The following is a 57,429-nucleotide window of genomic DNA, read 5'->3' as shown; positions in this document are numbered from 1 at the left end:
CACCCTGCCCGATTCCGCGGCTTGAAGAGCTGTTCGAAAAGTGCGACTTCGATCACTGGCAACTGGAGGTCAAAAGCGCCTCACGCACCCGGGCAGTGACGACCGTGCTGGCGATTCGTGAGATGGCCCAGCAATATGGCCTGCTCGACAAGATCACCATCACCTCCAGCTCGCGCGAAGTGCTGGGGGCGGCCCTTGAGCTGACGCCGGATATTTCCCGTGGACTGGTCGCCGAATACGCCTGGCTCGACCCGCTGAAGGTCGCCCAGAACTATGGCTGCAACTTGCTCGCGCTGAACTGGACACTGTGCACCCCTGAACGCCTGATCAAGGCCCAGCGTCAGGGGTTGCACGTGTCGGTGTGGACAGTCAACGAGCCGGCGCTGATGCGCAGGCTCGCCGACTTCGGCGTAGACAGCCTGATTACAGACTTTCCCGGTTTGGCCAGCGCCACCCTCGAGAATCGCTGAAATCGGTCTCCCCGGCCGGCTCAGGCCACCGGCCGGAGCCGCTCAAAAAAGCCGGTTGAGGCCGTCGTAGGCCGCTACCCGATAGGCTTCGGCCATGGTCGGGTAGTTGAAGGTGGTGTTGACGAAATACTTCAGGGTATTGCGCTCACCCGGCTGATCCATGATCGCCTGACCGATGTGGACAATCTCCGACGCCTGATAACCGAAGCAGTGCACGCCAAGGATTTCCAGGGTTTCGCGGTGGAACAGGATCTTCAGCATGCCTTGCGGTTCACCAGCAATCTGCGCCCGCGCCATACCTTTGAAGAAGGCCTTGCCGACTTCGTACGGTACCTTGGCCTGGGTCAGTTCCTGCTCGTTCTTGCCGATCGAGCTGATCTCCGGAATGGTGTAGATACCCGTCGGCACGTCGTTGACGAAACGCCAGCTGCCATTGTCAACGATGCTACCCGCTGCCGAACGACCCTGGTCGTGAGCAGCGCTGGCCAGGCTCGGCCAGCCGATCACGTCGCCGGCGCCGTAAATGTTCGGCACGTGAGTACGGTAGTTCTCATCGACTTCGATCTGGCCACGGCTGTTGACCTTGATGCCGATGTTTTCCAGGCCCAGCTTGTCGGTGTTGCCGGTCCGGCCATTGCACCAGAGCAAGGCGTCGGCCTTGATCTTCTTGCCGGATTTGAGGTGCAGGATCACCCCGTTGTCCAGGCCTTCGACACGCTCATACTCTTCGTTATGGCGAACAGTGATGTTGTTGTTGCTGAAGTGATAGCTCAGTGCCTGGGAGATTTCCGAATCAAGGAAGCTCAACAGCTGACCGCGGTTGTCCACCAGCTCCACCAGCACGCCCAGACCGCTGAAGATCGAAGCGTACTCGCAACCGATCACGCCAGCGCCGTAAACGATCAGTTTGCGCGGGGTGTGGCCGAGACTGAGGATGGTGTCACTATCGTAGATACGCGGGTGGTGGAAATCGATATCAGCCGGACGATACGGACGCGAACCGGTGGCAATGATGATGTGCTTGGCCACCAGCTTCTCGACCACACCGTTGGCACAAACCACTTCGATGGTTTGCTCGTCGGCGAAGCTGCCGGTGCCGAAGAACACGTCAACACGGTTGCGGGCGTAGTAGCCGGTGCGCGAAGCAACCTGCTTGGCGATGACCTTCTCGGCGCTTTTGAGCACGTCAGGGAACGAGAACCAGCGCGGCTCACCAATGGCCCGGAACATCGGGTTGGTGTTGAACTGCATGATCTGGCGCACCGAGTGACGCAGGGCCTTGGACGGGATGGTGCCCAGGTGGGTGCAGTTACCGCCGACCTGACGACGGCTATCGACCATCGCCACCTTGCGTCCTGCTTTGGCAGCATTCATTGCCGCCCCTTCTCCTGCGGGGCCGGAACCCAGCACCACTACGTCGTAGTTGTAGACAGCCATGCGTACTCCTTTAGAACAGGCCCGGTCGCCACATTGGCAAGCGGGGCTAGATCATGCCGCCAGCGGCGCCATGAAAAATTCGGGTGCAGTCTAATCAAGCTTTAACGCCGCGCACATTAACCCTTGGTCGCGTCGTAGGCTATTTTTCTCTGCACTACATGTCACCGCACACTTTCGATGCACTCGCTCTGTGGGCGTGAATCTATCCGCGCCTACGGCTTCACCTGTTCGAACGCCGGCGTGCTGCGGGAGACAAAACCGTCGGCGACCCGGGTCACGAACACCGCAGCAATCTCGTGCCTGAGGGCGAAGTCCCAACCGTCCTGCGGCCCAAGGACCAACAACAGGGTCGAATAACCATCAGCCATCAGTGTCGAACGTTCGAACACCGTCACCGACGCCAAATCGTGCTTCACAGGTTTGCCCGAGCGCGCATCGAAGGTATGTGAATAGCGCTGGCCATTCTCCTCGAAATAATGACGATAGTCACCGGAGGTCGACACGCCAAAGCCATCCAGCGCCAACACTTGCTGGGCAATCTGACGATCTTCGCGGGGCAGCTCCAAGGCCACTTTCCAGTGACTGCCATCAGGTTTTCGCCCCAGCGCCTTGAGCTCCCCCGTGGCCTCGACCAGCAAATCCGTGACCCCCAGGGCGTTTAGCCGCTCAACCACCAAGTCCACCGCGTACCCGGCAGCAATACTGTTGAAGTCGACTTGCACTGGCGCATCCTTGCACAGCTGCTCGCCAACTATGCGCAAATGCCCATGTCCGACGCGCTGGCGGGCGCTGGCCAAAGCCTTGGCCCCGGGTACTTTCTCCATCCGCGACTGCGGGCCGAAGCCCCACAGATCGAGCAATGGCTCAATGGTCAGGTCAAACGCGCCGTCACTTTGCTGTGACAACTGCTCACCCACGCGCACCAAGTCGAGCACATCAGCGGGCATGGTTTGACAGCTATTGCCAGGCAAGCGATTGAAGGTCTCGATCAGCGAATCACTGCGATAAGTAGAAAAACGCTGGTCAACACCTTCAAGAACAGCCTCGACCTCACGCCTGACCTGTTCCGGCACGGGCCCTTGAGGTGTACGTACATATTGCACGGTGTAACTGCTGCCCATGGTCGGGCCACTGATGCGCTCAAGCGTGTTCTCGCCCTGCCCGCAGCCGACCAGACTCATCCACACACTCACCAGCAACACATTGCGCATCCGTCCTCCTGGAAATGACAGGCAAAAAAAACGGGAACCCTAAGGTTCCCGTCTTTCACAACCAAGCCAAGCTTAGCGTGGGAAAGCTGGCGGGTTTACACCGGCCATGTCTTCCATCACGCGCACAACCTGGCAGCTGTAACCGAATTCGTTGTCGTACCAGACGTACAAGACAACACGGTTATCGTTGCAGATGGTGGCTTCGGCATCAACCACACCGGCGTGGCGCGAACCGACGAAGTCGGTGGATACCACTTCCTGGGAGCTGACGTAATCGATCTGCTTGTGCAGGTCCGAGTGCATGGCCATCTGGCGCAGGTACTCGTTGATTTCTTCGCGGTTGGTGGCCTTTTCCAGGTTCAGGTTCAGGATGGCCATCGACACGTTCGGCGTTGGAACACGAATCGCGTTACCGGTCAGCTTGCCCTTGAGCACTGGCAGCGCTTTGGCCGCTGCGGTGGCAGCACCGGTCTCGGTGATAACCATGTTCAGCGGTGCGGCGCGGCCACGACGGCTGCCCTTGTGGAAGTTGTCGATCAGGTTCTGGTCGTTGGTGAACGAGTGAACGGTTTCGACGTGGCCATTGACGATGCCGTACTTGTCATTGACAGCCTTGAGCACCGGCACGATGGCGTTGGTGGTGCACGAAGCGGCCGAGATGATCTTGTCGTCAGCGCTGATTTCGCCGTGGTTGATGCCGTGAACGATGTTCTTCAGCGCGCCTTTGCCAGGTGCGGTGAGAATCACGCGGGCAGCGCCTGGGCAGGCCAGGTGCTGGCCGAGGCCGTCGGCGTCACGCCATACACCGGTGTTGTCCACGACCAGAGCGTTTTCGATGCCGTACTGGGTGTAGTCGACTTCGCTCGGGTTCTTGGCGTAGATAACCTGGATCAGGTTACCGTTGGCAGTGATGGTGTTGTGTTCTTCGTCGATGGTGATGGTGCCATCGAACGGGCCGTGAACCGAGTCACGACGCAGCAGGCTGGCACGTTTGACCAGATCGTTCTCGGCGCCTTTGCGCACGACGATGGCGCGCAGACGCAGGCCGTCGCCACCGCCGGTTTTTTCGATCAGGATGCGCGCCAACAGGCGGCCGATACGACCGAAGCCGTAAAGCACAACGTCGGTGCCTTTACGTGCCGAAGCGTTCTGCTGACCAACAACGTCGGCCATTTCTTCACGCACGAACTGCTCGGCGCTACGGCCGTTGCCTTCCAGCTTGAATTTGTTCGCCAGCTTGCCCAGGTCGACCGAAGCGGCGCCCAGTTTCAGCTCGCTCATCGCTTTGAGCAGCGGGAATGTCTCGTGGACAGAGAGTTCGGTTTCGTCGGTTTGGCGATGACGAGCAAAGCGGTGTGCTTTGAGAATCGAGATCACCGAACGGTTGATCAGGCTGCGGCCATAGATCGAGCTCACCACATTGTTATTGCGGTAGAGCTGACCGATAAGCGGGATCATCGCTTCTGCAAGTGCTTCACGATCAATCCACTCACCAAGACACTGGTCGGGCTTCTGAGTCACGGGAACCTTCCACATGTAGGGACAGAAAAAAGGGGCTACATTATGACGCCCCGCAGCCCATCGAGCAATGAGCGCCTGTCGCCACGCGCTCACTACATGCAATTAGCCTGCGCACGACCTGACAGCACGGGCCTGTGACCGGTACAATTGGCGTCTTTGTCGCAACGCTTGGAGCTCGACCTCCCGTGCCTGTTCTGCGTCTACCGCACCTGCCGGCCACTGCCGGTAAACAAACCTGGGGCAACTTGCCGGGCGCCGCCCTGAGCCTGGCCATCGCCGAAGCTGCCAGCGCCGCCAAACGCTTCACCCTGTTGCTGACCGCCGACAGCCAGAGCGCTGACCGGCTCGAGCAGGAGTTGCGTTTTTTTGCGCCGCAGTTGCCGGTACTGCCCTTCCCCGACTGGGAAACCCTGCCCTACGATCTGTTCTCGCCGCACCAGGACATCATCTCCCAGCGGATTTCCAGCCTGTACCGTTTGCCGGAGCTTGATCACGGCATTCTCGTGGTGCCGATCACCACTGCCCTGCACCGCCTGGCACCGACCCGCTTTCTCTTGGGCAGCAGCCTGGTGCTGGACATCGGTCAGAAGCTGGATGTCGAGCAGATGCGTCTGCGCCTGGAGGCCAGCGGTTACCGCTGTGTCGACACCGTCTACGAGCACGGTGAGTTCGCGGTCCGTGGCGCACTCATCGATCTGTTCCCGATGGGCAGCAAGCTGCCCTACCGGATCGATCTGTTCGACGACGAAATCGAGACCCTGCGCACCTTCGATCCGGAGACCCAGCGTTCGATCGACAAGGTTGACTCGGTACGCCTGCTGCCCGCTCGCGAGTTCCCCTTGCAAAAGGATGCGGTGACCCGTTTCAAGGCACGCTTTCGCGAGCGCTTTGACGTCGATTTCCGCCGTTGCTCAATCTTCCAGGACCTGTCCAGCGGGATCACCCCGGCCGGCATCGAGTACTACCTGCCGCTGTTTTTCGACGACACTTCGACGCTGTTCGACTACCTCCCGCAAGACACCCAGGTATTTTCCCTGCCGGGTGTCGAGCAGGCCGCCGAGCACTTCTGGAGCGATGTACGCAACCGCTACGAAGAGCGGCGTATCGATCCGTCGCGGCCCTTGTTGCCACCGGCCGAACTGTTTATGCCAGTGGAAGGCTGCTTTGCCCGACTCAAGAGTTGGCCGCGCGTGGTGGTCAGCCAGGATGACGTCGACAGCGGTGTCGGTCGCGAGCGCTTCCCTGCTCAAGCCCTGCCAAACCTGGCCATCGAAGCCAAAGCCAATCAACCACTGGCGGCGCTGTCGGGCTTTCTCGACCAGTTTCCTGGCCGCGTCTTGTTTACCGCCGAATCGGCGGGCCGTCGCGAAGTATTGCTGGAGCTGCTCGAACGCTTGAAGCTGCGCCCGCAAACCGTCGACAGCTGGAGTGCCTTCGTCGCGGGCAAAGAGCGCCTGGCAATCACCATCGCACCGCTGGATGAGGGCCTGTTGCTGGACGACCCGGCGATAGCCCTGGTCGCCGAGAGCCCGCTGTTTGGCCAGCGGGTGATGCAGCGCCGGCGCCGGGACAAACGCAGCGACGCCAACAACGATGCAGTGATCAAGAACCTCACCGAGTTGCGCGAAGGCGCCCCGGTGGTGCATATCGACCACGGTGTCGGTCGCTACCTGGGCCTGGCGACCCTGGAAATCGACAACCAGGCGGCTGAATTCCTCACCCTGGAATACGCCGAGGGTGCCAAGCTCTACGTGCCAGTGGCCAACTTGCACCTGATCGCCCGCTACACCGGCAGTGATGATGCCCTGGCGCCCCTGCATCGACTGGGCTCGGAGGCCTGGCAAAAAGCCAAGCGCAAAGCCGCCGAACAAGTCCGCGACGTCGCCGCCGAGCTGCTCGACATCTATGCCCGCCGCGCGGCACGCAAAGGCTATGCCTTCGCGGATCCGTCGGTTGACTATGCGACCTTCAGCGCCGGCTTCCCGTTCGAAGAAACCCCTGATCAGCAGAGTGCCATCGACGCGGTACGCGAAGACATGCTCGCGGCCAAGCCAATGGACCGCCTGGTCTGCGGCGACGTTGGTTTCGGCAAGACAGAAGTGGCCATGCGCGCCGCCTTCATCGCTGTGCACGGCGGTCGCCAGGTGGCCATCCTGGTACCGACCACCCTGCTCGCCCAACAGCACTACAACAGCTTCCGCGACCGCTTTGCTGACTGGCCAGTGACCGTTGAAGTGATGAGCCGTTTCAAATCGCCCAAAGAAGTCGCCGCGGCCGTTGCCGACCTCGCCGAAGGCAAGATCGACATCGTCATCGGCACCCACAAGTTGCTGCAGGACGACGTCAAGATCAAAGACCTGGGCCTGGTGATCATCGACGAAGAGCACCGCTTTGGCGTACGCCAGAAAGAACAGCTCAAGGCGCTGCGCAGCGAGGTGGACATCCTGACCCTGACCGCCACGCCAATCCCGCGGACCCTGAACATGGCCGTGGCCGGCATGCGCGACCTGTCGATCATCGCCACCCCGCCGGCGCGTCGACTGTCGGTGCGCACTTTTGTCATGGAGCAGAACAAGAGCACGGTCAAGGAAGCACTGCTGCGTGAGCTGCTGCGCGGTGGCCAGGTCTACTACCTGCACAATGACGTGAAGAGCATCGAGAAATGCGCCGCCGACCTCGCCGAACTGGTGCCTGAGGCACGGATCGGCATTGGCCACGGACAGATGCGCGAGCGCGAACTCGAACAGGTGATGAGCGACTTCTACCACAAGCGCTTCAACGTACTGATCGCCTCGACCATCATCGAGACCGGTATCGACGTACCCAGCGCCAACACCATCATCATCGAGCGTGCCGACAAGTTCGGCCTGGCCCAGCTGCACCAGCTGCGCGGCCGGGTCGGGCGCAGTCACCACCAGGCCTATGCCTACTTGCTCACGCCGCCGCGCCAACAGATCACGCCAGATGCCGAGAAGCGCCTGGAGGCCATCGCCAACACCCAGGATCTGGGCGCCGGCTTTGTCCTGGCCACCAACGACCTGGAAATCCGTGGCGCCGGCGAACTGCTCGGCGAAGGTCAGAGCGGGCAGATCCAGGCCGTCGGCTTCACCTTGTACATGGAGATGCTCGAGCGTGCGGTCAAAGCCATCCGCAAAGGCACCCAACCGAACCTCGACCAGCCACTGGGCGGTGGCCCGGAAATCAACCTGCGCCTACCGGCACTGATTCCCGAAGACTACCTGCCGGACGTGCACGCCCGGCTGATCCTGTACAAACGCATCGCCTCGGCAGCGGACGAAGACGGCCTCAAAGACCTGCAAGTCGAGATGATCGACCGCTTTGGCCTACTGCCCGAACCCACCAAAAATCTGGTGCGCCTGACCTTGCTCAAGCTTCAAGCGGAGAAGCTGGGGATCAAAAAAGTCGATGCCGGCCCCAATGGCGGCAAGATTGAGTTCGAAGCCGAAACCCCGGTCGACCCATTGGTGCTGATCAAATTGATCCAGGGCCAGCCCAAGCGCTATAAGTTCGAAGGCGCGACCCAGTTCAAGTTCATGGTGCCGATGGAGCGCCCAGAAGAACGTTTCAATAACCTCGAGGCGCTGTTCGAGCGCCTGACCCCACAATCTGCGTGAAGGAAGATCCATGCGTGCCATTCGCTGCCTGACCCTGCTGCTGGCGTTGTTCACTCCCGCTGCATTTGCTGAAGGCGTTTATCAGGTTGAAATGATCCTGGTCCGGCAGAACGCCGTGCCGGCAATCACCAGCCAGTTCGCCCCGGAAGACTGGAGCAACGGTGCCAAGGCGCTTGCCAACGGGGATATGCGCCAACCGTCCATGAATGACGAAGCGGCAAAGCTCAGCGCCGATAGCCAGTACACCGTCCTTCTGCAAAAAGCCTGGACACAGGATGCCGGCAGCGTCGCAATCAGTGACGGCAAGGAGCAGTTCGGGCACTTTCCGATCGAGGGCAACCTGAGCCTCAAAGAAGAGCGTTTTATCAGTGTCGAGGCCAACTTCTGGGTCAACCAACTGGACGGCAACGGCGCGGTAACTCAAAGCGAACAGCTCAAGCAGAGCAACAGCACGGTGAAAAATGGTGAACTCACCTTCCTTGACGGCGGCCATTTGGCCCTGCTGCTCAAGGTCACCGCGAACCGCCCGGTCAGCGCGCCCACACCCGCACCAGAGATGATGGAGCAGTAGCTGCACCCCAAACGGCAGATCCCCCCAGAATATTGAGCGAGAAGATCATCAACGGTATTGCCCCCACGCCCCACCTGATCCTGGGCAGCCACGAATTCAGCGCTTACGTGCCGCAAACCGGCAGAATGCAGCGCCAGCACCAGCACCGGGCGGCGCTGTCGTTCGTCTATGACGGCATCCGCGCCAGTGGCAGACAGGGCAAGGAAGCTTCCCGCCTGGAGGGCACCAGCAGCCAACGCATACAACGCCACACAGAGGCCGAAAGCAAGATCAGACAAACCCTCCAGCGCTTGGGCTTTAAAGTCGCCACCCGGCAAAGCAAAGCCCTGCCCGAAAGCGCCGGTGATCTTCTGGAGCTTGCCTCCGAAGCTGCCTGGCTGCGCTTCATGCTCAACGACCTGCCCACCCTGCGCGAGCAAGGCTGGGAGATCGAGTTCACCGACGACTTCGCCTTCAACCTTGCCCAGGTCGACGATTGGTACGCACAGATCGACGAGACCAGCGGCCGCGACTGGTTCGACCTGGAGCTGGGTATCGAGGTTAACGGCCACCGCCTGAGCTTGCTGCCGATCCTGCTCAATGTACTGCGCAGCCATCCCGAACTGCTCAATCCGACGCAACTGCACAAACGGCGCGACGACGAACAACTGCTGGTACAGATTCCTGCCCCGACAGGCGAGAGTCGGCGCCAGCTGCAAGTAGCCCTGCCCTACGGCCGGCTCAAGCCGGTGCTGGCAACCCTGGGTGACTTTTACTTGCGTGAGCCTGGGGAAACCAGCGTGCGTTTGCCCACGCTCGACGCCCCGCGCCTCAACGCCCTTGAAGAGCTGCCATTGAGCTGGCAAGGCGGCGAGCGGGTGCGCAGCCTGGCCGAGCGCCTGCGCGATATCCGCCTGCAACCGGCACAAACCCCGGACGGCCTGAGCGCCACCTTGCGCCCGTATCAACTCGAAGGCCTGAGCTGGATGCAGGCCCTGCGTGAGCTGGAGGTCGGCGGCATCCTGGCGGACGATATGGGCCTGGGCAAAACCCTGCAGACCCTCGCCCACCTACTCACCGAAAAGAATGCCGGACGCCTGACCCGTCCGGCCATGGTGGTGATGCCCACCAGCCTGATCCCCAACTGGCAGGACGAGGCCGCACGCTTCGCTCCCGGCTTGCAGGTACTGGCGCTACAAGGTATTGGCCGACGCAAGCATTTCGACCACCTGCAGGACTACGATCTGCTGCTAACCACCTACGCCCTACTGCCCAAGGACCTGGAGCACTTCAAAGGCCTGGCGCTGCATGTACTGATCCTCGACGAGGCCCAGTACATCAAGAGCCCAGGCAGCAAGGCCGCCCAGGCTGCACGCCAGCTCGAAGCCCGTCAGCGCCTGTGCCTGAGCGGTACGCCCCTGGAAAACCACCTGGGCGAACTGTGGTCGCTGTTCCACTTCCTGCTACCTGGCTGGCTGGGTGATGCCCAGGCCTTCAACCGCGATTACCGCACACCGATCGAACGCCAGGGCAACAACGAGCGCCTGCAACACCTCAACGCACGGATCAAACCGTTCCTGCTGCGCCGCACCAAAGAGCAGGTGGCCACGGAGCTGCCAGCCAAGACCGAGATGATCCACTGGGTCGATCTCAGCGATGCCCAGCGCGATGTCTACGAGACCATGCGCCTGGCCATGGACCAGAAAGTACGCGCCGAAATTACTCGCAAGGGCGTGGCCCGCAGCCAGATCATCATTCTTGAGGCGCTGCTTAAACTGCGCCAGGTCTGCTGCGATTTACGCCTGGTCAACAGCGAAGCCTCCACTGCCCGCGGCGCCCATTCGGGCAAGCTCACAAGCCTGATGGAGATGCTCGAAGAATTGCTTGCCGAAGGTCGTCGGGTGCTGTTGTTCTCGCAGTTCACCAGCATGTTGCGACTGATTGAGGCTGAGCTTGAGCAACGTGGCATTGCCTATGCCCTGCTGACCGGCGAAACCCGTGATCGCCGCGCGCCGGTGCAGGACTTCCAGAATGGCCGGCTGCAGATATTCCTGATCAGCCTCAAGGCCGGTGGCGTAGGCCTGAACCTGACCGCAGCCGATACCGTGATCCATTACGATCCCTGGTGGAATCCGGCCGCCGAGAACCAGGCTACTGACCGTGCGTATCGCATTGGCCAGGAAAAGCCGGTATTCGTCTACAAGTTGATTACCCGCGGCACCGTGGAAGAAAAGATCCAGCAGTTGCAGCAGGAGAAATCGGCGTTGGCGGCCGGGGTACTGGATGGACGTCAGGCGGGGGATTGGCGTTTAGCGGCAGAAGATATCGATGCGCTGTTTGCGCCATTGCCGGGGCAGCGCAAGGGCACAAAAGCCGGCTGAACTCATCACCGCCAATGCCATGTAGCCGCTGCCGCCAGGCTGCGATCGACTGCGAAGCAGTCGTCATCCAGGCACCGTGGAGCCTGAATGACGGCCGTTTCACGCCCGATCGCAGCCTGGCGGCAGCGGCTACAAATCGATAGGCGCCTGCATCAATCGACCAGTTGCGCTTCCTTCAGCGCACCGAGCGCTTCCAGCCAGCGCGGCTGCTGACGATAATCGGTACGGGCAAAGCCCTGCCCGCGCATCTGCGCGATCCGCGGCGAAGGTTTGACCTTCAATCGCTGCGCTGCCGTCAGGGCCAGCTCGGCCGCCGCCCGATCATTGCACACCAGCCCCATATCACAACCGGCACTCAGCGCCGCTTCGATACGACTGGCTGCATCGCCCACCACATGGGCGCCCGCCATCGACAGATCGTCACTGAAGATCACCCCATCAAAGCCCAGTTCACCGCGAAGGATGTCCTGTAGCCAACGCCGCGAGAAGCCTGCCGGCTGATTATCGACCTGCGGGTAGATGACATGGGCCGGCATGACTGCCGCCAACTGTCCGCTTAGGCGCGCAAACGGCACCAGGTCAACTGCGCGAATCTGCTCCAGGCTGCGCTCATCGGTAGGAATAGCGACATGGGAATCAGCTTCAGCCCAACCATGACCAGGAAAATGCTTGCCACAGGCCGCCATGCCCGCCGCGTTCATGCCACGGATGAAAGCCCCTGCCAGGACCGTGGCGCGCTGCGGGTCACCTTCAAAGGCACGACTGCCAACCACCGCACTACGCTGGTGATCCAAGTCCAGCACCGGGGCAAAGCTCAGGTCCAGCCCCACCGCCAACACTTCAGTGGCCATCAGCCAACCGCACTGCTCGGCGAGGTACTCGGCGTTATCGTTATCGGCAATCGCCCGCATCGCTGGCAGGCGCACGAAGCCCTGCCGCAGGCGCTGGACCCGGCCACCCTCCTGGTCCACTGCCAGGATCAGGTCCGGGCGAATGGCGTGGATCGAGGCCGTCAGCTCACGCACCTGGCGTGGGCTTTCGATATTGCGGGCAAAGATGATCAGGCCGGCCACTTCGGGTTGGCGCAAAAGCTGGCGATCTTCGGCGGTCAGCCAGGTACCGGCGATGTCCACCATCAGGGAGCCTTGCAGGCTGGCACTCATAATTGATCCTTCAGTTCAGGGGCGCGTGGGCCCACTGGGGGCACGCGGCTTCTTCAATCCGCACTGGACAATGCACTGGCACCTGATCAAACAGTTGCAGCAGATCGGCATTGTGCAGGCGTACGCAGCCATGGGACAACGGCACGCCCAGTGGTTCGCAATCGGGCGTGCCATGCAGATAAATGTAGCGACGGAAGGTGTCGACCGGACCGATACGGTTGACCCCCGGCTCGCAACCGCTGAGCCAGAGGATTCGACTCAGGATCCAGTCGCGACCGGGGTACTGTGCGTGCAGGGTCGGTGTCCAGGTTTCACCGGTCCAGCGCCGCCCGCACAGTACCGCACCTAGCGGCAAGCCTGCACCGATTTTCGCCCGTACTTGATGCAAGCCTGTGGGTGTACAACCGGAGCCATTGCGCTCACCCGCACCGTTCACTGCGGTGGACACCGGCAGGCGCACGCGCAACTGTCCACGGGCGAACCCGTAGAGGCATTGATCGGCAAGGGAAATGTGCAATAAATCGAGACTGGGCATGGGCGCTAGCTTAGCCGATGCGGCTCGCTGCGCCCAGCCATGGCATCAGGCCTTGGCAGCGACCGTCGAATTCGATGACTTGCTGCGCGGGCGCAACTGCGCGGCGGCCATGGCCTCGTCAGTCACCCCGGTGTCGGCGCGCATGCCGGCGGCGAGAAACGGCACCATCAGGCGCATCACCTGCTCGATCGAGGTGTTAACACCAAAGTCGGTTTCAGCGATGGCGCGCAGGGCCTTGATTCCGGACATGCTGAACGCCGCAGCACCGAGCATGAAGTGCACGCGCCAGAACAACTCGATCGGAGGAATGCGCGGCGCAGCTTCGTTGACCAGCAGCATGTAACGGCGGAATACCTTGCCGTACATGTCTTCCAGGTAACGACGCAAATGCCCCTGGCTCTGGCTGAAGGCCAGGCCCAACAGCCGCATGAAGATCGACAGGTCGTTGCCGCTGCGCGGCTGTACGACCAGTGCCTGCTCAACCAGCATCTCGAGCAGCTCTTCAAGGCTTGGCTTTTGTTCAGGACGGGCCTGACGACGCTCCAGCTCACGCTCGAGGCTGGTGCAAAAAGGACCGAGGAATCGCGAGAAGACCGCCTGAATCAGCGCTTTTTTCGAACCGAAATGGTAGTTCACCGCCGCCAGATTGACGCCGGCCTTACTGGTGATCAGCCGTAATGAGGTTTCGGCAAAACCTTTTTCCGCGAACAACTGCTCGGCAGCATCGAGAATGCGTTCAACGGTTTCCGACTGGGCCATGACTACTCCGCCTGACAAACACTTGTTTGAAACATACGTTTCAAAGTAGTGATTTGTCAAGTCCGCTCAGCCGCTTCGCGACCGTGAAGTCGATATTAAATCACAGCTACAAGCCGCGCGCTGCACGGCATTGCGCGCAATCGCGCGGTTTTTCTTGAGGCGTGGTGCTTGCAGCTTGCCACCTACTGTATATAATCCCAGTCACTGTATAAAAAGACAGAGCGATCGACATGCTAAAACTGACGCCACGCCAAGCTGAGATTCTGGCTTTTATCAAGCGCTGCCTGGAAGACAACGGCTTCCCGCCAACCCGCGCGGAAATCGCCCAGGAGCTGGGTTTCAAGTCGCCCAACGCCGCCGAGGAACACCTCAAGGCCCTGGCCCGCAAGGGTGCGATCGAGATGACCCCGGGTGCCTCGCGCGGCATCCGCATCCCCGGCCTGGAAGCCAAGGCCGAAGACAGCGGCCTGCCGATTATCGGTCGCGTTGCTGCCGGTGCGCCAATCCTGGCCCAGCAACACATTGAGGAATCCTGCAACATCAACCCGGCTTTCTTCCATCCTCGGGCCGACTACCTGCTGCGCGTTCACGGCATGAGCATGAAAGACGTCGGTATCGTTGATGGCGACCTGCTTGCCGTGCACACCTGCCGCGAAGCGCGCAATGGCCAGATCGTGGTTGCCCGCCTGGGTGACGAGGTCACAGTCAAGCGCTTCAAGCGTGAAGGCAGCAAAGTCTGGCTGATTGCTGAAAACCCCGAATTTGCCCCTATCGAGGTCAACCTGAAAGAACAGGACCTGGTAATTGAGGGCTTGAGTGTCGGCGTCATTCGCCGGTAAAGGAGGCGTCATGCAGTTCCCCCCAGCGTCACAGAACGTATCGCAGCCAGCACAATTGCCACTGTTCGAAGCATTCCTGGCCCAGCCAGTGCTGCCCGGACTGAAAGCCAGCAAGCCTGCTCCCCATCCGGGCGCGGCACAGGTTTTCAGCGAGCTGTCCTTGCGTGGCGCGCTGGGGAGTTGCCAGAGCCTGCTGGCCCCCATGCTGCGTGAACTGAGCGAGCTGAGTGAGGAACAGGACGCCCGCTGGCTGACCCTGATCGCGCCCCCGGCCAGCCTCACCCAGGCCTGGCTGCGCGACGCCGGCCTGAACCGCGAGCGCATCCTGTTGTTGCAACCTCGCGGCAACCAGAGCGCTCTGCAGTTGGCCTGCGAAGCCCTGCGTCTGGGCCGCAGCCACACCGTAATCAGTTGGCTGAACACCGTCAGCAGCAGCGCACGTCAACAGCTGAGTAACGCCGCACGCGCAGGCGACGCACAAAGCCTGAACATCCGCCTAGGCTGATTTCAGGACAGAGATGGGTTGGTTTCACCAGGCTTCCTCAGGACGAGGAAGCCACGCAGGCGATCAGTGCAGGACGCGCGGCCCGTCGTCTCGCTCGACGTCACCTTCCACCAGCTTGCCGGCCATCTGCACACCAACACTGAGCATGGCCTTGGCCACTTCAACGTGCTGACCTTGCAGGAAAGCCTTGGCGTCCTCGGAGAAATCCAGGGTTACCAGGGAGCCTTCGTCCTCGGCGCGGCGCAGCTCGATCCGGCCATCAGGCAACTCGACAATTTCTAGAAAGGACGTTGGCATAAGGGGCAGTTCTCCACGAAAGGCCAGTATTGTACCAGCGAGCGCCCCAATCAGCACTCACTCAAGCCCTCACGAAAGCGAACGGTTAGGCCTTTGAGATTCTGCCGCCAGCTTTCCAGTTCTTCCCGCGAAAGCGGCGCCACCTCGGGCTCATCAAGGCTCACGGCCTGAATCAGCGGTAGCGTGACATCAGTTTTCGGTGCTTTTTTCGCGACCGGCGGTCGGAACAAATCGGCATAAGCGCTTAACAGTTGCGCCAGCCAGGTTTCTCGCTGCTCAGCCAACTCGACCAGCTCGGCCATTTCCGGAATCGCCACAGCCTCCAGCACTTCACGGGTCAGCAGCAACTCGGCGCGTGGCGCAGCGGCCTGCGGCAAACGGTAAAAACCGGCAATCTCATGACACAGCCCCAGTAGCGCACCGTACAGGTGAAACAGTGCCGATTCGCGCTCGGCCTGAATCAGCGCCTGCGCGTTCATTGCCCTGCTCTCCTGAGCCTTGCCCAAGGCTTCTAGGGCCAGCCCTGCGAAGTAAATCTTCTGGTTGGTACGGGTGTAGAGTTCCTGGGCCATCTGAGTGCCCTCCGAAAGGCTGCAAGGCGGTCTGTGAGTGTCACGGATTGCCCTGCCATACCGCAAGCCCCCTCGCCGGCAAAGCCGGCGAGGGACCGCCAAAAGCGGCCCAGACTTTATCAGCGCTTGTCTTCGACCTTCCAGGCATTACCGTCGTAGAAAGCGCGCCAGCCGGTCGGCTTGCCCTCGACCTCGGTCTGCACGTACTGCTCCTTGGTCTTACGGCTGTAGCGGATGACCGCCGGGCGACCGTCCGGGTCCTTTTTCGGTGCTTCACAGAGGAAGTGGTACTTCGGATCAATCTCATCCTTGTGCGGGATAATCTCGATCACCAACGGCGCGCGGGTCTCGCGGTTTTTCGGGAACTGGCTGGCCGCCAGGAACAACCCCGACGCGCCATCACGCAGCACGTAGGTGTCGTTGACCTTCTCGCACTTGAGCTCCGGCATCTTCACCGCATCCATCTTCGGCGGCGCCGCTTCGCCACTCTTGAGCAGCTTGCGGGTGTTCTTGCACTCGGTGTTGGTACAGCCGAAGAACTTGCCGAAACGGCCAGTCTTGAGCTGCATTTCGCTACCGCACTTGTCGCACTCCAGGCTCGGCCCTTCGTAACCTTTGATGCGGTAGTTGCCCTCTTCGATTTCATAGCCCGTGCAATCAGGGTTGTTACCGCAGATATGCAGCTTGCGCTTTTCGTCGAGCAGGTAGGCGTCCATCGCAGTGGAGCAGATCGAGCAACGGTGCTTGTTGAGCAACACCCGCGATTCCGATTCGCCTTCGTCATCGGCAGCGATCTCATCACCCGGAACCAGGTTAACCGTCGCCTTGCAGCGCTCTTTGGGCGGCAGGCTATAACCCGAGCAACCGAGGAACACGCCAGTGGAGGCGGTACGGATCATCATCGGACGACCGCAGTCCTTGCACGGAATGTTGGTCAGAGTTGGCTGGTTGGCACGCATGCCCTTCTCGCCATCTTCAGCCAGCTTCAACTTATTGCTGAAATCACCGTAGAACTCATCGAGGACGTTCTTCCAGTCACGCTCGCCTTGCGCCACGTCATCGAGGTTCTCTTCCATGCCGGCAGTAAAACCGTAGTCCATGAGGTTGGAAAAGCTCTCGGACAGACGCTCGGTGACGATATCGCCCATTTTCTCAGAGTAGAAACGACGGTTGTGCAGGGTCACGTAGCCGCGATCCTGAATGGTCGAAATGATCGCCGCGTAGGTGGAAGGACGGCCGATGCCGCGTTTTTCCATTTCCTTGACCAGGCTGGCTTCGGAGTAACGCGCAGGCGGCTTGGTGAAGTGCTGGCTCGGGTCGATCTGGATCAGCTTGAGCACTTCACCCTGGTTCATTTCCGGCAGCACGTCGTCATCGCCCGGCTTGCTCTGCTGTGGCAGCACGCGGGTGTAACCGTCGAACTTGAGGATACGGCCCTTGGCACGCAGCTCGAAGTCGCCAGCGGTAACGCTGACAGTGGTCGACAGGTACTGCGCTGGCGGCATCTGGCACGCCAGGAACTGGCGCCAGATCAGCTCGTACAGACGCTCGGCATCACGTTCCATGCCGCTGAGCTTGGTCGGGTGGGTGTTGACGTCGGAAGGACGGATCGCTTCGTGCGCCTCCTGGGCACCCTCTTTGCTGCCGTAGACGATCGGCGCTTCCGGCAGGTATTTCTTGCCGAACTCGCTTTCGATGTAGCTACGGGCCATTTCCACCGCATCGACCGAAAGGTTGGTCGAGTCGGTACGCATATAGGTGATGTAACCCGCTTCATACAGACGCTGGGCCATCATCATGGTCTTCTTCACCCCGAAGCCCAGGCGGTTGCTCGCAGCCTGCTGCAGGGTGGAGGTAATGAACGGTGCCGACGGCTTGCTGCTGGTCGGACGGTCTTCGCGCTTGGCGACGGTGTAGCTGGAGGACTTGAGCTTCTCCAGCGCGGCCATAGCCTGCGCTTCGTTGAGCGGCTTGAAGGCTTCGCCCTTCTCCCGCGCCACTTCAAAGCGCACTTTGGCGTCTTTGGCGGTGCCGAGGTCGGCGTGTACTTCCCAGTATTCTTCGGGGATGAAGGCGCGGATCTCGCGCTCACGCTCAACCACCAGCTTTACCGCGACCGATTGCACGCGACCGGCCGACAGGCCACGGGCGATCTTTTGCCACAACAGTGGCGAGACCATGTAGCCCACCACACGGTCGAGGAAGCGACGCGCTTGCTGGGCGTTGACCCGATCGATATCCAGCTCGCCAGGCTGCGAGAACGCTTCCTGAATGGCCTTCTTGGTGATTTCGTTGAACACCACGCGCTTATAGCGACTGTCATCACCACCGATGGCTTCGCGCAGGTGCCAGGCAATGGCTTCCCCCTCGCGATCCAAGTCGGTTGCGAGATAGATGGTGTCGGCATCTTTGGCCAGACGACGCAGTTCGTCGATGACCTTTTCCTTACCTGGAAGGATCTCGTACTTGGCTTTCCAGCCGTGGTCCGGATCCACCCCCATGCGCGCGACCAACTGCTTGCGCGCCTTTTCCTTTGGCGACAGCGCGGGCGCTTCACCGGCAGCGGCCTTGCCACGCTTGGCGGCTGGCTCTTTGCTGGCGCTGGCCGAACCGCTGGTGGGCAGGTCTCGGATATGGCCGATACTCGACTTCACCACGTACTGGCTGCCCAGGTACTTGTTGATGGTCTTGGCCTTAGCCGGGGATTCCACAATGACCAGCGATTTGCCCATGGATCGGAAAATTCCTGAATACTGAAAATAAAAACACGGCAGGTACCTGACGCGGCACCGCTATATATAGTGGCAATACAATGAGGTCAAGCGCGAGGCGTTAGCCGCCCTCGGCATCGGGCCGGGAAAACAGCTCGGGTTCGGCCTTGACCAAAGCAAAGCGCGGCAGTTGCTCGCCGTCAACCTCGACTGACTCCAGAAACATCGAAAGTGGCCGTACCCAGAGGCCGAATTCGCCGTACAGGGCTTGATAGAACACCACCCACTCCTCGGTTTCAGAATGTTGCGCAGTGCCGAACACACGATACTCAGGCCCCTTGTAATGCCGGTATACGCCTGGTTGTATCTGCATGTTGCTCACCCTCTTGAAAAAAATCCCGCAAAAACAAAAACCGGGGCACCAGGCCCCGGTTTCCAACCGCCGAATGCTTAGACGCGTTCGAAGACGGTGGTGATGCCTTGACCCAGGCCGACACACATGGTCGAGACGCCGAAGGTCCCGCCATTCTGCTTCATGACGTTGAGCAGAGTGCCGGAAATCCGCGCACCAGAGCAACCGAAAGGATGACCCAGAGCGATAGCGCCGCCGTGCAGGTTAACCTTCTCATCCATCTTGTCGAGTACTTTCAGATCTTTGAGCACTGGCAAGGCCTGTGCAGCGAAGGCTTCGTTAAGCTCGAAGAAGTCGATATCAGCGATGCTCAGACCTGCGCGCTTGAGCGCTTTCTGGGTCGCTGGCACTGGGCCGTAGCCCATGATCGCCGGATCGACACCGGCCACAGCCATCGAACGAATCACAGCCAGTGGCTGGATCCCCAGGTCCTGGGCACGCTGGGCCGACATGACGATCATGCACGACGCACCGTCAGTGATCTGCGACGATGTGCCCGCGGTGACGGTACCACCTTTAGGATTGAACGCAGGCTTGAGGGCCGCGAGGCTTTCCAGAGTGGTGTCCGGGCGAATGGTTTCATCGTAGTCGAAGACTTTGAGGAAGCCGTTCTCGTCGTAGCCCTGCATCGGGATGATTTCATCCTTGAACTTGCCTTCGACCGTCGCCTTGTGGGCGAGCTGGTGCGAACGCAGGCCGAACAGGTCCTGCTGCTCACGGCTGATGCCGTGCATCTTGCCGAGCATTTCGGCGGTCAGGCCCATCATGCCCGAGGCCTTGGCAGCGTACAGCGACATGTGCGGGTTCGGATCGACGCCGTGCATCATGCTGACGTGGCCCATGTGCTCAACGCCACCGACGACGAAGACGTCGCCGTTGCCGGTCATGATCGCCTGGGCTGCGGTGTGCAGGGCGCTCATCGACGAGCCACACAGACGGCTGACGGTCTGGCCGGCCGCAGTGTGCGGGATCTGGGTCATCAGCGAGGCCATGCGGGCAATGTTCCAGCCCTGCTCCAGGGTCTGGTTAACGCAGCCCCAGATCACGTCTTCGACTTCGTTAGGGTCTACCTTGGTGTTGCGCTCCAGCACCTTGCTGATCAGGTGCGCGGACATGTCTTCGGCGCGGGTATTGCGGTGCATGCCACCCTTGGAGCGGCCCATCGGCGTGCGACCGAAGTCGACAATCACCACGTCTCTTGGATTCAGGCTCATATATTCTCTCGCTCTCTATCGTTGGGCGCTTAACCGAAGAAGCTCTGGCCGTTTTTGGCCATTTCACGCAGCTTCGCGGTGGGGTGATACAGCGGACCCAGATCGGCGTACTTGTCTGCCAGGGCAACGAATTCTGCTACGCCGATCGAATCGATGTAGCGCAGTGCACCGCCACGGAACGGAGGGAAACCGATGCCGTAGACCAGACCCATGTCGGCTTCGGCGGCGGTTTCGACGATACCGTCTTCCAGGCAACGAACGGTTTCCAGGCACAGCGGGATCATCATCCAGTTGATGATGTCTTCGTCAGTGACATCGCGCTGCTCGTAAACGATCGGTTTGAGGACTTCAAGAACGGCCGCGTCGGCGACTTTCTTCGGTTTGCCGCGCTTGTCGGTCTCGTAGGCGTAGAAGCCCTTGCCGTTCTTCTGGCCCAGGCGATTGGCTTCGTAGAGCGCATCGACGGCCGAGCGACGGTCGTCCTTCATGCGGTCAGGGAAACCTTCAGCCATGACGTCACGGCCGTGATGGCCGGTGTCGATGCCGACCACGTCCATCAGGTAAGCCGGGCCCATCGGCCAGCCGAACTTTTCCATGATCTTGTCGATACGCACGAAGTCGACACCGGCGCTGACCAGTTTGGCAAAACCGCCAAAGTACGGGAACAGCACGCGGTTGACCAAAAAGCCCGGGCAGTCGTTGACCACGATTGGGTTCTTGCCCATTTTCTTGGCGTAGGCAACGGTGGTGGCAACTGCCACTTCGCTGGACTTCTCGCCGCGGATGACTTCTACCAGCGGCATCATATGCACTGGGTTGAAGAAGTGCATGCCGACGAAGTTTTCCGGGCGCTTGAGGGCCTTGGCCAGCAAGTTGATGGAGATGGTCGAGGTGTTGGAAGCGAGGATCGCGTCTTCCTTCACCTGGCCTTCCACTTCAGCCAGTACCGCTTGCTTGACCTTTGGATTCTCGACCACCGCTTCAACGACGATGTCGACGTTGGCGAAGTCGCCATAGGACAGGGTCGGGCGAATCGCATTCAGCGCTTCAGCCATTTTCGCCGGCGTCAGGCGGCCTTTTTCAACGCGCTTGCCGAGCAGCTTGGAGGCTTCGTTCAGGCCCAGCTGGATGGCGGCTTCGTTGATGTCTTTCATCAGGATCGGCGTGCCTTTGACTGCCGACTGATAGGCGATACCGCCACCCATGATGCCAGCGCCGAGTACGGCGGCCTGCTTCACGTCACGGGCGATTTCGTCATGGGCCTTGGCTTTGCGCTTGAGTTCCTGGTCGTTGAGGAACAGGCCAATCAGGCTTTCGGCAACCGAGGTCTTGGCCAGCTTGACGAAGCCTGCGGCTTCGACTTCCAGGGCCTTGTCGCGACCGAAGTTCGCCGCTTTCTGAATGCTCTTGATCGCTTCAACTGGCGCCGGGTAGTTCGGGCCCGCTTGACCGGCGACGAAGCCTTTGGCGGTTTCGAACGACATCATCTGCTCGATGGCGTTGAGCTTGAGCTTCTCCAGCTTTGGCTGGCGCTTGGCCTTGTAATCGAACTCGCCACTGATGGCGCGCTTGATCAGGTCCAGAGCGGCATCTTGCAGCAGCTGAGGGGCAACCACTGCATCGACGGCGCCGACTTTCAGGGCGTCTTCAGCACGGTTTTCCTTGCCGGCGGCAATCCACTCGATGGCGTTGTCGGCACCGATGATGCGCGGCAGGCGCACGGTACCGCCGAAGCCTGGGTAGATACCCAGTTTGACTTCCGGCAGGCCGATCTTGGCGCTGCTGGACATCACGCGGTAGTCGGCAGCCAGGCACATTTCCAGACCACCGCCCAGGGCGATGCCGTTGATGGCGGCAACCGTCGGTACGGCCAAGTCTTCGAAGTCGCTGAAAATCCGGTTGGCTTCGAGGTTGCCGGCGACCAGTTCGGCCTCGGGCAGCTTGAAGTTATCGACAAACTCGGTGATATCCGCGCCGACGATGAACACGTCCTTGCCACTGCTGACAATCACGCCTTTGATCGATGCGTCGGCCTTGATGGTGTCTACGGCCTGACGCAATTCGTTCAGGGTAAGACGGTTGAACTTGTTGACGGACTCACCCTTGAGGTCGAACTTCAGTTCGACGATGCCGCTTTCAAGAGCCTTAACCGTGATGGCTTTACCTTCGTAAATCATCAACTGATCTCCACGATATGGAAGCTGAACTGTACACGCCGATCGCTGGTGAAAGACCCGGCCGGCCATTGGCCGTGAGTTGCCGAATCCTTGCGCCAGGCACACCCGTCAGCGCGATAGTCGGGATTCTGTAAGAGCTTTCTGACAATACAAACGCTCAATTCATACGCCCGTTTGATTTGGGTATGCACACATTCAACGAAAAGATCGCCGTTGTCAAATACCCAAAAGCGGCGTGAAAACGCGACTTTGCAGTCATTTTCCGCCGACCACGAGCAAACACTGCCCTCGGTGATCGAGGCGTATTCATGTCAGCGATAGTGGTTAAAGGCTTACACAGGCAAACGCGAGCAGGAGTAAAGAAAGGTAAGGAAAACTCAGCAGCGTGCAGCATGGCCGCTACACTGGATGGCAATCAAGACTTCAACCGGCCTGCCTGGCCCGCCCGCCCGATGCGTTTATCGGGCTTTTTATTGGTACTTCACGGATGGTCGGGGGGAATCTGCTGGGGCTGGCGTATAAAGATCAAGAGCAGTGCAGAGCGAGGCGCAGCACTGGCTTTGTGGGAGCTGGTCTTGCCAGCGATGCAGACACCGCGCAGCACCTTACACCGCGTCGATCCCATCGCCGGCAAGACCGGCTCCCACAAATCGTCAGCCGGCGCGGCGGCGATGGCGGCCGACTGTCCACTGCAAAAGGCCGAGTGGCGGTGTCTGGAGGAGCCAGCAACATCACCACATCGACTGGATAAGCTCACACTCCACACACCCGACAACCCGCAAACACCCTTTTTATTGAGCGTGATCAGGCCAAGGCTTTGAGCACTGCAGCAATATCCTGCAATACAGACGCTTCGCCGCGCTCCCCCCAGTAGAGGGCAATCATTTGCGGGCCAGCTTCGACCTTGTAGACGTTGTCAGGCAAGCGGGAAAAATGCTCCGCCAGCACAGGATCAGCACACGGCTCACGCCACTGGTTCAGCCAGGTACCCGGGGTGGTCTGCCAGTAGCTCCAGCTGTCTACCCTGCCCTGGCGCCGCGGTCGCACGAACTGCGCACAGGGGCTTGGCGGCTCTTTGGGCAGCCAGTGTGGCCACTGCTGGGGCGTCAGTTGCATGTTCAACCCCATGCGCCGGGCTTCCATGCGCAGGGCCATCCGCCCGCTCTGATTGCGCGAAGGACGCAGCCAGGCCAAAGGGCTGAGAATCAGCGCAAGGATTGACACCACTACCCAGACCGTCATATCTGTTGTTCCTATAAAGCTTTGCAATTGAGCTGGTTAGCCGGGGTTCGAAGCGATCAGCCTGAAACCGACCATACTTGAACTATCGCGACTGTCAGGAGAGCTTCTCATGCCCTACGAACACATACTGGTTGCCGTCGACCTGACCGAAGAATGCGACCCGGTCATCAAGCGCGCCATGACACTAGCCGCGCCGACACAGGCCAAAGTCTCTCTGGTACATATTGTCGAGCCCATGGCCATGGCGTTTGGCGGTGATGTGCCAATGGATCTGTCACAGCTGCAGCAGCAACAATTCGACCAGGCAAAAGAGCGCATGGACCGCCTGTTCGTCAAATATCCCGACATCAAACGCGGAGATTCACACCTGACTTACGGCCAGCCACGCCAAGAGATCCACCAACTGGCCAAGGAGAATGCGTGTGACCTGATCGTGGTCGGTAGCCACGGTCGTCACGGCCTGGCGCTGCTACTCGGCTCTACCGCCAACGACGTACTGCACGGCGCACCGTGCGATGTGCTTGCCGTTCGCCTGATGAAAAAACCCGAGTAATCGACAAGGCCCGGCGCACTTGCATGCACCGGGCCCCACCCCTCAGCTGTCGAGCTCAGCCCAACGCTCGACCAGCACATCCAGCTCACCTTGCATCTGCTCCAGACGCGCCAACACGGCAGTGGTCTGATCGATCGGACGCTGGTAGAAGGCCGGATCAGAAATTTCTTCTTGTACCGCCGCCATCTTCTGCTCCAACGCGTCGATCTGGCCCGGCAAGGCCTCCAGTTCACGCTGCAGCTTGTAGCTGAGTTTTTTCTTCGGCGCTTCGGCGGCCGGAGCAGCTACCGGCGCCGGTTCAGCGGCTTCGACCACCGCCGTGTTCAACTCAGACTTGCCCGACTTGCTCTCACTGACACCGAGCAACTTCGGCGAACCGCCCTGACGAATCCAGTCCTGGTAACCACCGACGTACTCGCGCACCTTGCCCTCACCTTCAAAGACCAGGGTGCTGGTGACCACGTTATCGAGGAAGGCCCGGTCGTGGCTGACCATCAGCACGGTACCCTTGAACGCCGACAGCACTTCTTCGAGCAGTTCGAGGGTTTCCACGTCCAGATCGTTGGTCGGCTCGTCGAGCACCAGCAAGTTGGCCGGCTTGCTGAACAACTTGGCCAACAACAGGCGTGCACGCTCACCGCCGGACAGCGCCTTGACCGGCGTGCGGGCACGCTGCGGGCTGAACAGGAAGTCGCCCAGGTAGCTCAGCACGTGACGGTTCTGGCCGTCGATCTCGATGAAGTCACGACCTTCGGAAAGGTTGTCGATCACGGTCTTTTCCAGGTCCAGCTGATGGCGCAGCTGGTCGAAATAGGCGACTTCCAGGCGCGTGCCGGACTCGATCTTGCCGCTGGTAGGCTCAAGGCCGCCGAGCATCAGCTTGAGCAAGGTGGTCTTGCCGGTACCGTTGGCACCGAGCAAACCGATACGATCCTCGCGCTGCAGGACCATGGAGAAGTCCTTGACCAGTTGCGGACCGCCAGGGTGATTGAAGCTGACATTCTCCAGCACCATCACCTGCTTGCCGGATTTTTCTGCGACGTCGAGCTGGATATTGGCCTTGCCGGTACGTTCACGACGTTCGCTGCGCTCAACACGCAGGGCCTTGAGGGCGCGCACGCGGCCTTCGTTACGGGTGCGTCGGGCCTTGATGCCCTGGCGGATCCACACTTCTTCCTGGGCGAGCTTCTTGTCAAACAGGGCGTTGGCGGTTTCTTCGGCGGCCAGCGCGGCTTCCTTGTGCACCAGGAAACTGGCGTAGTCGCCGTTCCAGTCGATCAGGCCGCCACGGTCCAATTCAAGGATGCGCGTGGCCAGATTTTGCAGGAATGAACGGTCGTGGGTGATGAACAGCACGGCGCCGCCAAAACCACTGAGGGCTTCTTCGAGCCAGGCAATGGCACCGATGTCCAAGTGGTTGGTAGGCTCGTCAAGCAGCAGCAGATCAGGCTCGGACACCAACGCCTGAGCGAGCAACACACGTCGGCGCCAGCCACCGGAGAGCTCGGCCAGGGTCTTGTCGGCCGGCAGTTGCAGGCGGCTCAGGGTGCTGTCGACCAGTTGCTGCAAGCGCCAGCCGTCACGCGCTTCCAGGTCGTGCTGGACGTGCATGAGTTTTTCCAGGTCAGCATCACTGTGGATGTTCTGACTCAGGTGATGATACTCAGCAAGCAAGGCGCCGACGCCATCAAGGCCTTCTGCGACCACGTCGAATACGGTACGGCCGTCGGCAACCGGCAGTTCCTGCGGCAGTTCGCCGATCTTCAGCCCTGGCGCGCGCCAGACATCGCCGTCGTCAGGCTTTTGATCGCCTTTGACCAAGCGCAGCATGCTCGACTTGCCCGTACCGTTACGGCCAATAATGCACACCCGCTCACCACGGGCGATCTGCCACGACACCTTGTCCAACAACGGCATGGCGCCGAACGCAAGGGACACATCGCTTAATTTGAGCAGGGTCATGATCTTCTCCAAAAACAGGGCGCGTATTCTACCCGACTTGGCCCCGCTTCACATTAAGCAGGCGCGCCTGCAGCGAGATCCGACGACGGACCGCTTGATTACAACTCGATACAAGCACAATGCTTTCATCCGCCCACGGCAAACGGCTAAGCTTAAGCAACGTCACCTCACAGTGCTGGCTTCGCCGTCACTTTTTATGGTCAAACTGCCCGGAAGTCTCATGCGCAGCCGCCTGTTCAATCTAGTTTCCTGCCTGCTTCTCTCGGCCTCTGCGGCCAGCGTCGCCCAGGCCACCGACATCACCGTGCAGCGCCAGTATTACGACGAGGCCAAGCGCGCCTTGGCCAAAGGCGACAAGGGCCCGTACCTGCGCTACGCCCAGGCACTGAGCGATTACCCGCTGACCCCCTACCTGGCCTACGACGAGCTGACAGCGCGCCTGAAAACCGCGAGCAATGCCGAGATCGAGAAATTCCTCGCCGCTCATGGCGACCTGCCCCAGGCCAACTGGATGAAGTTGCGTTGGTTGCGCTGGCTGGCCGAGCGTGGCGATTGGGCCACCTTCACCCGCTACTACGATCCCAAGCTCAACTTCACTGAACTGGACTGCCTCAATGGCCAGTACCAACTGAGCCACGGCCAGCGTGCTGAAGGCTTTGCCTCGGCTAAAAAGCTCTGGCTGGTGGGTAAGTCCCAGCCGGCCGCCTGTGATGCCTTGTTTGATCGCTGGGCAGCTGAAGGCCAGCTGACTGAACAAATGCGCTGGGAGCGCACCAAGCTGGCAGCCCAGGCTCGCAACTATGCGCTGGCCAACAGCCTGACCAAAAACCTCACCACGCTGGCGCCCCAAGGCCGCTTGCTGGTCGATGTGGCGCAGAAGCCGCAGCTTTTGAATCAACCCGGACGCTTCGTACCCGTCAACGAGGCCATGTCCGACGTCGTCAGCCTGGGCCTGCGCCGACTGGCGCGCCAAGACCCGGAGCGAGCCATGAGCTTGCTGGATGACTATGCCAACCGCATGCATTTCTCCCGCGACGAAAAAGTCGCCATCGCCCGGGAAATCGGCCTGACCCTGGCGCGTCGTTACGACCCGCGGGCGCTTGATCTGATGACTCGCTACGACCCGGAGCTGCGCGACAATACCGTCACCGAATGGCGCCTGCGCTTGTTGCTGCGCCTGGGCCGCTGGGAAGATGCCTACGACCTGACCAAACGCTTGCCCCAGGACCTGGCCACCAGCAGCCGTTGGCGCTACTGGCAAGCCCGCAGCCTGGAGCTGGCGCAGCCGAAGAACCCGCAGATCCCGTCGCTGTACCAGACCGTCGCTCGCGAGCGTGATTTCTATGGCTTCCTCGCCGCCGACCGGGCCAAAACGCCTTATCAGTTGAACAACAAGCCGCTGGTGCTGAGCCAGGCGCTGATGAACAAAGTGCGCAATACCCCCGGTATTCGCCGCGCCCTGGAGTTCCATGCCCGCGGCCAGATTGTCGACGGCCGCCGCGAGTGGTACCACGTCAGCCGCCACTTCAACCGCGACGAAATGGTTGCCCAGGCGCGCCTGGCCTATGACATGCGCTGGTACTTCCCGGCAATCCGCACGATCAGCCAGGCAAAGTACTGGGATGACTTGGACATCCGCTTCCCGATGGCCCACCGCGACACCCTGGTGCGTGAAGCCAAAGTACGCGGCTTGCACTCAAGCTGGGTGTTCGCGATCACTCGTCAGGAAAGCGCCTTCATGGAAGACGCCCGCTCCAGCGTCGGTGCCAGCGGCCTGATGCAATTAATGCCGGCTACCGCCAAGGAAACTGCACGCAAGTTCAGCATTCCTTTGGCCTCTCCCTCGCAAGTGTTCAATCCGGACAAGAATATCCAGCTGGGGGCGGCTTACCTGAGCCAGGTGCACAGTCAGTTCAATGGCAACCGGGTGCTCGCCTCGGCCGCCTACAACGCAGGCCCCGGCCGCGTGCGGCAATGGTTGCGTGGCGCTGACCACCTGAGCTTCGATGTCTGGGTGGAGTCGATTCCGTTTGATGAGACCCGTCAGTACGTGCAGAACGTGCTGTCCTACTCGGTGATCTACGGGCAGAAACTCAACTCGCCGCAGCCGTTGGTGGACTGGCATGAGCGTTATTTTGACGATCAGTAAAAGACAAGGCTGTTAACAACTGTGGGCGCTGGCCTTGCCAGCGATGCAGACACCGCGCAACAGCTGATCCTGTGCGGGTCTCATCGCCAGCAAGGCTGGCTTTCACCATGAACTCAACAAGTTGATCCGCTATTCCAGCACTGTCACCGGCATTCCCACCTCCAGCACGCCACTGCCGTCAGCCACCAGGTTCTGCCCAAACAGCACATCACCCTCTTTCTGCCGATAGGTTTTAAGTGTCGCCAGTGGCTCGCGATCAGCACTGCGCTCACCGGTCTGCGGGTCGATGGTGGTCATGATGCAGCGCTCGCAAGGTTTGAGCACGCGAAACTCCATCTCGCCGATACGGATTCGCTTCCAGCCATCTTCAGCATAGGGTTGCGCGCCCTCCACCACCAGGTTGGGACGAAAACGCAACATTTCCAACGGGCGACCGACACGTCGCACCAGATCGTCGAGCGACGCCTGGCCAATCAGCAAGAGAGGGAAGCCGTCAGCAAAAGCCACCCGGTCACTGTTCAGGCCGTAGCCGCCAGGCAAGAAGCGTGTACGCTGCTCGGGCACATGGACCAAGCGTACGTCCTTGCCGATAAATTCGCTGAGCCATTGCGCAGCGACATCCCCAGCATCCGGAACACGAAAGGTGTCGCGCCAGATCGTCACACCGCGCAGATCGCTGTCCGCTTGCGGCACGGCAACCGTCAGCGCAGCCCGCCCGGGGGCTTCGAGGGTCAGTTCGCCAGTAACGCTGTGCAACGCACTCAACTGACCCATCTGCGGATAGGCACGCTGGGTCAGGAAGCGGCCATTGTCGCGCTCCACCAGCATCCAGCGACGATCACCACTTAATCCCAGCGCGTCTAACGAAGACGACTGCAACGCTTGGCTGCGCGCGGACTTGAGCGGATATCGGTACAACGCACTCAATTGCATCGGTGACCTGCCTTCTGCCGGTTCAAAGCGCTTAGCTTATACCGACTCAGGCCGTCGCTTCATCCAGCATCAGACGCTGACGTACGACATCAACCAATTTATCGGGCTGGAACTTAGAGAGGAAGTTGTCACAGCCGACCTTCTTTACCATCGACTCGTTGAAGCTTCCCGACAACGAGGTGTGCAACACCACGTGTAACGGACGCAGGCGCGGGTCATTGCGAATTTCAGTGGTCAGGCGATAGCCGTCCATCTCCGGCATTTCGGCATCGGTGAAGATCATCAAGAGTTTTTCACACATGTCTTCACCAGCATCAGCCCAGCCCTTGAGCATACGCAAGGCCTTCAGACCATCGCTGGCAACATGCATTTTCACCCCCAACTGGGACAGGGTTTCGCGCAGTTGAGCCAAGGCTACGGTGGAGTCGTCCACCAGCAGCACCTCACGGCCACGGGCACGTGCGAGCACCGGATCGTCGAGCTTTTCGCGCGAGACCTTGGCACTGTACGGGACGATTTCGGCGAGGACTTTTTCCACGTCGATGATTTCCACCAACTGCTCATCGACCTTGCTGATTGCTGTCAGGTAATGCTGGCGCCCGGCACTGCTGGGCGGTGGCATGATGGCCTCCCAGTTCATGTTGACGATGCGATCCACCCCACCGACCAGGAACGCCTGCACCGAACGGTTGTACTCGGTGACGATAATCGTGCTTCCCGGCCCTGGCTCAAGCGGACGCATGCCAATGGCCTGGGACAGGTCAATCACCGGGAGCGTCTGCCCACGCAGGTTGACCACACCACACACGAAAGGATGGCGCTGCGGCATCAAGGTCAACTTGGGCATCTGCAGCACTTCCTGCACCTTGAACACATTAATTGCGAACAATTGCCGACCGGCCAGGCGAAACATCAAGATTTCCAGGCGGTTCTCACCTACCAACTGTGTTCTTTGGTCTACTGTGTCGAGAATGCCGGCCATTAAAGAACCCTCAGGCTTGTTCGAAAAATGAATTCATCGACCCTGTATCGGCCGGATCAGGCTCAGCTTGACCCCCGAAGGAAATGCGCAGGCGAGCATTGATGTCATTTTAACATCATGCTTTACTGCGCTCAGCGCACCTCTGTCGCGAATACCCGCAAAAAGGTCGCAAACGAATCACCTATCAGGGAAACCCCTAGTAGCAATCGGGCGGGACCTGATGTTCGCGATATCCATTAGCCATTAATGTGACGCCATTCTCATTGCATGAACGGAGTCAGGCTTTTGTCAGCGATCGCCTCGTTGTGGCCAACCCCTGCTCCAGCCCTTTGCGCTGGAGCTAAATGATGGCTAACGAATCACTCACCAGCAGCGTCCTGCAGGACTTTCTGGTGGACGCCCAAGTCTTGCTGACCCAGGCTGAAGAGTGCTTGCAGCACCTGCAACTGATCGACAATGATCCAGATGCCTGCCACTGTCTCACCGACACCCTGGCCACTCTGGTCGCTCGCGCCCAGTCTCTGGGTCTGGTGGAAGTGGCCAGCTACGCCAAGCAGCTGCAAAACCTTCTCGACACGGCCCACACCCCCTCACACCTGCCAGGCGAAGCCTTGCCGGCCTTGGACGAGTGCCTGACCTTGCTGGCCTGGCAACTGGAGCTGGTTGACCCGCGCACCGGCCACCTGGGGTTGGATACCGATGAGCAAGTGGTGCTTTTGGATAACCTTGCAGCAGCCTTGAATCCCTCATTGGCCTGCGCGTCCTGCACCTCGAACATGACCCCTTGCGACCATTCACCGCACACCCCAAGCGCGGCAGTTAGTCGACCAACTCTGGGCAACTAACGGGTAATAGACAAGATCGCCTTTTCCCGGTACTCAATAGTGCGCTGTGCGACGCACTAATGTAGAACTTCCCATGTTTGCCAAGCATTTCTGCAGCCCTTTGAACAACTGCAGATTTAATTCATTTTGTGAAAGATTGACACCCCTAAAATGGTGGCAAAGTGCTAGGGTCGGCGACATATCGGAACCCCCGTACCAGCCCATAAAATCTAATGATTCAAGCAGTTATCAGAGTTCGCCACCCTTTCCACTTGAAGTGATACCATGCGTGCTGATGAAGGCTGGTCAGACCTTGGCCGAATATGTCCTCGACGATTCATTCTCTTGGCACAGGGCAATCATCAGACTGCCCGGCGCCGATATTTAAATGATGTTTGAAGACAATACGACAACGCGTCTAGTTTGACCTTTTCAGGCTTTCTACAGCGATATTTCAGTGGCTTCATTTTCTATGCTCTTAAGCCTCAATAGATTCAAGCTCCGGCGGCCCGGGGCCGCTCTACTGCGCGGGTTTACCGCACTGCTGTGCCTGGCTTCGATCAGCGCCAGCCTGGTGCTGTACCTGTACGCACTACCGATGCCGGTCGGCGTACTGATCCTGCAGCTAGTGGCGATGCTGAGCATTGGCTGGCACCTGCGCCACTGGGCACGCTCGATTGCCATGCGCCCGGCTGAACTTGCCGACCGCCTGCTCAAGGTTCAGGAAAGCGAGCGCCAACGCCTGAGCAGGGAGCTACACGACGATATCGGCCAACTGCTGACGGCTGCCAAACTTCAGGCTGACTGGCTGCAACGCCGCGTGCCGGATGAATTGCAAGAGCACTGCAGAACCCTGCGCCGCACCCTGGACGACACCCTGGCCAATGTTCGCGACGTCTCGGCCATTCTCAACCCACGCCAGCTGGCGAGCCTGGGACTGGAAGCCAGTTTGCGCGCACACCTGCTGCGTACTCTGGAAAACACCAGCGTGCACTGGAGTCTTGAATGCCGCCAGCGCCTGGGCGGGATCCCCGAAGACATGGCCATCGCTGCCTTTCGCATCACCCAGGAGGCGGTCACCAACATGCTCCGCCATGCCAGCGCACACAATCTGGTGGTCTCCATCGCGCGGCGATCCGAAGGGCTGGCCTTGTCCATCAGTGACGACGGCCAGGGTTTCATGCCTGCCAGCAACCCCGCAGACGAAGGACAGCGTGGCATGGCCGGGATGCTGGAACGCACCGCCCTGCTCAACGGCACCCTATCGATCAGCAGTCAGCCGGGCCATGGCACCCGCATTGACGCCCTGTTCCCCTGGCCTGCGCGCACCCTTGAACGCGCCAAGACAAGTAACGCCCATGACCTGTAAATTGCTCCTGGTAGACGACCACTCACTGATTCGCGCCGGGGTCCGTGCGCTGGTCTCGGACATTCCTGGTTACACAGTGGTGGGCGAAGGCAATGATGGCAGCCAGGTGGCCGAACTGGTGCTGCAACTGGACCCGGACATCGTCCTGCTGGACATATCCATGCGCTCAACCAACGGCCTCGACGCCCTGACCCAACTACGTGCCAGGGGCTGCCGCAGCAAAGTGCTGATCCTGTCAATGCACACCGACCCTGAGCTGATCATGCAAGCGCTGGAAAGCGGTGCCCATGGCTACTTGCTCAAGGACACCACCGCCACCGAACTGGAACAGGCGCTAGCAGCCTTGCGCAGCGATGAACGCTACCTCAGCCCGGCCATTGCCCATACGGTGATCAATCAGGCGTTGTTGCGCGCCCAGACAACCAAACCGCAAGCGGTGGAAAACCACAACCTGACCGCCCGTCAGCTGGAAATCCTGCGCCTGATCGTGCGCGGCAAATCCACCCGTGAAATTGCCCACGGGCTGGGATTGAGCATCAAAACCGTCGAAACTCACCGCTCGCAGATCATGAAGCGCCTGCAGATCTATGACGTCGCCGGACTGGTGCTGTTTGCGGTGCGCGAGCAGATCATCAGCCTTGATGACTGAGCAACGGCGAATAGGGAGGCAGATGCACCCGCAAGGCCGCAGGCAGCACCTCGAAGCGCAAGCTGTCACCCTGTAGCGGCTCACCGTCGAGATTGATATCCAGGCCTTGTGAGCTCTTGATCTGCACCCAGGGCAAACGTGCCCGCACAAACAAATTGTCCAGGCCCAGACCATCGCTGAGCAGACTGCGCAAGGTGCCCACCACCTCCTGCGGAGCCGGCAAAATACTGATATCCAGCAAGCCGTCATCGACCTGCGCCTGCGGACACAGCACATGCCCACCTCCGGCCTGTCGCCCGTTGCCAATCCCCAGCGCCAGTAAGTCTCCCTGCCAGTGGAAATCCGGCCCATGCAAGGCTACCGAAGCAGCGCTGAGCTCACTGAAGCGCGACAAACCGGTGAACAAGTATGCCGCCGCCCCCAGCACCTTCTTCAGGTCTTCGGAGGTGTTGGCGGTGACTTGGCTGCCAAAGCCGCCCGTGGCCATGTTGAGAAACACCTGTTCACCCACCTGCCCCAGATCGATGGCATGGGCTGGCGCTTCCAACAACCCAAGGGCCAGTTCAGGCTCCAGCGGCACACCCGCCGCCCGAGCGAAATCATTGGCCGTGCCCAGCGGCAGAAGCACCAGGCTTGCCTGGCTCGAAGTGCGGGTCATGGCTTCGGCAACATCGCGCAAGGTGCCGTCACCACCGCCAGCGACGATGTGCTCATAGCCGCCGACTGCAGCCTCGTCGACCAGACGCGCAGCATCACCGGCTTCCCAGGTCAGGCGAACATCCAGTACCCAGCCACGCTCACGCATGGCACCTACGGCGGCCCGCACCTGCTCGTTGGTGGCCTGCTTGCCATGCAGGATCACGAGTGTCTTGTGCTGCGTCATGCTGCCTCCCCCATTAAAGAAAACTCGAGCATCTCGACCGCGTAAACGGGCCTTTTGCTGCACCCCCGATGACTGCCCCGATGGAAAAATTGCCGGACATTCACACAAATAGCATTGAAAGCGCGAACGCCTGGGTGCATCATTCGACAAATATTTGGCCTTCATGGAAGATGCCGACAGTAAAAGTCATTTTATTGACTTTTTACCCGAGCGCCTGCCAGGTCCCTGTTTCCCCTTACTGCACTGTAGCTTCAGTGCCCTGACTCAAGGCTGTGAAATGAGCGTTCTGATCCCCTGCATCATCGCCGGCGGCGCCGGCACTCGCCTTTGGCCTGTTTCGCGTGAAACGATGCCTAAACCGTTCATGCGCCTGCCAGACGGCCAGAGCTTGCTGCAGAAAACTTTTTCGCGCGCCAGCGCGCTGCCAGACGTCGAGCGCGTGCTGACGGTAACTAATCGTGAAGTGTATTTCCGCACCCAAGATGAATACCGCCAGCTGAATCAGGCCGGCATGGCATTGGACTTCATCCTCGAACCGTTCGGGCGCAACACCGCGCCGGCCATTGCCGCCGCCGCCCTGCACTGTGCGCGCCTGTATGGTGAAAACGCGCTGTTGCTGGTACTGCCTGCCGATCACCTGATCAGCGACCTGGATGCGTTCGAGCGCGCCGTGGCGCAGGCGCGCAGCCTGGCAGAACAAGGCTGGCTGACCACCTTTGGCCTGCTGCCCAGCCATGCCGAGACCGGTTTTGGCTACATCGAGAAAGGCCAGCCGCTGAACGACCACGGTTACAAAGTCGAATGCTTTGTTGAAAAACCTGATGCCCTCACTGCCCAGCGCTACCTCGACGGCGGCCAGCACTTGTGGAATGCCGGCATGTTCTGCATGCGCGTTGACGCCATCCTCGCGGAACTGGACCGACATGTACCGGACCTGCTGGCCAGTGTTCATCACTGCCTACAGCAAAGCCCGTGCAAACACGGCGAGGGTGAGTTGCAGTTGGAGCTCGATCCGCAGAGCTTCGAAAAAGTACCGGACATTTCCATCGATTACGCTGTCATGGAAAGCTCCAGCCAAGTCGCCGTGTTGCCCGCCGACCTGGGCTGGAGCGACATCGGCTGCTGGCAGGCGGTCCGCGGGCTCAAAGAGGCCGATGACAATGGTAACCAGTGCAATGGCGAGACCGTCCTGCATGACGTCACCAATTGCTACATCGACTCGCCACGCCGACTGGTCGGTGCCGTGGGCCTGGACAACCTGATCATCATCGATACCCCTGATGCCCTGCTGATCGCCGATGCGTCGCGCAGCCAGGAGGTCAAAGTCATCGCCCAGCAGCTCAAGCACCAGGGCCATGACGCCTATCGCCTGCACCGCACGGTGAATCGCCCGTGGGGCATGTACACGGTGCTTGAGGAAGGCCCGCGCTTTAAGATCAAGCGCATCATGGTTCGCCCGCAAGCCTCGCTGTCGCTGCAAATGCACCATCACCGCAGCGAACACTGGATCGTGGTCAGCGGCATGGCCTGCGTGACCAATGGCGAAGACGAGTTTTTGCTCGACACCAACGAATCGACCTTTATCAAACCGGGGCGAGTACATCGCCTGACCAACCCCGGGGTGATCGACCTGGTCATGATCGAAGTACAAAGTGGCGAATATATGGGCGAGGACGACATCGTGCGCTTTACTGATATCTATGGACGCGCCCCGGAATCAGCCAGCAGCTGACCCCCAAGGCGCGTCCATTCCTATCTGCATGCCGTTACCCGTCTGATATAGAGGAAAGGGGTCATGCGCGTACTCTGGACACTGCCTTACCTGCCCTGGCCGACCACCAGTGGCGGCAAAACCCGGCAATACCACCTGCTGCGCAATCTGGCGCAGCGTGGTCACCAGATCACCTTGCTGGTGCAATCGAAAATCCCGCCCAGCGAGGCGGCACGCCAGGCGCTCGAACCCTTGCTCGAGCGCCTGATCGTGCTACCCAGACGCCCCTTGCACAGCCCATTGAACCTGCTGGCAGCGGTGTATGTCGGTTATCCCATGCGCGCCAGCGTCAATGGCCTGGCACCGCGCTTGCGCCATTGTTTCGAACAACTGCTGGAAGAACACTGGGATGTGATCCAGATCGAACACAGCTACAGCTTCCAGCCGTTCGAAAAGGCCCTGCAGGCCCACGGCCTGCCCTTCTTGCTCAGCGAACACACCATCGAGTCAGTCTCTGGCGCCGCCTGCCATGACCGTCTGCCCCTGTGGCTGCGACCGTTCAACGCCTTCGACCGCTGGCGTTACCGGCGCTGGGAAAATCGCGTATTGAGTCAGGCCCAGGAAGTGGTAGCGGTCAGCCCCAAAGATGCCGAACACATCAGCAGCCTGACCGGCCACCCCGCGTCCCTGGTTATCAACGGCGTTGATTGCGCGCATTACCAGGATATTCAGCCGGCACCGCATAGCCAGCGACTGTTGTTTGTGGGCAATTTCGAATACAGCGCCAGCCTCGAAGCCATTGAGTGGGCACTCGAAGACATCCTTCCCCAAGTCTGGCAAAGCAATCCGGCCGTGCGCCTGGCCGTGGTAGGCCACGCTTTGCCCGACAGCTGGAAATCGCGCTGGAGCGACCCGCGCATCGAATGGGTGGGCTATTTACCAGACCTACGCGAGCTGCAACGCCACTCAGCGATTTTCTTCGCCCCGCTACGCTACAGCGGAGGTTCGAAAATCAAGGTACTGGAGGCCATGGCCGCCGGTTTGCCGGTCGTCACCACCACCATGGGTGTATGCGGCCTGCAGGTGACCCAAGGCGAGCACTACCTGGGCAGTGATGACGGTGATCAGCTGGCATTGCTTATCACTCAGTTACTCAATCAGCCCTGGCGTATGCGCCAACTGTCGGAGGCCGCGCGCCAGTTCGTCACCGACCGGCACGACTGGAGCATTGCCGCCGCCCAACTGGAAAACGTGCATGCGCGCCTGAGCCAGCACGCGCCGACACTCAACGTCTTGGACAGTGGCTTGCTCAGTCGCTCAGCCGAGTAACTCGCTCAAGGGAATGAACTGCACGGTATCGCCTCTGGTGGGGGTGGTACCTTCGCGGACCTCCACCAGGCCCTCGGCCCAGGCAGCGCTGCGTAGCACACCGGAACTCTGATTTTTGTAGATCAGTGCATGACCCTGGTCGAGGCGTGCGCGCAAATACTCCCGACGACGGCCTGCCGCTGGCCAATCGAAGCCGGCGGGCACGGGAAATTGCAGCGGTGTTACATCCCTTACACCCTGGCGGCGCAGCAGGTAGGGACGCGTCAGCAACCCGAAGGTCACCAGCGTAGATGCCGGATTGCCAGGCAGGCCGATCACCGGCACGCCTTTAAAGTGACCGAAGGTCAATGGCTTGCCCGGCTTGATCGCCAGTTTCCACAGCGCCAGCTCACCGGCTTCACGCAGCGCCAGCCCCAGGTAATCGGCCTCCCCCACGGACACCCCACCGGTTGAAAGAATCAGGTCGACCTGACTCAAACCGGCGAGACAATCGCGGGTTTTTTGCAGGTCATCGGCCAGAATCCCGGCATCCAGGACGTCACAGCCAAGACGCTGCAACCAGCTGACCAGCAGGCGGCGGTTACTGTTGTAGATCTGCCCAGGTCCCAATGGCAAGCCGGGCTCCACAAGCTCGTCACCCGTGGAGAGCACGGCGACCTTGACCCTGCGTACGACCTTGAGCGTGGCGCACCCCAGAGTCGCCGCAAGCCCCAACTCAATCGGCCCCAGACGCGTCCCCGCGGCCAGTACCGACTCGCCGGCACGGGTTTCCTGGCCTTGCGGGCGAATATTCTGGCCAACACGCAGCGGTTCGTTGAAGCGCACCCGCTGGTCATCCTGGACGTCGGCATTTTCCTGCATCTCGACACAATCAGCACCCGCCGGTAGCGGAGCGCCGGTGAATATCCGCGCACAGGTACCTGGTAACAGTGGCTCAGGGGCATGGCCGGCAAATATCCGCTGACTGACCGGCAACGCCTCGCCCTGCCAATCAGCCAGACGCAAGGCATAGCCGTCCATGGCGCTGTTTGGCCAAGGCGGCAAGTCCAGGCTGGCGACCAGTTCTTCAGCCAACACCCGCCCTTCTGCCTGCGCCAGGGCGACCTGCTCGGTCTCGATAATCGGTGCCGCCTCGGCCAGCGCCAGCAGGCGGGCCAATGCGTCTTCGACGGGCATCAATGACGTGCTCACAGGCACCTCAACCACGGCTGGCGCAGGGCTCGGCCTGCTTGAGGTGGGTGACGAAGTTGCAAGGACGATGACGGGCATCAAGCTGCTCGGCAAGGATGCCATCCCAACCGGTACGCACCGCGTTGGTCGAACCTGGCAAACAGCAGACCAGGGTGCCGTTAGCCAACCCGGCCAGGGCGCGTGACTGCACAGTGGAGGTTCCGATATCAGCCACAGAGATCTGCCGGAACAGTTCACCAAAGCCATCAACCTGCTTGTCCAGCAGGCAGGCGACGGCTTCAGGCGTGCTGTCGCGTCCGGTAAAGCCGGTGCCGCCCGTGATCAGCACCACTTGCACCTGCTCATCAGCAATCCAGGCAGCGACCTGGGCGCGGATTTTGTACAAATCGTCCTTGAGCAACACCCGCGCAGCAAGAGCGTGGCCGGCCTCGGTCAGGCGATCGACATACATCTGCCCAGAGGTATCGGTTTCCTGGGTACGGGTATCGCTGACCGTCAACACCGCGATATTCAGCGGCACGAAAGGTACATCTGCCTTGGCTTTCATGGGGCCTTGTTCCATTGATGAAGAGTATGCGCGGTGTTATATCACAGCCCTGCCTGGCTCGGGCCCGCAGCACAGCAGAGGATTGTCCCCAGTCAAAAGTGCGGTGCAGCCGCTATGCTGCAATGTGTAAGGAACTTGCGCCGTCGCCATGCGTCTCAACAACATTCCGCACCATCCTTAACTGGAGAAACATAATGATTCAACGGACCCTTCCCGCTTTCCTGCTCGCTTTGGGCCTGGGCACTCTGGCAGGTTGCGCTTCGCCAACCGTCATTACCCTGAACGACGGCCGTGAAATCCAGGCGGTCGACACCCCGCAGTATGACGAGGAGTCAGGCTTCTACGAGTTCGAACAGCTCGATGGCAAACAAACCCGCATCAACAAGGATCAGGTTCGTACCGTCAAGGATCTCTGACGCCTGCGACAGGCCCCGCGAGGGACTTGTCGAGGAGAAAAATTTGAGTAATATTTTCTCCATCGGAGTGTAGCGCAGCCAGGTAGCGCGTCTCGTTCGGGACGAGAAGGCCGCAGGTTCGAATCCTGTCTCTCCGACCAGATCACTCAGCAAAAGCCCGCCCTCGTGCGGGCTTTTTGCTGCCCGCAAGTCGACAACCGCACTGGCCAGCATTGCGCCGGGCCGCTGCGACCAGCAGAATGCGCGCCTTTCGAACTTAGAGGTTGAAACAAAATGCGTAAGACTCTTGCCGCCCTGACCCTGGGCCTGCTGTGCGCACAAGGTGCCATGGCCGGTGATGGCCAGACTGCTGTAGGCGGTGGCCTGGGCGGTGTCCTGGGTAACGTAGTCGGCCAGCAACTCGGTGGCAGCACCGGCGCTGCCATTGGTGCTGGCGTCGGCGGTGCCGCAGGCAGCGCCATGGGCGCGAAGCAAGGCAACAAGACCAAGGCAGCGATTGGCGGCGGCCTGGGTTCGGCCGGCGGCTCGTTGGTGGGCAACAAGCTCGGTGGCAAAACCGGCGCCGCCATCGGCGCCGGCCTTGGTGGTGCTGCTGGCGGCGCGCTGGGTAACAACCTGGCCAATGATCATCGCAAGAAGCATCATTGATCTGCTGATCTGCCAACCCCAAAAACAAATAACCCCCTGAACAGGGGGTTATTTGTTTCTAGCGAAGCAAATGCTTACAGCGCAGGCTCAGCCTGTACTGCAGCAGCCTCTTCCGGCAGCACCGGGGTATTCAACAGGCCCAGACGCGAGCTGCTCCATTCACGGGTGGCGTTGGTCAGCTCAAGGTTGTTGTTGAGCTTCTGGCCATAGGTCGGAATGATCTGCTTGAGCTTGGCCTGCCACTCAGGGCTCTTGATGCGATCCTTGTAGGTCTTTTCCAGCACGCTGAGCATGATCGGCGCAGCAGTCGAGGCACCTGGCGAGGCACCCAGCAAGGCGGCAATGCTGCCGTCCTGGGCGGCAACCACTTCAGTACCGAACTGCAGCACGCCACCGTGCACCGGATCCTTCTTGATCACCTGTACACGTTGACCCGCTTGCAGCAGCTTCCAGTCATCGTTCTTGGCGTTCGGGAAGTATTCGCGCAGGGCTTCCATGCGGTCATCGAAGCTGAGCATCAACTGACCCATCAGGTAGGTGCTCAGGTCAATGTTGTCGATACCGGCATGGGTCATCGGCATGATGTTGTGGGTGGTCAGGGCAGCGAACATGTCCAGCAGCGAACCGTTCTTGAGGAACTTGGTCGAGAAGGTCGCGAACGGGCCAAACAGCAGCACTTCCTTGCCGTCAATGACGCGGGTATCCAGGTGCGGAACCGACATCGGCGGTGCACCTACCGAAGCCTTGCCGTACAGCTTGGCCTTGTGACGGGCAACGATGTCCTGGTTGTCGGTCATCAGGAACTGGCCGCCAACCGGGAAGCCTGCGTAGCCATCGGCTTCAGGAATGCCGGACTTCTGCAGCAGCTTCAGCGCGCCACCACCGGCACCGATGAAGACGAACTTGGCCTTGACGCTGCGCTCGACACCTTTGTTGGCCAGGTCAGCGACGACCACGGTCCAGGTGTTGTCGGCATTACGCACGATGTCGCGCACTTCATGCTGAACGTGCAGCTTGACGTTGTCGTGCTTGGTCAGCGAAGCGATCAGCTGACGAGTGATCTCACCGAAGTTGACATCGGTACCGATCGGCATGCGGGTCGCAGCGATCTTCTGGTCGGCAGCGCGGCCTTCCATGACCAGTGGCACCCACTTCTGGATCTGGGCATGGTCTTCGGAGTATTCCATACCGCGGAACAGCGAGCTGTGCTGCAGGGCCTCATGACGCTTCTTGAGGAACTCGACGTTCTTGTCGCCCCAGACGAAGCTCATGTGCGGTACGTTGTTGATGAACGAGCGCGGATTGTTCAGCACCTTCTGCTCGACCTGGTAGGCCCAGAACTGCTTGGAGATCTCGAACTGCTCGTTGACGCCGACCGCCTTGCTGATGTCGATCTTACCGTCGGCGCCTTCGCTGGTGTAGTTCAGCTCGCAGAACGCGGAGTGACCGGTACCGGCGTTGTTCCAGGCGTTGGAGCTTTCTTCGGCGACCTTGTCCAGGCGCTCATAGATGTCGATCGACCAGGTCGACTCCAGCTCATTGAGGTAGGTGCCGAGGCTTGCACTCATGATGCCGCCACCGATCAGCAGCACATCGACGGTTTTCTCGGGCTCGCTGGGCTTGGAGCAACCAATGACACTCAGGCATAGAAGCGTCAGGAGGATTTTTTTCATAGTTCAATCCAATTGAGGTGAAGTAATTGGCAATGACCGCTCATCCCGTTGTGCACGCCCGAATTCTTGTTGTTGCTCGCGCAGACCAAAGCTTAGCGCTGCTCGGCGTTCAGGCAAGCGGCCTGGACGCCCGGGCAATGGTTGGCGGCTGGGGTTGTTCGATGGATCGGGAACGGTCGTCACCCTGAACGCTTGGCGCCGGGTGCTTGCATGGCCTAGGCCTGACCGCCTTTAAGCACAAAGCAGGCCAACTTCTGCAAGACCAACGGCTAATAGCTAGGACGTGTCGTCGCACCCCATCTTTAACGGTTTTTCTGGCGACAATCCGCCACATTATTCTCCCCGTAGCGGGGAATGTGGCGGATTTCCCCCTTTCCTCAAGCACTTAGCCGCGCAGTCACCTCACCAAGCTGGCCCGACAGGCCATGCAGGCGCTGACCCGCCTGCTCAGTCTGCTGCACGGCCTGCTGATTGGCGGTGGCGATCCGGGTGATTTCCACCACGTTGCGGGAAATATCTTCGGCCACGCTGGTCTGCTCTTCCGCGGCAGTGGCGATTTGCCGGTTCATGTCGCGTATCGCTTCCACCGCCAGCGTGATGCGCTGCAACATCTGCCCGGCACGCTGAACCTGCTCGGCACCCTCCTCACTGCGCTGCTGGCCGCTCTCAATGGCCTTGACCGCCTCCACAGCGCCGGACTGCACAGCACTGATGATTTGATTGATTTCAGCGATTGAGGCAGCGGTGCGCTGAGCCAGGTTACGCACCTCGTCGGCGACCACAGCAAAGCCGCGACCGGCCTCCCCTGCCCGCGCCGCTTCGATGGCAGCGTTGAGCGCCAACAGGTTGGTTTGCTCGGCAATCGCACGGATCACCTCCAGCACCTTGCCAATTCTGACGCTGTCGGTTTCCAAGTGGCGGATGACCGCCGCTGTACCGGCAATTTCCTGATTGACCGTGGCGATGGTGTCGATGGTGGCCTGCATGACCTGCTCACCGGCCTGGGCACTGTGGTCGGCATCATCGGCGGCGCGTGCCGCTTGGGCGGCATGGCGGGCGACCTCTTGAGCCGTAGCCGACATTTGATGCATGGCCGTGGCCACCTGGTCGGTGCGCTGGAATTGATCATCGGCGCCGCGGGCCATGCCGCCGGCGATATTGCGTAACTCACCACTGGCGTTTTCCAGCTCACCGGCATTGTCCTGCAAGCGGGCAACGGTGTCGGCGAGAAAGTCACGCAAGGTATTGGCAGCCACAGCAAGGCGACCCAGTTCATCTTCACGGTCGGTGGCAACCCGCGCGTCGAAACGCCCCTGACTCAATTGCGCAACATACTCGATCAAGCCACGAATCGGCTCGATCAGATTTCGATTGACCAGCCACAGACTCAGCAAGCCCACCAGTAATGCCGACCCGAACATCACCAGTAGTCCAAGCCACACAGTACGTTCTGCCGACTGATTGATGGCCTGGGCACGCCCTTGAGCCTCGCTGCGCAACTGACTCACCAGTTCACTCATCTGCTCGCTGGTGGCACGATCCACCCCCTTGACCGCCAGGTCTCCTGCACTGGGATCAGCACCTGCTGCCAGGAATGCCTGACGCCCCTGGGTATAGGCCTGACCCAATTGACGGTGACTTTGCTTGAGCTGCTCGGCACGGGCCTTGAGTGGCGCCTCGCTGGCCTGGATCAACTGGTCGAGAATGCGCTGCACTTGCTGCTCACGGGCGAGAAACTGCTGCCAGTACTTGTCCAGTTCAGCCGGTTGCTTGCCACGCAACAGCACATTTTTCCACTCTTGGACCTGGACCTTGAACTGCAGGTTGGCCTCATCGATCAACTGCGAAGCCTGCAGCGGCCCATTGATCAGCTGGCCATAGCCACGAACACTGGATGACAACAATTGAAAACAGACCAGCGCGATCACCAGCATCGCCAACAGGCTGCCGCCAAGTAACGCGAGAATTTGCACGCTCAAGGATTTACGCAACATCAGAAAGGAGTCCCGGAACAAGGAAAAAGGGAACGACGCACGTCAGCGTCGACCAGGCAAAGACGTCCCTGTCCTTGTTCACTGGCAATGGCTACTGGGCAAAAAAAAGCTGCCATCAGTCGATAGCAGCCAAATTCGAGCGTTACGCAACAGCTGGAAGCGATAGTCTCAAGGGATTGCTACAGAAATGTGACAGTTTGCAGGGCGCTGTCACAAATCCGTAACGGTATTGAATTGCAGGGCTGCCAGCCTTGCATACAACGGGCTCTCGGCGATCAACTGACGGTGGCTGCCGATCGCGACCAAGCGCCCCTGATCGATCACTGCGATGCGATCGGCATGCTGCACCGTGGCCAGCCGATGGGCGATGACCAGCGTGGTGCGCCCACTCATCAAGGTCGGCAATGCTTGCTGGATCAGGTGCTCGCTTTGGGCATCGAGGGCACTGGTGGCCTCGTCCAGCAACAGGATCGGTGCATCCACCAACAGCGCCCGGGCAATGGCCAGACGCTGGCGTTGACCACCCGACAGCCCCAACCCTGCATCACCCAAGTGGGTCTTATAGCCCTCAGGCAACTGCAGGATGAATTCATGGGCATGGGCACCGCGCGCCGCGGCCTCTACCTGGGCATCGGTCGCCTCGGCACGTCCGTAGCGGATGTTCTCCTCGACCGTTCCGAAGAACAGTGCCGGGTTCTGCGCTACCAGCGCAAAGTGGCGGCGCAAGTCTTGCGGATCGAGACGATTCAGCGCCTGACCATCAAGAAGGATCTGCCCTTGCTGGGGATCATAGAACCGTAGCAACAGGTCAAACAGTGTCGATTTACCCGCCCCTGAAGGCCCAACCAACGCCAAGGTTTCGCCCGCCTCGACGGTCAAGCTCAAGCCATCAATAGCCGGCGGTGTCGGTCTTGAGGGATAAGCAAAGCGCACCTCCTGCAACTCCAGTCGGCCACTGACTCGCGACGCCGTGCGCTCCAGCCCTATAGGCGGCGCGCTGATTTCACTGCGCGCCGCCAACAGCTCGGCGATCCGCTCTGCCGCACCAGCGGCGCGCTGCAGCTCACCGATCACTTCACTGAGGGTGCCAAACGCACTGCCGACAATCAGACTATAAAAGACAAAAGCCGCCAGCTCACCACCAGAGATGCGCCCGGCAATGACATCCATGCCGCCGACCCAGAGCATCACACCGACAGCACCGAGCACCAGCACGATCACCAGGGTGATCAGCCAGGCGCGCTGCCTGATACGTTTGCGCGCGACATCGAAGGCCGCCTCCACCGTGCGACCGAAGCGCTGCTGATCACTGCCTTGGTGGTTGTAGGCCTGTACTGTCTTGATCTGCCCGAGGGTTTCGGCCACATAACTGCCGACATCGGCCACCCGATCCTGGCTCTGGCGCGACAGGCTGCGCACCCGCCGCCCGAAAATCAGGATCGGCGCCAGCACCAGCGGCAAGGCCAATACCACGATACTGGTGAGCTTGGGGTTGGTGATAAACAGCAGAACGATACCGCCCAGCACCATCAGGGCATTTCGCAAGAACAATGATAACGACGAACCGATCACCGATTGCAGCAACGTTGTGTCGGCAGTCAGCCGCGATTGGATCTCTGAGCTGCGATTGCTCTCGAAGAAACCAGGATGCAGGTAGATCAAGTGATCAAACACCTGTTGGCGGATATCCGCGACACAGCGCTCACCAATCCACGACACCAGATAGAAGCGGCTGAAGGTACCAATGGCCAGTGCCAGTACCAACAACAGAAACAAACCAATCGATTGGTTGAGCAACTGAGGGGAGCGTGTCATGAAACCCTGATCGACAAGCAGCCGAATACCTTGCCCCATCGACAAGGTGATACCGGCAGTGACAATCAAGGCAAGCAAGGCCAGCACGACCTGTTTGCGATACGGGCGAATAAAACGCCAACCCAGACGCAGGGCCTGACGCTGACGAGAAGAAACGCGATTGAGCATGGAGAAGCCTGAGGTCAGCTATTTCACCCAGCCTACACCTGACCGCTCGTCCTACGCCAAGGAACGCACTGGAATAAACAGGCGCGGGTGTCAAAACCGTATCACCGAGCGTTTTAAGGCCTTTTCTACCTGTATATAGACCGTTTCGTTCTAAGCCGACACTGGAGGTTTGCGCGACTTTCTGGTCGACTGGAAAGGTCGTACGGTGGTCACCAAGGAGCTGTCATAGTTCGGTCACTGAGCGATTCTAGTCTGAGCTTGCAACCTGATGAGGAGACAGGAAATGAGCTTGCCGCAAAGCAACACCCAAAGCCAGAGCGCGCCTGATCCGAAAGCAACGGTAGGTGGTTCGTTCATCGACCAGAATGGTAAAGAGATCACAATCACCGAAGAAATGGTCCAGCAAGCTTGCGAGAAGCTTGAGCAAAGCCGCAAAGACCCCGCCAAGAAAGACTGAACCACCTCGAATTCTTCAACCCGGCACCTGCGCCGGGTTTTTATTGCCTGCCTTCAAACCAGCACACCACCCAGGGCCCGAACCATTTGCGCCAGATGTGGCGCCTCACCTTGCAGGCGCACCTGCATCCCTTCGATCTCGCGACGTGGCGGGTAATGCTTGCGCAAGGCATCAAAGGCGGCCCGCTGCTCCAGTGGATCGCCGCTCAGGCTGCGACGGAAATCGGCATCATCCCGGCGCGGGTCGTACACTGCACGGCACAGGGTGGCCAAAGCCCATGCCGGATCGGTTTCTGCCTGCAGGCCGATCCCGGCCAACCACGGTTGCGGCAGCAAATCGGCCAGTTGCACCGTCGCCGGCTCGCCGCGCCAGGCGCAGAAGGCCTGATAGATCTGGGCGGTACCGCGCTGCTTGCCGTCCAGACTGTAGCCAGCAATGTGCGGGGTGGCCAACACACAGAGATCAGCCAACTCCAGATCAACCTGCGGTTCGCCCTCCCAGACATCCAGCACCGCCAGCACATCCTCACGCGCCAGCAGCAGCTCACGCAAGGCGTCGTTGTCGATCACAGGTCCCCGGCTGGCATTGATCAACCAAGCACCCTGGCGCAACGATGCCAGTTGCTCACGGGCAAGCAAGTGCCAGCTGGGATGCTCGCCATCAGCGGTCAGCGGGGTGTGCAGGCTGATGACATCGCACTCACTGAGCACCGTTTGCAGGCTGACAAAATCGCCGCCTTCCCGGGCCTGGCGTGGCGGATCACAGACCAGCACCTGCCAACCGAGCCCACGCAGCACCTCGACCAGGCGCCCGCCGACTTCGCCAGCACCGACCACGCCATAGGTACGCGCAGTCAAGTCAGCGCCATCGAGCTCGGCCAGGGTCAGCAGGCTGCCCAGTACATAATCCACCACGCCACGGGCGTTGCAGCCTGGCGCGCTGGACCACTGAATACCGGCTTGGGCAAAGTAGTCGAGCGCCAGGTGATCAGTGCCAATGGTGCAGGTACCGACAAAACGCACCTTGCTGCCCTCAAGCAACGCTTGGTCGACGCGGGTCACCGAGCGCACCAGAAGAACATCGGCATCTTTTACACAGGCGGCGTCAATCGCCCGCCCTGGATAGCGGCGGATTTCGCCAAAACCGGCAAAAAAGGCATCGAGCAGAGGAATATTTTCGTCGGCAACAATCAGCATGGCGCTCTCCTATCGGGGTTCGCAGTGTAGGCCCTTGCAGGGGCGCTAATCCAGTTGGGGAGCAAAGCAGCGGGTTTATTTCCTGACCGATGCGTCAAAGCGTAGACTAGTCGGCTTTGTGCACCTTTTTTGTGGACGCCCGCCTTGTGACACCGATGACTGCTGACCACCTTTCCCCTACTCCATCCCGCGTTGCTCGTGTGCGCGGCGAAGTACGCAGCCTGTTGCTGCTGGCCACGCCGATCATCATTGCGCAACTGGCTACCACTGCCATGGGCTTTGTCGATGCGGTGATGGCTGGGCGGGTCAGTCCACGTGACCTGGCGGCAGTGGCGCTGGGCAACTCAATCTGGATTCCGGTGTTCCTGCTGATGACCGGCATCCTCCTGGCCACCACCCCTAAAGTGGCACAACGCTTTGGTGCAGGCCAACAGGGCGAGATCGGCCCATTGGTACGCCAGGCCTTGTGGCTGGCAGTGGGTGTCAGCCTGATTGCCAGCGCCTTGCTGATCAGCGCCGAGCCGATCCTGCAGGTGATGAACGTCGACCCGCAATTGGTCGATCCGAGCATGGGTTATCTGCAAGGCATCGCCTTCGGCTTTCCCGGTATCGCCCTGTACTACGTACTGCGCTGCTACAGCGATGGTCTCGGCCGCACCCGCCCAAGCATGGTCATTGGCTGCCTGGGCCTGCTGCTGAACATTCCGCTGAACTACGTGCTGATTTACGGCCACTTCGGCCTGCCGGCCCTGGGCGGGGTTGGCTGCGGCTGGGCCAGCGGGATTGTCATGTGGTTCATGGCCCTGAGCATGGCGGCCTGGACCCGGTGGGCCCCCGTCTATCACAACAGTCGGGTCCTTGTGCGTTTTGAGCGCCCACAATGGGCGGTAATCAAACGCCTGATGGGCGTCGGCTTGCCGATCGGCATCGCGGTGTTTGCAGAATCGAGCATCTTCGCCGTCATTGCCCTGCTGATCGGCAGCCTTGGCGCCACCGTGGTGGCCGGCCACCAGATCGCCCTGAACATCAGCTCGCTGCTGTTCATGATTCCCTACTCACTGGGGATGGCGGTGACGGTTCGAGTCGGCCAGGCGATCGGTGCCGGTGACCCACACCAGGCGCGCTTCGCCGCCCTGGTAGGACTGGGCGCGGCCTTGGTGTTTGCCTGTTTCTCGGCGGGACTGATCCTGCTGATGCGCGAACCGATCGCCTCGATCTATACCCCGGACACCGCAGTGATCCAGATCGCGGCGATGCTGATTGTATATGCCGCGCTGTACCAGTTCTCCGATGCCATTCAGGTAATCGCAGCGGGGGCGTTGCGTGGCTACCAGGACACCCGGGTGACCATGATCCTGACCTTGTTCGCCTATTGGGGCATTGGTCTGCCGGTGGGTTACGTGCTGGGGCTGACCGACTACTTCGGGCCTGCCAGCGGCCCCAATGGCTTGTGGGAAGGCCTGATCGCCGGCTTGACCTGCGCCGCTTTGATGCTGTCGATTCGGCTGGCGCGCAGCAGTGGCAAGCACATCCGCCGGGCGCAACGCGCTTAATCGAGTTTCTTGCGGATCCAGTACAGGTAGGTGCCCGCGTCTTCCTGTTGCTGGACCAGTTCGTGGCCAAGAAACACGCAAAACTTGGGGATATCGCGACGGGTCGACGGGTCGGTGGCGATCACCTTGAGCAGGCCGCCAGCGGCCAGGTCACGCACGTGCTGGTGCAGCATCATCACCGGCTCCGGGCAGTTGAGACCGGTGGCGTCGAGGGTGGCGTCTGGGATGAAATCGGTCATGGGGTACTCCGCAAATGATGGGCTATTGTCGCTCATACAAGTGGCGAGGTCACCCTGTAGCCGCTGCCGCCAGGCTGCGATCGGGCGTGAAACGGCCGTCATTCAGACCCCTCTCGCTGAAACTGGATGACGGCTGCTTCGCAGCCGATCGCAGCCTGACGGCAGCGGCTACAGACTCAACGCGGTTTCAGGTCCAGGCGTCGCAAATGACAGGTCACCTCTTCACGATCGTGATACAGCTGCTTGCACCCGATCGAGACCTTGACCTTGCGCGCTTTGAAGCCCTCTTCAATGCGCTCCAGCAATCGCCGTACTTCGGCGTAGCGCTGCTTCATCGGCAGCTTGAGGTTGACCACGGCCTCGCGGCACAAACCCTCGCCTAACCAGGTCTCAAGCAACGCCGCGCTGCGCGCCGGTTTCTCGACGATATCGCAGACCATCCAGTCCACTGTCTGTTTGGGTTTATAGGTGAAGCCGTCGGCCATCAGGTGCTGAACCAGACCGGTGTCCATCAAGCTCTCGGCCATCGGCCCGTTGTCGATGGCGGTCACCAGCATGCCCCGTTTGACCAGCTGATAGGTCCAGCCGCCCGGCGCTGCGCCGAGGTCGACGCCGGTCATATCATCGGACAGGCGCGCATCCCACTGATCGCGAGGGATGAAGTGGTGCCAGGCTTCTTCCAGCTTCAGGGTCGAGCGGCTGGGTGCCTCACGTGGGAACTTCAGGCGCGGAATACCCATTGGCCACATGGCTGAGTTATCGGCACCCGCAACCCCGGCAAACACCCGCCGGCCACTGACAAACGTCAATAGCAGACGGGGCTTGCTCGGGTCTTCTACCAGACGCCCCGCTTTGCTCAGGGCCTTGCGCAACGGCACTTCGAACTTGCGGCAAAAGGTCGAAAGCTCCTTGCCGTCGTTAGTGTCCATCACCTCCAGCCATAGGCTGCCACACACCGGGTAATCGCCCAGCAATTCGAGCAACACACTGATGCGGTCGGTTTCCGGCAATTCGACGAAACTGCCACGAGCCCACTGCCGAGGGAAAATCAACTGCGTGAAGCGCAGTTCGCGCATCAGCCGTTCAGTGCCGTGGGCATCGTTGCAAATGAATTCGGCACACGCCGACTGCGGCTTCGCCTTGGCGTAGCCGGCAACATCGAGCCGGGCAGCATGCTCGGCGATTTCGGCACAGACTTCACTCTCAAAGCCCGGCCGGCAATGCATAAACAGGGTATTCATCGTTACTCCAGAACGGTTGGCGGCCAATCACCCCAACCCTGACCAGGCGCAATGCACTGCGCCGGTAAATCGGCGAATGATAAAGGAAGTTCGGAACCTGCGACACGCCCCGCCGGTCCAGTACTTGGTCAGGCCCGCCAAACAGGGCTAACCTGACCGTTCAGCCAGGTCCGTGCCGTGCGGACCGTCACAGAGGCGGTGAACCGGCGACAGCAAGGAAGATTGCCGTTCACCGGCGCAGAAGGAGTTGGTAATGCCCTCGCTCGATAGCCTGAAAACCCTCAAGTCCCTGACGGTCGCTGACCGTCCCTATCACTACTTCAGCCTGACCGAAGCCGCCAAGAGCCTCGGCGACCTGCAGCGTCTGCCGATGTCGCTGAAGGTCCTGCTGGAAAATCTGCTGCGCTGGGAAGACAACAAGACCGTCACCCGCGATGACCTCAGCGCCTTGGCCGACTGGCTCAAGGAGCGCCGCTCCGACCGCGAAATCCAGTACCGCCCAGCACGGGTGCTGATGCAGGATTTCACCGGGGTTCCAGCAGTGGTTGACCTGGCGGCCATGCGCGCCGCCATGGCCAAGGCCGGCGGCGACCCGCAGCGGATCAATCCGCTGTCGCCAGTGGACCTGGTCATCGACCACTCGGTGATGGTCGACCGCTACGCCAGCCAGGAGGCCTTTGCCCAGAACGTCGACATCGAAATGCAACGCAACGGCGAACGCTATGCCTTCCTGCGCTGGGGCCAGAATGCCTTCGATAACTTCAGCGTAGTTCCCCCGGGCACCGGCATCTGCCATCAGGTCAACCTGGAGTACCTGGGCCGCACGGTCTGGACCCGTGAAGAAGACGGGCGCACGTATGCCTTCCCTGACACCTTGGTTGGCACCGACTCGCACACCACCATGATCAACGGCCTCGGCGTTCTCGGCTGGGGTGTGGGCGGTATCGAAGCGGAAGCGGCCATGCTCGGCCAGCCCGTATCGATGCTGATCCCAGAGGTTATCGGCTTCAAACTGACTGGTAAGCTGCGCGAAGGCATCACCGCCACCGACCTGGTGCTGACCGTTACACAGATGCTGCGCAAGAAAGGCGTGGTCGGCAAGTTCGTCGAGTTTTACGGCGATGGCCTGGCCGACCTGCCCTTGGCTGACCGTGCAACCATCGCCAACATGGCACCGGAGTATGGCGCCACCTGTGGTTTCTTCCCGGTTGACCAGGTGACGTTGGACTACCTGCGCCTGTCCGGTCGGCCAGAGGCGACGGTCAAGTTGGTCGAAGCTTACTGCAAGGAACAGGGCTTATGGCGCCTGCCCGGTCAGGAGCCAGCGTTTACCGACACCCTGGCCCTGGACATGCATGAGGTTGAAGCGAGCCTCGCCGGCCCCAAACGCCCCCAGGACCGGGTCGCACTCTCGCAAGTCAGTCAGGCCTTCGACAGCTTCCTCGGCCTGCAGCTACGCGCCTCAAGCAAAGACGTCGGCCGCCTGGAAAGCGAAGGCGGTGGTGGTGTTGCAGTGGGTAATGCCGACCAGGCTGGCGAAGTCAGCTATGAACATGAAGGCCAAAGCCATCAGTTACGCGATGGCGCGGTGGTGATCGCGGCCATTACGTCCTGCACAAACACCTCCAACCCCAGTGTGATGATGGCGGCCGGCCTGGTGGCGAAGAAAGCGGTCGAGAAAGGCTTGAAACGCAAACCTTGGGTCAAGAGCTCGCTGGCGCCCGGCTCCAAAGTGGTGACTGACTACTACAAGGCCGCAGGCCTGACCCCTTACCTCGACGCCCTCGGCTTCGATCTGGTCGGCTACGGCTGCACCACCTGCATTGGCAACTCCGGCCCCCTGGATGAAGTGATCGAAAAGGCCATTACCGGCGCGGACCTGACCGTGGCCTCTGTGCTCTCGGGCAACCGCAACTTCGAGGGCCGTGTACACCCCCTGGTGAAAACCAACTGGCTGGCCTCACCGCCACTGGTAGTTGCCTATGCACTGGCCGGCAGTGTACGCCTGGACCTGAGTAGCGAACCGCTGGGTATGGGTAACGACGGCAAACCGGTGTACCTGCGTGACATCTGGCCGAGCCAGCAGGAAATTGCGGTCGCCGTTGCCAACGTCGACACCGCAATGTTCCACAAGGAATACGCCGAGGTCTTCGCCGGTGACGCCCAATGGCAAGCGATCGAAGTGCCGCAAGCGGCCACCTACGTTTGGCAAGATGACTCCACCTATATCCAGCACCCGCCGTTCTTCGATGACATCACCGGCCCGCTGCCGGTCATCAACGACATTCACGGCGCCCGGATACTGGCCCTGCTTGGCGACTCGGTGACCACCGACCACATCTCACCGGCCGGCAACATCAAGGCCGACAGCCCGGCCGGGCGTTACCTGCGCGATAAAGGCGTGGAACCTCGCGACTTCAACTCCTACGGCTCGCGCCGCGGCAACCACGAAGTGATGATGCGCGGCACATTCGCCAATATCCGCATCCGCAACGAAATGCTCGGCGGCGAAGAAGGTGGCAACACCCTCTATATCCCCAGCGGTGAGAAGCTGGCGATCTACGATGCGGCTATGCGCTATCAGGCCGACGGCACGCCTCTGGTGGTAATTGCCGGCCAGGAGTACGGCACCGGCTCCAGCCGCGACTGGGCAGCCAAAGGCACCAACCTACTGGGCATCAAAGCGGTACTGGCGGAAAGCTTCGAGCGTATCCACCGCTCCAATCTGGTGGGCATGGGCGTGTTACCGTTGCAGTTCAGCGCCGGGCAAACGCGCAAAACCCTGGGGTTAGATGGCAGCGAACACATCGATATCCTTGGCTTGAGCAACGCCAAAATCCAGCCGCATATGCAACTGACCCTGATGATCAGCCGCCAGGACGGACGTCAGGACCAGATCGACGTACTGTGCCGAATCGATACCCTCAATGAAGTGGAGTACTTCAAGGCAGGCGGCATTCTGCATTACGTGCTGCGGCAATTGATCGCATCCTGAAGGAGCGGCCCGGCCTTTATGGCCGGGCTTCATCAGGTCGAGGCCTGGATGGACAGGTGGTCACCTGCTGACTACTGTGTCAAAAATCTGAAATATAGTTGCTAAAGTAGCCAACTTTGCGCAAACGCCATAGCGCAGCCCAGAATTTGGATCCTTGCGGCAGATCAAGCAGCGCAAATATTCATTCAACAAACCCCTCACGCTGCCGATAACCCTCGAAAGCCTTGCGGATTGAACAGCTAATGCGTAACAACCAGCCGATTACCCAGCGCGAACGGACTTTCCCTGCTCAACAACGCTTGATCTCGACCACCGATACCAAGGGTGTCATCACCTATTGCAACGATGCGTTCGTCGAAATCAGCGGTTTCTCCCGCGAGGAGCTGATGCGCGCGCCGCACAACCTGGTGCGCCATCCCGATGTGCCACCAGCGGTGTTCGCGCACATGTGGGGCACGCTCAAGCAAGGCTTGCCATGGATGGGTATCGTCAAGAATCGCTGCAAAAGCGGCGATCACTATTGGGTCAACGCCTACGTTACCCCGGTGTTCGAGAGCAACCAGGTAGTCGGCTATGAGTCGGTTCGGGTCAAGCCCACCGCCGAGCAGGTACGTCGCGCCGAAGCCCTGTACCAGCGCATCAACCAGGGCCGCTCGGCGATCCCGCGCCGTGATAAGTGGCTGCCGGTGGTACAGGATTGGCTGCCCTTCATTCTGGTCAGTCAGATCGGCTTCCTGATCGGCAACTGGCTCGGTCATTCCTGGGGCTTTGCCCTGGCGGCCGGCCTGTCGGTGCCGCTCGGCCTGCTTGGCCTGAGCTGGCAGCAACGCGGCCTCAAGCGCCTGCTGCGCCTGGCCGAACAATCCACTTCCGACCCGCTGATCGCGCAGATGTACACCGACAGCCGCGGCGTGCAGGCACGACTGGAGATGGCCATGCTCAGCCAGGACGCGCGCATGAAAACCTGCCTGACGCGCTTGCAGGACACTGCCGAGCACCTCAACGAACAAGCCCGACAGTCCGACACCCTGGCCCATAACAGCTCCTCAGGCCTTGAGCGCCAGCGCGTCGAAACTGAACAAGTCGCTGCTGCAGTTAACCAGATGGCGGCTACGACCCAGGAAGTAGCCAACCACGTCCAGCGTACGGCTGACGCCACCCAGGAAGCCAATCGCCTGACCGGCCGTGGCCGCGACATCGCAGGGGAAACCCGCGATGCCATTCAGCGCCTGTCGGCAGCGGTCGGTGAGACCGGCCTGACCGTGACCCAGCTGGCGCGCGACAGCGACGAAATCGGCGGCGTGGTCGATGTGATCAAAGGCATTGCCGATCAGACCAACCTGCTTGCTCTCAACGCCGCCATCGAAGCCGCGCGGGCGGGTGAAATGGGCCGTGGATTTGCCGTGGTCGCCGATGAAGTCCGCCAGCTGGCCCAACGCACCAGCGAATCGACCGGGCAGATTCACAGCCTGATCGCCAAGCTGCAGCAGACCGCCAGCAATGCTGTACAGACCATGGAATCAGGGCATCGTCAGGCCGAAGAAGGTGTCGCACGGGTAATGGAAGCAGACCAGGCCCTGATCGGCATCAGTGAAGCAGTGGCCAATATCACCGACATGGCCACCCAGATCGCCGCTGCCACCGAAGAACAGACCGCAGTGGCCGACGAGATCAGTCGCAACATCAGCACCATCGCCGAGCTGGCGGACCAGACCTCGGAGCAGGCCCAGCATTCGGCCCAGCTTAGCGAAGAGCTGACCCGCACGGCCACTACCCAGTACTCGCTGGTCGAGCGCTTCAACCGCTGACGAAAGATGTTCTTGGGCCGGGGGTGGGCGCTTGGAGCGCGAGCTTATCCCGTCGATGTGGCGACGCTGCCGGCCCCTTCGGGGGCCACGCGGCCCGTTGTGGGAGCTGGCCTAGCGATGCAGACACCGCGCACTGCCTGACAACTTGTCGATACCATCGTCGGCAAGACCGGCTCCCACAATAGGTCAGCAAGTGCCGGAAGGGGCGCCGATTCCCGCCTTACCAGTCGAGCGTCAGCCGGCTTTCGAAAAAGCGTTCCTCGCCACTCAGCGGATCCTTGAAGCGTAAACGCTGGGCCAACAACTTCAACGGTTTGCTGTAGTCATCCTGTTCCTGCAGCACGTCTGGATAAAACGGATCGTTGCAGATACTCGCGCCCAGTGCCGTCATGTGCACACGCAACTGGTGGGTCTTGCCGGTGATCGGTGACAAGCCATACCGCCACAGCTCGCCATTTTTCTCCAACACCTCGGCCAGGGTCTCACTATTGGGCTGCCCTTGGACCTCTTGCATACGGAAGAACGGTTCGCCACTGACCATGCGACTCTTATGCACTAGCGGGAACTGCAATCGCGGCAAGGCTGGGGCTATGGCCTGGTAGTGCTTGTCGATCTGACGATTGGGAAACAGCGATTGATAGGCCGCGCGGCTCTGGGGATTGGCGGAAAACAACACCAGCCCGGCCGTGTGTCGATCAATACGGTGCAACGGTACCAGGCTGGGGTTATCCAGACGCCGAATCAGCCGCCGTAACAGCGTGTGTTCGACATACTCGCCTGTCGGCGTGACCGGCAAAAAGTGCGGCTTGTCAGCCACCACCAAGTGCTCGTCGACATGCAAGATCTGCTCGACGAAAGGGATCGGCTTCTCGTTGGGCACTTCACGAAAATAGTGGATGCGCAGCCCCGGCTTATACGCCAGCGCTGCACTGATCGGTTGCCCCTGAGCATCAAGCACCCGTCCGCGGGCAATCCGGTCAAGCCACTGCTCGCGCCCGATGGCTTTGAAATGCTCGCTCAAGCAATCGAGTACTGTCACCCAGTTGCCTGGTGGCAGGCAGACTGTACTGGCTTGATGCTGAGCCGGATCGAAAGGGGCAGTGGCCATGAGAACGCTCGTTGCGGATAGACCGCGCATTATCCCGCATGCCAGGCCCCTCAGCCAGCCTGGGTTGCAGCGGCCTCGGTGAACTCCTTGAGCCAGCGCAGTACCTCGACCGCCTCCCAACGACTCGGGTCATACAGGGCATACAGCAAGCCCTGGTAACCGACCACATCCAGCGGGCGGTGATAGCCTGCACGCTGGAACAGCGCCTCGATCTCGGCAAAACAGGTGTTGAAGTGCAGTTTGTTGAACGGGGTTTTGCCTTCCAGCACCAGCCCATCGAGGCGCAATTCGAGCACCGCCTCGCTCACCACCGTAGTGGACATGCGATTAACGGTGTATTTCAGTTGTTCGACATTAACCATGCTTTGCACCCTCGAGGCAAAACGTCACCCCCCAATACTGTATTTATATACAGCATATTCAGAGTTGTCAGACGCGTCAATCAGACCGTGCTCAGACCAGCCCGGGCAGGTAACCGCTGCCTGTGCGGATAGTCAGTAGTTGCCGCCGTTCTGCGGTGGCGCAAAGACCAACGTGCACCCACTGGTCGAACTCAAGAACCAGTTGATCGAACATCAGCGGGCTGTCTGCAACGCACCGCGCCAACTCGCCCGGCGCCATTCCTGGCACATTGAAGTCTGCTGCCAAGCCGTGCATGTGAGCACTTTGGTGCGAGCCACCAATCACGTTATTCAATTCAACGCAGCGATAACCGCTGCTGACGAGAATTGGCTGGCCGACCAACTGGCGTACTTGCTCCAGAAATACACACAAGCGGCGAAGGTTCGTGAGCGTTTTGGCATCCGGCGTATTGTCGATACCCAGACGCGCAGCACTCTCTGACACTGTCATTTCTGCCAACGTGAAATGTTCACTCAAGTACATGATCCGCTCCTTGGAATGTATAAACACACCCAAGGATTGTCCACGCCTACGCCCTGAACCGCACGACAGGAAATTTCTCTGCCTGAACAACTACTTCAACGCAGAAAGGTCACCACCTGCTCGGCATCGAACGGCCAGTTCAACTCCGCACCGCTGTCACAACGGCGCAGTACCGGAATCAGCAGGCCGTAGCGTTGGAAGGTGGACTCGTCATCGGCAATATCCACCAGTTCAACCAGCAGGCCATGCTCAACAAAAGGCATCAACAGGGCTTCTGCCACTTCACAGAGGTGACAGCCCAAGGTGCCGAACAATTGGCATTCAGGAAGCATTTATGGGTACCGGCTAGAGAAAGAAGGGACCATTATTCTAGGTCTGCCTTCAGGGACCGTCGAGTCTCGGACGCCAGTGCCACACCACTGACAAAGGACTGACACCAATCAGCACCTGGTCAGCGACTATGATTCATGCTTGATAGTTTTTTGCCGCCTTCCTACATGGAGTGTTTTGTGTTTGCCAA

General features: G+C 60.3%; 50 protein-coding genes, 1 tRNA gene and 1 pseudogene (2 of these 52 running past the window's edge). 22 read left to right on the top strand and 30 right to left on the bottom strand.

Annotated features, from left to right (window positions below):
• A protein-coding gene (locus tag CX511_RS08975) for a glycerophosphodiester phosphodiesterase (protein WP_045186704.1) crosses the window boundary here: on the top strand, positions 1-470 show its 3' portion. The gene continues 253 nt to the left of window position 1, outside the view; only the last 470 of its 723 coding nucleotides appear in the window; its start codon lies beyond the left edge, outside the window; the stop codon is at positions 468-470.
• A gap of 42 nt (positions 471-512) precedes the next feature.
• On the opposite strand, the gene sthA is transcribed toward CX511_RS08975, so the two are convergent.
• The 3 genes from sthA to CX511_RS08960 all read right to left on the bottom strand — a co-directional run bounded on the left by sthA (position 513) and on the right by CX511_RS08960 (position 4,654).
• Positions 513-1,907, bottom strand: coding sequence for a Si-specific NAD(P)(+) transhydrogenase (sthA, locus tag CX511_RS08970; protein ID WP_038608908.1), 1,395 nt, complete (start codon positions 1,905-1,907; stop codon positions 513-515).
• Positions 1,908-2,119: 212 nt separating this feature from the next.
• Positions 2,120-3,118 (bottom strand): FAD:protein FMN transferase, encoded by a 999-nt coding sequence (locus CX511_RS08965; protein ID WP_045186706.1) that lies wholly within the window; start codon positions 3,116-3,118, stop codon positions 2,120-2,122.
• Between the two features lie 72 nt (positions 3,119-3,190).
• On the bottom strand, positions 3,191-4,654 hold the full coding sequence (locus CX511_RS08960) for a glyceraldehyde-3-phosphate dehydrogenase (protein ID WP_045186708.1): 1,464 nt from the start codon (positions 4,652-4,654) through the stop codon (positions 3,191-3,193).
• A 170-nt stretch (positions 4,655-4,824) separates the two neighbouring features.
• On the opposite strand from CX511_RS08960, the gene mfd reads away from it, so the two are divergent.
• The 3 genes from mfd to CX511_RS08945 are packed head-to-tail and all read left to right on the top strand — an operon-like array spanning position 4,825 to position 11,205.
• Positions 4,825-8,274 (top strand): transcription-repair coupling factor, encoded by a 3,450-nt coding sequence (gene mfd / locus CX511_RS08955; protein WP_101293270.1) that lies wholly within the window; start codon positions 4,825-4,827, stop codon positions 8,272-8,274.
• 10 nt (positions 8,275-8,284) lie between these two features.
• Complete coding sequence (locus CX511_RS08950; RefSeq protein WP_045186714.1) at positions 8,285-8,845, top strand: CsiV family protein; 561 nt, start codon at positions 8,285-8,287, stop codon at positions 8,843-8,845.
• Between the two features lie 29 nt (positions 8,846-8,874).
• Positions 8,875-11,205, top strand: coding sequence for a DEAD/DEAH box helicase (locus CX511_RS08945; RefSeq protein WP_231353442.1), 2,331 nt, complete (start codon positions 8,875-8,877; stop codon positions 11,203-11,205).
• Positions 11,206-11,357: 152 nt separating this feature from the next.
• On the opposite strand, the gene nagZ is transcribed toward CX511_RS08945, so the two are convergent.
• Genes nagZ through CX511_RS08930 form a run of 3 tightly spaced genes read right to left on the bottom strand, consistent with a single transcriptional unit; the run spans position 11,358 to position 13,662 of the window.
• Positions 11,358-12,356 (bottom strand): beta-N-acetylhexosaminidase, encoded by a 999-nt coding sequence (nagZ, locus tag CX511_RS08940; protein ID WP_177409698.1) that lies wholly within the window; start codon positions 12,354-12,356, stop codon positions 11,358-11,360.
• Between the two features lie 22 nt (positions 12,357-12,378).
• Positions 12,379-12,903 carry a L,D-transpeptidase gene (locus CX511_RS08935; RefSeq protein ID WP_101293272.1) on the bottom strand — a complete coding sequence of 175 codons (525 nt, stop codon included), beginning with the start codon at positions 12,901-12,903 and terminating at the stop codon, positions 12,379-12,381.
• 45 nt (positions 12,904-12,948) lie between these two features.
• The gene (locus CX511_RS08930; protein WP_045186720.1) at positions 12,949-13,662 is read right to left on the bottom strand and encodes a TetR/AcrR family transcriptional regulator; all 714 of its coding nucleotides are present in this window, start codon (positions 13,660-13,662) and stop codon (positions 12,949-12,951) included.
• A gap of 230 nt (positions 13,663-13,892) precedes the next feature.
• Here CX511_RS08930 and lexA point away from each other — a divergent pair, with 230 nt between their 5' ends.
• The gene (gene lexA, locus CX511_RS08925; RefSeq protein WP_045186723.1) at positions 13,893-14,501 is read left to right on the top strand and encodes a transcriptional repressor LexA; all 609 of its coding nucleotides are present in this window, start codon (positions 13,893-13,895) and stop codon (positions 14,499-14,501) included.
• A 10-nt stretch (positions 14,502-14,511) separates the two neighbouring features.
• Positions 14,512-15,006 carry an SOS-induced cell division inhibitor SulA gene (gene sulA / locus CX511_RS08920; protein WP_045186725.1) on the top strand — a complete coding sequence of 165 codons (495 nt, stop codon included), beginning with the start codon at positions 14,512-14,514 and terminating at the stop codon, positions 15,004-15,006.
• A 63-nt stretch (positions 15,007-15,069) separates the two neighbouring features.
• Here the strand turns inward: sulA and CX511_RS08915 are convergent, their stop codons facing one another.
• The 6 genes from CX511_RS08915 to fadB all read right to left on the bottom strand — a co-directional run bounded on the left by CX511_RS08915 (position 15,070) and on the right by fadB (position 22,389).
• Positions 15,070-15,303 carry a hypothetical protein gene (locus CX511_RS08915; RefSeq protein ID WP_045186727.1) on the bottom strand — a complete coding sequence of 78 codons (234 nt, stop codon included), beginning with the start codon at positions 15,301-15,303 and terminating at the stop codon, positions 15,070-15,072.
• 50 nt (positions 15,304-15,353) lie between these two features.
• Positions 15,354-15,875 (bottom strand): DUF6586 family protein, encoded by a 522-nt coding sequence (locus CX511_RS08910; RefSeq protein ID WP_045186730.1) that lies wholly within the window; start codon positions 15,873-15,875, stop codon positions 15,354-15,356.
• 119 nt (positions 15,876-15,994) lie between these two features.
• Positions 15,995-18,607: a type I DNA topoisomerase gene (topA, locus tag CX511_RS08905; protein ID WP_045186733.1), complete on the bottom strand. Its 2,613-nt coding sequence runs from the start codon at positions 18,605-18,607 to the stop codon at positions 15,995-15,997.
• A gap of 100 nt (positions 18,608-18,707) precedes the next feature.
• Positions 18,708-18,959: a DUF1653 domain-containing protein gene (locus tag CX511_RS08900; protein WP_045186736.1), complete on the bottom strand. Its 252-nt coding sequence runs from the start codon at positions 18,957-18,959 to the stop codon at positions 18,708-18,710.
• Between the two features lie 77 nt (positions 18,960-19,036).
• A complete protein-coding gene (fadA, locus tag CX511_RS08895; protein WP_038608883.1) occupies positions 19,037-20,212 on the bottom strand; it encodes an acetyl-CoA C-acyltransferase FadA in 1,176 nt (391 codons plus the stop codon).
• A gap of 29 nt (positions 20,213-20,241) precedes the next feature.
• Positions 20,242-22,389: a fatty acid oxidation complex subunit alpha FadB gene (gene fadB, locus CX511_RS08890; protein ID WP_045186742.1), complete on the bottom strand. Its 2,148-nt coding sequence runs from the start codon at positions 22,387-22,389 to the stop codon at positions 20,242-20,244.
• Between the two features lie 392 nt (positions 22,390-22,781).
• Here fadB and CX511_RS08885 point away from each other — a divergent pair, with 392 nt between their 5' ends.
• Positions 22,782-23,210: a hypothetical protein gene (locus CX511_RS08885; protein WP_143527773.1), complete on the top strand. Its 429-nt coding sequence runs from the start codon at positions 22,782-22,784 to the stop codon at positions 23,208-23,210.
• Here CX511_RS08885 and CX511_RS08880 read toward each other — a convergent pair.
• Entirely contained in the window at positions 23,194-23,631 is a 438-nt protein-coding gene (locus tag CX511_RS08880) for a hypothetical protein (RefSeq protein WP_045186745.1), read from the bottom strand. The genes CX511_RS08885 and CX511_RS08880 overlap by 17 nt on opposite strands.
• Before the next feature lie 109 nt (positions 23,632-23,740).
• Between CX511_RS08880 and CX511_RS08875 the strand changes: the two genes are divergently transcribed.
• Positions 23,741-24,184, top strand: a complete 444-nt coding sequence (locus CX511_RS08875) for a universal stress protein (RefSeq protein WP_045186748.1) — start codon at positions 23,741-23,743, stop codon at positions 24,182-24,184.
• A gap of 42 nt (positions 24,185-24,226) precedes the next feature.
• On the opposite strand, the gene CX511_RS08870 is transcribed toward CX511_RS08875, so the two are convergent.
• Positions 24,227-26,146 (bottom strand): ATP-binding cassette domain-containing protein, encoded by a 1,920-nt coding sequence (locus CX511_RS08870; RefSeq protein ID WP_045186750.1) that lies wholly within the window; start codon positions 26,144-26,146, stop codon positions 24,227-24,229.
• A gap of 220 nt (positions 26,147-26,366) precedes the next feature.
• Here CX511_RS08870 and CX511_RS08865 point away from each other — a divergent pair, with 220 nt between their 5' ends.
• Positions 26,367-28,295: a transglycosylase SLT domain-containing protein gene (locus CX511_RS08865; RefSeq protein WP_045186753.1), complete on the top strand. Its 1,929-nt coding sequence runs from the start codon at positions 26,367-26,369 to the stop codon at positions 28,293-28,295.
• 129 nt (positions 28,296-28,424) lie between these two features.
• Here the strand turns inward: CX511_RS08865 and CX511_RS08860 are convergent, their stop codons facing one another.
• Both CX511_RS08860 and CX511_RS08855 read right to left on the bottom strand, forming a co-directional pair.
• A complete protein-coding gene (locus CX511_RS08860; protein ID WP_045186758.1) occupies positions 28,425-29,228 on the bottom strand; it encodes an MOSC domain-containing protein in 804 nt (267 codons plus the stop codon).
• A 46-nt stretch (positions 29,229-29,274) separates the two neighbouring features.
• Complete coding sequence (locus CX511_RS08855) at positions 29,275-30,210, bottom strand: chemotaxis protein CheV (RefSeq protein ID WP_045186761.1); 936 nt, start codon at positions 30,208-30,210, stop codon at positions 29,275-29,277.
• Between the two features lie 344 nt (positions 30,211-30,554).
• Here CX511_RS08855 and CX511_RS08850 point away from each other — a divergent pair, with 344 nt between their 5' ends.
• The 3 genes from CX511_RS08850 to CX511_RS08840 all read left to right on the top strand — a co-directional run bounded on the left by CX511_RS08850 (position 30,555) and on the right by CX511_RS08840 (position 33,052).
• Positions 30,555-31,055: a histidine kinase gene (locus CX511_RS08850; protein ID WP_409077859.1), complete on the top strand. Its 501-nt coding sequence runs from the start codon at positions 30,555-30,557 to the stop codon at positions 31,053-31,055.
• A gap of 451 nt (positions 31,056-31,506) precedes the next feature.
• Positions 31,507-32,403, top strand: coding sequence for a sensor histidine kinase (locus tag CX511_RS08845; RefSeq protein ID WP_045186766.1), 897 nt, complete (start codon positions 31,507-31,509; stop codon positions 32,401-32,403).
• Complete coding sequence (locus tag CX511_RS08840; protein WP_045186768.1) at positions 32,393-33,052, top strand: response regulator; 660 nt, start codon at positions 32,393-32,395, stop codon at positions 33,050-33,052. The genes CX511_RS08845 and CX511_RS08840 overlap by 11 nt, the downstream gene beginning before the upstream one ends.
• Here CX511_RS08840 and yegS read toward each other — a convergent pair.
• A complete protein-coding gene (gene yegS, locus CX511_RS08835) occupies positions 33,036-33,935 on the bottom strand; it encodes a lipid kinase YegS (RefSeq protein WP_101293274.1) in 900 nt (299 codons plus the stop codon). The two genes, CX511_RS08840 and yegS, sit on opposite strands and share 17 nt — an antisense overlap.
• Positions 33,936-34,212: 277 nt before the next feature.
• On the opposite strand from yegS, the gene CX511_RS08830 reads away from it, so the two are divergent.
• Positions 34,213-35,667, top strand: a complete 1,455-nt coding sequence (locus CX511_RS08830; RefSeq protein ID WP_045186773.1) for a mannose-1-phosphate guanylyltransferase/mannose-6-phosphate isomerase — start codon at positions 34,213-34,215, stop codon at positions 35,665-35,667.
• Between the two features lie 63 nt (positions 35,668-35,730).
• Positions 35,731-36,975, top strand: coding sequence for a glycosyltransferase family 4 protein (locus CX511_RS08825; protein WP_045186775.1), 1,245 nt, complete (start codon positions 35,731-35,733; stop codon positions 36,973-36,975).
• On the opposite strand, the gene CX511_RS08820 is transcribed toward CX511_RS08825, so the two are convergent.
• Together CX511_RS08820 and moaB are read right to left on the bottom strand one after the other, a co-directional pair.
• On the bottom strand, positions 36,964-38,151 hold the full coding sequence (locus CX511_RS08820) for a molybdopterin molybdotransferase MoeA (RefSeq protein WP_177409699.1): 1,188 nt from the start codon (positions 38,149-38,151) through the stop codon (positions 36,964-36,966). The two genes, CX511_RS08825 and CX511_RS08820, sit on opposite strands and share 12 nt — an antisense overlap.
• 22 nt (positions 38,152-38,173) lie before the next feature.
• Entirely contained in the window at positions 38,174-38,713 is a 540-nt protein-coding gene (gene moaB / locus CX511_RS08815) for a molybdenum cofactor biosynthesis protein B (RefSeq protein ID WP_101293276.1), read from the bottom strand.
• Positions 38,714-38,907: 194 nt separating this feature from the next.
• Here moaB and CX511_RS08810 point away from each other — a divergent pair, with 194 nt between their 5' ends.
• From CX511_RS08810 to CX511_RS08800, 3 genes are all read left to right on the top strand, one after another.
• A complete protein-coding gene (locus CX511_RS08810) occupies positions 38,908-39,129 on the top strand; it encodes a YgdI/YgdR family lipoprotein (RefSeq protein WP_045186783.1) in 222 nt (73 codons plus the stop codon).
• 63 nt (positions 39,130-39,192) lie between these two features.
• Positions 39,193-39,269, top strand: a tRNA-Pro gene (locus CX511_RS08805).
• Between the two features lie 133 nt (positions 39,270-39,402).
• The gene (locus CX511_RS08800; RefSeq protein ID WP_045186787.1) at positions 39,403-39,777 is read left to right on the top strand and encodes a glycine zipper domain-containing protein; all 375 of its coding nucleotides are present in this window, start codon (positions 39,403-39,405) and stop codon (positions 39,775-39,777) included.
• 74 nt (positions 39,778-39,851) lie between these two features.
• On the opposite strand, the gene mqo is transcribed toward CX511_RS08800, so the two are convergent.
• The 4 genes and pseudogenes from mqo to CX511_RS08785 all read right to left on the bottom strand — a co-directional run bounded on the left by mqo (position 39,852) and on the right by CX511_RS08785 (position 45,427).
• Entirely contained in the window at positions 39,852-41,450 is a 1,599-nt protein-coding gene (gene mqo / locus CX511_RS08795; RefSeq protein WP_101293277.1) for a malate dehydrogenase (quinone), read from the bottom strand.
• Positions 41,451-41,827: 377 nt separating this feature from the next.
• On the bottom strand, positions 41,828-42,532 hold the full coding sequence (locus CX511_RS25595) for a methyl-accepting chemotaxis protein (protein WP_409077879.1): 705 nt from the start codon (positions 42,530-42,532) through the stop codon (positions 41,828-41,830).
• A gap of 228 nt (positions 42,533-42,760) precedes the next feature.
• Positions 42,761-42,871 (bottom strand): annotated as a pseudogene (locus CX511_RS25590) (hypothetical protein); the annotation flags it as partial.
• A gap of 783 nt (positions 42,872-43,654) precedes the next feature.
• Positions 43,655-45,427, bottom strand: coding sequence for an ABC transporter transmembrane domain-containing protein (locus CX511_RS08785; RefSeq protein ID WP_101293279.1), 1,773 nt, complete (start codon positions 45,425-45,427; stop codon positions 43,655-43,657).
• A 283-nt stretch (positions 45,428-45,710) separates the two neighbouring features.
• On the opposite strand from CX511_RS08785, the gene CX511_RS08780 reads away from it, so the two are divergent.
• Positions 45,711-45,884 (top strand): PA1571 family protein, encoded by a 174-nt coding sequence (locus CX511_RS08780; RefSeq protein ID WP_177327807.1) that lies wholly within the window; start codon positions 45,711-45,713, stop codon positions 45,882-45,884.
• A 53-nt stretch (positions 45,885-45,937) separates the two neighbouring features.
• On the opposite strand, the gene pdxB is transcribed toward CX511_RS08780, so the two are convergent.
• Entirely contained in the window at positions 45,938-47,080 is a 1,143-nt protein-coding gene (gene pdxB / locus CX511_RS08775; protein WP_101293280.1) for a 4-phosphoerythronate dehydrogenase PdxB, read from the bottom strand.
• 155 nt (positions 47,081-47,235) lie between these two features.
• Here pdxB and CX511_RS08770 point away from each other — a divergent pair, with 155 nt between their 5' ends.
• Positions 47,236-48,633 carry an MATE family efflux transporter gene (locus tag CX511_RS08770; protein WP_045186801.1) on the top strand — a complete coding sequence of 466 codons (1,398 nt, stop codon included), beginning with the start codon at positions 47,236-47,238 and terminating at the stop codon, positions 48,631-48,633.
• Here the strand turns inward: CX511_RS08770 and tusA are convergent.
• Positions 48,630-48,872, bottom strand: a complete 243-nt coding sequence (gene tusA / locus CX511_RS08765) for a sulfurtransferase TusA (RefSeq protein WP_045186803.1) — start codon at positions 48,870-48,872, stop codon at positions 48,630-48,632. The two genes, CX511_RS08770 and tusA, sit on opposite strands and share 4 nt — an antisense overlap.
• Positions 48,873-49,048: 176 nt before the next feature.
• Complete coding sequence (gene rlmM, locus CX511_RS08760) at positions 49,049-50,113, bottom strand: 23S rRNA (cytidine(2498)-2'-O)-methyltransferase RlmM (protein WP_101293281.1); 1,065 nt, start codon at positions 50,111-50,113, stop codon at positions 49,049-49,051.
• Positions 50,114-50,366: 253 nt separating this feature from the next.
• Here rlmM and acnA point away from each other — a divergent pair, with 253 nt between their 5' ends.
• Together acnA and CX511_RS08750 are read left to right on the top strand one after the other, a co-directional pair.
• The gene (gene acnA, locus CX511_RS08755) at positions 50,367-53,108 is read left to right on the top strand and encodes an aconitate hydratase AcnA (protein WP_101293282.1); all 2,742 of its coding nucleotides are present in this window, start codon (positions 50,367-50,369) and stop codon (positions 53,106-53,108) included.
• Between the two features lie 242 nt (positions 53,109-53,350).
• Positions 53,351-54,916 carry a methyl-accepting chemotaxis protein gene (locus CX511_RS08750; protein WP_045186812.1) on the top strand — a complete coding sequence of 522 codons (1,566 nt, stop codon included), beginning with the start codon at positions 53,351-53,353 and terminating at the stop codon, positions 54,914-54,916.
• A 220-nt stretch (positions 54,917-55,136) separates the two neighbouring features.
• Here CX511_RS08750 and CX511_RS08745 read toward each other — a convergent pair whose 3' ends face one another.
• The 4 genes from CX511_RS08745 to CX511_RS08730 all read right to left on the bottom strand — a co-directional run bounded on the left by CX511_RS08745 (position 55,137) and on the right by CX511_RS08730 (position 57,241).
• Positions 55,137-56,024 carry a pseudouridine synthase gene (locus CX511_RS08745; RefSeq protein WP_101293283.1) on the bottom strand — a complete coding sequence of 296 codons (888 nt, stop codon included), beginning with the start codon at positions 56,022-56,024 and terminating at the stop codon, positions 55,137-55,139.
• A 50-nt stretch (positions 56,025-56,074) separates the two neighbouring features.
• Complete coding sequence (locus CX511_RS08740; protein ID WP_045186819.1) at positions 56,075-56,386, bottom strand: hypothetical protein; 312 nt, start codon at positions 56,384-56,386, stop codon at positions 56,075-56,077.
• A gap of 91 nt (positions 56,387-56,477) precedes the next feature.
• Positions 56,478-56,909, bottom strand: coding sequence for a D-Ala-D-Ala carboxypeptidase family metallohydrolase (locus CX511_RS08735; RefSeq protein ID WP_101293284.1), 432 nt, complete (start codon positions 56,907-56,909; stop codon positions 56,478-56,480).
• Positions 56,910-57,004: 95 nt separating this feature from the next.
• On the bottom strand, positions 57,005-57,241 hold the full coding sequence (locus CX511_RS08730; protein WP_045186825.1) for a glutaredoxin family protein: 237 nt from the start codon (positions 57,239-57,241) through the stop codon (positions 57,005-57,007).
• 177 nt (positions 57,242-57,418) lie between these two features.
• Here CX511_RS08730 and CX511_RS08725 point away from each other — a divergent pair, with 177 nt between their 5' ends.
• Positions 57,419-57,429 carry the beginning of a monovalent cation:proton antiporter family protein gene (locus CX511_RS08725; protein WP_045186830.1) on the top strand. Its footprint extends 1,948 nt past the window's final position, so 11 of the gene's 1,959 nt are visible here — the first part of the coding sequence; it begins with the start codon at positions 57,419-57,421; its stop codon lies off the right edge, out of view.

This window comes from Pseudomonas sp. S06B 330, from assembly GCF_002845275.2.
Classification (GTDB): Bacteria; Pseudomonadota; Gammaproteobacteria; order Pseudomonadales; family Pseudomonadaceae; genus Aquipseudomonas.
This window is presented reverse-complemented; position numbering and strand designations above follow the sequence as displayed.

Coding starts and splice junctions, on each gene's coding strand:
- sthA (WP_038608908.1), bottom strand. CDS start 1,907: ATGGCTGTCTACAACTACGACGTAGTGGTGCTGGGTTCCGGCCCCGCA.
- CX511_RS08965 (WP_045186706.1), bottom strand. CDS start 3,118: ATGCGCAATGTGTTGCTGGTGAGTGTGTGGATGAGTCTGGTCGGCTGC.
- CX511_RS08960 (WP_045186708.1), bottom strand. CDS start 4,654: ATGTGGAAGGTTCCCGTGACTCAGAAGCCCGACCAGTGTCTTGGTGAG.
- CX511_RS08950 (WP_045186714.1), top strand. CDS start 8,285: ATGCGTGCCATTCGCTGCCTGACCCTGCTGCTGGCGTTGTTCACTCCC.
- CX511_RS08935 (WP_101293272.1), bottom strand. CDS start 12,903: ATGCCCAGTCTCGATTTATTGCACATTTCCCTTGCCGATCAATGCCTC.
- CX511_RS08930 (WP_045186720.1), bottom strand. CDS start 13,662: ATGGCCCAGTCGGAAACCGTTGAACGCATTCTCGATGCTGCCGAGCAG.
- lexA (WP_045186723.1), top strand. CDS start 13,893: ATGCTAAAACTGACGCCACGCCAAGCTGAGATTCTGGCTTTTATCAAG.
- sulA (WP_045186725.1), top strand. CDS start 14,512: ATGCAGTTCCCCCCAGCGTCACAGAACGTATCGCAGCCAGCACAATTG.
- CX511_RS08915 (WP_045186727.1), bottom strand. CDS start 15,303: ATGCCAACGTCCTTTCTAGAAATTGTCGAGTTGCCTGATGGCCGGATC.
- CX511_RS08910 (WP_045186730.1), bottom strand. CDS start 15,875: ATGGCCCAGGAACTCTACACCCGTACCAACCAGAAGATTTACTTCGCA.
- topA (WP_045186733.1), bottom strand. CDS start 18,607: ATGGGCAAATCGCTGGTCATTGTGGAATCCCCGGCTAAGGCCAAGACC.
- CX511_RS08900 (WP_045186736.1), bottom strand. CDS start 18,959: ATGCAGATACAACCAGGCGTATACCGGCATTACAAGGGGCCTGAGTAT.
- fadA (WP_038608883.1), bottom strand. CDS start 20,212: ATGAGCCTGAATCCAAGAGACGTGGTGATTGTCGACTTCGGTCGCACG.
- fadB (WP_045186742.1), bottom strand. CDS start 22,389: ATGATTTACGAAGGTAAAGCCATCACGGTTAAGGCTCTTGAAAGCGGC.
- CX511_RS08885 (WP_143527773.1), top strand. CDS start 22,782: ATGGCCGCTACACTGGATGGCAATCAAGACTTCAACCGGCCTGCCTGG.
- CX511_RS08880 (WP_045186745.1), bottom strand. CDS start 23,631: ATGACGGTCTGGGTAGTGGTGTCAATCCTTGCGCTGATTCTCAGCCCT.
- CX511_RS08875 (WP_045186748.1), top strand. CDS start 23,741: ATGCCCTACGAACACATACTGGTTGCCGTCGACCTGACCGAAGAATGC.
- CX511_RS08870 (WP_045186750.1), bottom strand. CDS start 26,146: ATGACCCTGCTCAAATTAAGCGATGTGTCCCTTGCGTTCGGCGCCATG.
- CX511_RS08865 (WP_045186753.1), top strand. CDS start 26,367: ATGCGCAGCCGCCTGTTCAATCTAGTTTCCTGCCTGCTTCTCTCGGCC.
- CX511_RS08860 (WP_045186758.1), bottom strand. CDS start 29,228: ATGCAATTGAGTGCGTTGTACCGATATCCGCTCAAGTCCGCGCGCAGC.
- CX511_RS08855 (WP_045186761.1), bottom strand. CDS start 30,210: ATGGCCGGCATTCTCGACACAGTAGACCAAAGAACACAGTTGGTAGGT.
- CX511_RS08850 (WP_409077859.1), top strand. CDS start 30,555: ATGATGGCTAACGAATCACTCACCAGCAGCGTCCTGCAGGACTTTCTG.
- CX511_RS08845 (WP_045186766.1), top strand. CDS start 31,507: ATGCTCTTAAGCCTCAATAGATTCAAGCTCCGGCGGCCCGGGGCCGCT.
- CX511_RS08840 (WP_045186768.1), top strand. CDS start 32,393: ATGACCTGTAAATTGCTCCTGGTAGACGACCACTCACTGATTCGCGCC.
- yegS (WP_101293274.1), bottom strand. CDS start 33,935: ATGACGCAGCACAAGACACTCGTGATCCTGCATGGCAAGCAGGCCACC.
- CX511_RS08830 (WP_045186773.1), top strand. CDS start 34,213: ATGAGCGTTCTGATCCCCTGCATCATCGCCGGCGGCGCCGGCACTCGC.
- CX511_RS08825 (WP_045186775.1), top strand. CDS start 35,731: ATGCGCGTACTCTGGACACTGCCTTACCTGCCCTGGCCGACCACCAGT.
- CX511_RS08820 (WP_177409699.1), bottom strand. CDS start 38,151: ATGCCCGTCGAAGACGCATTGGCCCGCCTGCTGGCGCTGGCCGAGGCG.
- moaB (WP_101293276.1), bottom strand. CDS start 38,713: ATGAAAGCCAAGGCAGATGTACCTTTCGTGCCGCTGAATATCGCGGTG.
- CX511_RS08810 (WP_045186783.1), top strand. CDS start 38,908: ATGATTCAACGGACCCTTCCCGCTTTCCTGCTCGCTTTGGGCCTGGGC.
- CX511_RS08800 (WP_045186787.1), top strand. CDS start 39,403: ATGCGTAAGACTCTTGCCGCCCTGACCCTGGGCCTGCTGTGCGCACAA.
- mqo (WP_101293277.1), bottom strand. CDS start 41,450: ATGAAAAAAATCCTCCTGACGCTTCTATGCCTGAGTGTCATTGGTTGC.
- CX511_RS25595 (WP_409077879.1), bottom strand. CDS start 42,532: ATGTCGGCTACGGCTCAAGAGGTCGCCCGCCATGCCGCCCAAGCGGCA.
- CX511_RS08785 (WP_101293279.1), bottom strand. CDS start 45,427: ATGCTCAATCGCGTTTCTTCTCGTCAGCGTCAGGCCCTGCGTCTGGGT.
- CX511_RS08780 (WP_177327807.1), top strand. CDS start 45,711: ATGAGCTTGCCGCAAAGCAACACCCAAAGCCAGAGCGCGCCTGATCCG.
- pdxB (WP_101293280.1), bottom strand. CDS start 47,080: ATGCTGATTGTTGCCGACGAAAATATTCCTCTGCTCGATGCCTTTTTT.
- CX511_RS08770 (WP_045186801.1), top strand. CDS start 47,236: ATGACTGCTGACCACCTTTCCCCTACTCCATCCCGCGTTGCTCGTGTG.
- tusA (WP_045186803.1), bottom strand. CDS start 48,872: ATGACCGATTTCATCCCAGACGCCACCCTCGACGCCACCGGTCTCAAC.
- rlmM (WP_101293281.1), bottom strand. CDS start 50,113: ATGAATACCCTGTTTATGCATTGCCGGCCGGGCTTTGAGAGTGAAGTC.
- acnA (WP_101293282.1), top strand. CDS start 50,367: ATGCCCTCGCTCGATAGCCTGAAAACCCTCAAGTCCCTGACGGTCGCT.
- CX511_RS08750 (WP_045186812.1), top strand. CDS start 53,351: ATGCGTAACAACCAGCCGATTACCCAGCGCGAACGGACTTTCCCTGCT.
- CX511_RS08745 (WP_101293283.1), bottom strand. CDS start 56,024: ATGGCCACTGCCCCTTTCGATCCGGCTCAGCATCAAGCCAGTACAGTC.
- CX511_RS08740 (WP_045186819.1), bottom strand. CDS start 56,386: ATGGTTAATGTCGAACAACTGAAATACACCGTTAATCGCATGTCCACT.
- CX511_RS08735 (WP_101293284.1), bottom strand. CDS start 56,909: ATGTACTTGAGTGAACATTTCACGTTGGCAGAAATGACAGTGTCAGAG.
- CX511_RS08730 (WP_045186825.1), bottom strand. CDS start 57,241: ATGCTTCCTGAATGCCAATTGTTCGGCACCTTGGGCTGTCACCTCTGT.